Below are 55,343 nucleotides of genomic sequence, written 5' to 3'. Positions count from 1 at the left end.
GGTCGTAATGCGCGCTCTCGGGCAGGGACACCATGTGCGGGACGCCGATGACGACGGCCCCGGATGCCACGGCGGCCGCGATCCCCGGAATGGAGTCCTCGACCGCGATGCACTGCTCTGGGTTGACTCCAAGCAGCCCGGCAGCCGTCAGGTACGCCTCCGGGTGCGGCTTGCTGTGCGTGACCATATCGCCGGCGATGATGGTGTCGAAGGCGGTGAATCCGACGAGTTCGGCGATCTGGCGTGCCATCCGTTGCTGCGACATGGTGACCAGCGCCATGGGAACGCCGGCGGTCTTGAGCTGCGCGAGCAGTTCGAGGGCGCCGGGCCGCCACGGGGCGCCATGGGTGCTGAGGAGTTCCTGGACACGACTGGTGAGTCGGTGCACGATGACGTTGCCGGACAGGTCGACGCCCCGATTCTGCAAGATGACGGCGGAGCCCTCGAGGCCGGAGCCGACCAGCAGCATGGCGTCGCTGTGCGACCAGACGCCGCCGAAGGACTCGACCAATTCCGTCTCGGCGCGCATCCAGTAGGGCTCGGAGTCCACGATGGTGCCGTCCATGTCCCAAAGCACGGCCGCGGGCAGGGGGGAATTGACTCGGATCGCGTTCACGGAGTTCAAGTGTAGAGGGCACCGCCTATCCTTGATGGATGGTGCGCCACGTGGGGCACCCCGTCGAAAGAGGTTTCAGACAGTGACAGAGGCTAATGGGTTCCTCAACGGGCGCCTCCTGGTGGTGGCGTTCGAGGGCTGGAATGACGCCGGTGAGGCGGCAACCGGCGCCGTGGGCACCCTGAAGGACCTGCTGGATGTCTCCCCGATCGCGGAAATCGACCCCGAGATCTACTTCGATTACCAGTTCAACCGGCCGACCATTTCGGCCGGCGGCGAGGACGGCCGACGCAAGCTCGAGTGGCCGGGCGCCATACTCTACGGCCCGACGACCCCCGCTGGGGCGGGAGTTCCCCTCGCCGTCGACGCGCAGCTGCGGGTCAGCGGCACGAACGCCGGAAACATCTATCTGCTTCTCGGAACGGAACCGTCCCGCAGTTGGAAGGGATTCGCCGCGGAGATCCTCGACGCCGCACTGGCAGCGGACGTCGGCGGGATCGTGTTCCTCGGAGCGATGCTGGCCGATGTCCCCCACACTCGCCCGATCTCCATCTTCGTGTCCAGTGACAACCCGCAGGTGCGCGCCGAACTGCAGATCGAGCGCAGCACCTACGAAGGCCCCGTCGGTATCCTGAGCGTGCTCGCGATCGCCGCGGAAGAGGTCGGCATCCCGACCCTGTCGATCTGGGCATCCGTTCCCCACTACGTGCACAACGCGCCGTCGCCGAAGGCGATGCTCGCCCTGATCGACAAGCTTGAAGAGATCATCGACGTCGTCATCCCGCGCGGCGACCTGGTCACCGAGGCCGAGGACTGGCAGAGCGGCATCGACACGCTGGCCGCCGAGGACGACGAGATGGCAGCCTATATCGGACAGCTNCACGCTGGCCGCCGAGGACGACGAGATGGCAGCCTATATCGGACAGCTCGAACAGGCCCGGGACACGGTCGACTCCCCGGAGGCCAGCGGTGAGGCGATCGCGCAGGAATTCGAGAAATACCTGCGCAAGCGGGGCGATGGGCGGGACGGCCCCGGCGAGGGCCGGGCGGGGCCCGACGGGCCCCGCCCGGCCTAGAGAGCTACGCCGAGCAGCGCGTCGACGGCCAGGGCGACCAACGGCGGGTCGTCGACCCCTGCGTGCGCGGCGGCGTCCACAACCGCCAGTGACGCGGGTGTGTCGAGGTCCGCGGCCAGAGCAGCCCTCAGCTGGGCGACGACCTCGTGGGCTGTCCCGGTGCCGGCCGGGGCGGCTGCACCGAACGCGCCGGTCCAGGCAGCGAGACGGGACTCCGCCGCTCGGAGGTGGGCGTCTGTCCACTCCCAGTCGGTGCGGTAGTGCTGGTCGAGCAGGGCGAGGCGGATGGCTCGCGGGTCGGTTCCCTCGGCGCGCAGTGTGGACACGAGCACGAGGTTGCCGAGCGACTTGCTCATCTTCTCGCCCTGGTAGGCGACCATGCCGGTATGGCTGTAGACGCCGGCCAGCGGATGCCCGGACAGGGCTGCCGCGTGCCCCGCACTCATATCGTGGTGCGGGAAGATCAGGTCGCTGCCGCCGCCCTGCACCGTGAAGTCCGTGCCGAGTTCCTTCAGGGCGATGACCGAACACTCGATGTGCCAGCCTGGGCGGCCGGAACCGACGCGCGACGCCCAGGTCGGCTCTCCCGGGCGGGCCGTGCGCCAGAGCAGCGGGTCGAGCACGTCCCGCTTGCCCGGGCGGTCCGGATCTCCGCCGCGTTCGGAGAACAGGGTGAGCATGGCGTCCGAATTGAGATTGCTCTCGTCGCCGAGCGTCCACGAGCTCGCACGCTGGGCGGCCTCGATGTCGAAATAGATGTCGGACCCGGCAGGATCCGTCGGCTCGGGTGCGCCCTCGGCGGCCGGTTCCACGGGGACCGGGTAGGCGAGGCCAGCGTCCCAGAGCTGGGCCACGGCAACCGCGATCTCGTCGATGACCTCGGTGACGGCGACATAGTCGTTCGGCGGGATGATCGCCAGAGCCTCCATGTCGGTACGGAACAGGTCCACCTGCGACTCGGCGAGAGCTTTCCAGTTGACGCCGGTGGCCGCCGCTCGCTCGAGGAGCGGGTCGTCGACATCCGTCACGTTCTGCGCGTAGTGCACGCGGTAACCGGCATCCAGCCAGACCCGCTGCAGAGTGTCGAACGCCAGGTAGGTGGCCGCGTGGCCGAGGTGCGTGGCGTCGTAGGGGGTGATCCCGCACACGTACAGGCGGGCGACGTCGTTGGGCCGGGCCTCGATCAGGGCCGCGGTGGCGGTGTCGTGCAGCCAGGGGGGGCCCGACTGTCCGGGGAGTCGCGGAACTTCGGGTCGTTTCCAGGCACGCATCGTCCTAGCCTAACTAGGCGGAGATGGTGTTTGTCACCAGTAGGACCATCAGCACGAGGCCGAGCGCGATGCGGTAGATCACGAACGGGAGGAAGCTGTGCTTGGAAATGTAGCCCATGAAGAACTTGATCACGAAGAGGGCCACCACGAAGGCGACGACCGTGGCCGCCAGGGTGTCCCACGGCCCGAAGATCTCCGGCGTGCAGTTGGTCGCGCCGTCCAGGCACGGCTTCGCGATCGCCTTGTACATCTGGTAGAACCCACTGCCCAGGACTGCCGGGATCGCCAGCAGGAAGGCATAGCGTGCCGCGGCGGCACGCTCGTAGCCCATGAAGAGGCCGGCGGTGATGGTGCCGCCCGAGCGGGAAACGCCGGGGATCAGCGCGAGCGCCTGGGCGAAGCCGTAGACGACGCCGTGCGGCACGGTGAGGTCGCCCAGCCGGCGGCGCTTGGCCCCGACGTAGTCGGCGATGCCGAGCAGAACGCCGAAGCCGATCAGCACGCTGGCGGTGATCCACAGGTTGCGCAGGGATGACTCGATCTGATCCTGGAAGAGCAGGCCGAGCACCACGATGGGCAGAGACCCGAGAATGATCAGCCAGCCCATTCGCGCATCCGGGTCGGCGCGCGGAACCTTGCCGACAAGGGACTTGGACCACTGGCCGATGATGCGCACGATGTCTCGCCAGAAGAAGATCACCACGGCGACCTCGGTGCCGATCTGGATGATGGCGGTGAAACGGGCTCCCGGGTCGCCGCCGGTACCCAGGAATTCCCCGATGATGCGGATGTGGGCGCTGGAGGAGACCGGGAGGAATTCGGTCAGTCCCTGCACGAGTCCCAAGATGAGTGCGTCGATGAAGTTCACAAAAAGCCCTTTTGCTGATCAGTAGTTCGAGAGCAGGTCGGTCAGGACCCGCCTGCCAAACACTAATGCGTCGAGAGGCACCCGCTCGTCGACCCCGTGGAACATCGCCGGGAAATCAAGGTCGGCGGGGAGCTTGAGCGGGGCGAAGCCGTAGCCTTTGATCCCGAGGGTGCTGAGGGCCTTGTTGTCCGTGCCGGCGGAGAGCAGGTAGGGCAGCACGGGGGCGCCCGGATCGTGCCGGCCGAGGGTCTCGACGACGGCGTCGACGAGGGGCCCGCCGAACTCTGTCTCGAGGCCGATGTCGCGGTGCATGATCACGATCTCGATGTCGGGGCCGACCAGCGCGGCCACTTCGGCGAGCACGGCGTCCTCGTCTCCGGGCAGGGTGCGGATGTCGATGAGCGCCTCGGCCCGGTCCGGGATGACGTTGTGCTTGTACCCGGCCTGCAGAACGGTGGGATTGGTCGTGGTGCGCAGGCTCGCCTGGATGAAGCCGGAGGCCGTGCCGGTGGCGAGGGCCAGTTCGTCGGGACCGACACGTTGCGGGTCGACGCCGAGCACCCGGGCCAGCTCCGTCAGCAGCTGCGTGGTGGTGTCGGTCAGTCGGATGGGCCACTCGCGCCGACCGACCTTGGCGACCGCCTCGGCCAGCCGGGTCACGGCGTTGTTGTGGATCAGCCGGGATCCGTGGGCTGCGTCGCCCCGCGCCACCAGCTTGATCCAGATCAGGGCCTTCTCGCCCGTCTGCAGCAGGTAGGCGCGCTGGCCGCCGAGCGTGATCGAATACCCGCCGACCTCGCTGATGGCCTCGGTGGCACCATGGAAGAGCTCCGGGTGGGTGTCGACGAGGTAGTGCGAGCCGAGCACTCCCCCGGCCTCCTCGTCGGCGAAGAACGCCACGACCAGGTCCCGGGCCGGTTCCTGGTGGGAACCGAGGATGTCTTGGAGCGACGCGAGCATCATGGCATCCATGTTCTTCATGTCCACGGCTCCGCGGCCCCACAGCAGTCCGTCCTTGATCACGCCGGCGAACGGGTCCACCGACCAGGCGTCCGGGTCGGCGGGGACGACGTCGAGGTGGCCGTGGACCACGAGCGCGCCGCGGCTGCTGTCGCGACCCGGTACGCGCACGACGACACTCGTGCGCCCCGGTTCGGAATCGAACAGCCGCGGGGCCAGGCCCAGAGCCCGCAGGTTCGCCTCGACGTACTCGGCGGCATCCGTTTCACCGTTCGAACGGCCCTCACCATAATTCGTTGTGTCGAAACGGATGAGATCGCGGGCGATCGTGGCCGTGAGGTCCAGTGCATCGTCGGCCGGGGTGTTGTCAGCAGTGGAAAGCATGCCTGTCACGCTACCGGGCCTCTTCGCCGAACGGTGACGATGGGCGCGGCGGGAGGGCCGCAAAATCCGTGCTAGATTATCTATTCGGCGGCCGGGAACGACTGCTGAAACACCCGGCCCGGGTGGCGGAATGGCAGACGCGCTAGCTTGAGGTGCTAGTGCCCTTATGGGCGTGGGGGTTCAAGTCCCCCCTCGGGCACACAATAACAAAACCGGTTGATCTCCGGATTTCGCACGGTGAATAGGCCACACAATCGGTTTCGATTGTGTGGCCTATTTTATTGCCCAAACTGGAATGAACCACAGGTTGCGCAGCCTATTCCTCGAACTCCACGTTGCCGCGGCAGGCTACGCCCGGGCTGGGCACCAGGTCTTTGAAGCCGTGGCTGACGTACCGCCCGTAACTCTGGACGCGCCCGTCCGTGACGAAGTCGTCGTTGAATTCGGGCGGCTGGTTCTCTTGCGCGTCGGGGAGGTCTCGGCCCGAATAGGCGCAGGCCGAACTGGCTTTCCCTGCACCGGGCACCGGACTGCCGTTGCCACTGGTCTCTCCAGCCTGAACTGAAGTGGCGCCCACGAAGATGAGTCCGATGGCGACAACGCACCCAAGCACTATGCGTTTCATGAGTCTTCCTTTCAACAAGGGACGGCCCGACTGGCATCGGGTGAGCCAGCATCCCGCCCCGCCTCTGAAGAAAGTACTCCTCGGCTCCCATCGGGACAACGGACGTCGAACACACGGAGAGAAACGGCCAAAGTCGTGCCGGAGCACGCGACCTGAACGTGGCCAGACGTAAACACCGTCAACTAGGGCGTCCACCACGGTCGCAGCGGTAGATCGCCGGCATCGCCATCTGCTTCAGGCTTGACCGCCAGGATCTGATGCAGCTGGATCCCTCCCGTCTCGAACGCGAGTCGTGACCCGGCCATGTACAGCCCCCACACCTTTGCGGTGTGCAGCCCCACGTCGGCGACGGCCTCATCCCAGTGCTCGACGAGATTGCCGCACCAGTCGCGCAGGGTCAGCGCGTAGTGCAGGCGCAGATTCTCGTCGTGCACCACCTCCAGGCCGACGTCCTGTGCCGAGCTGATGACGCGGCCCGAGCCGGCAAGCTCCCCGTCGGGGAAGACGTAGCGGTCGATGAACCCGCGCGTGGACGGTTCGGAGCGGTTGTCCGGCCGGGTGATGCAGTGGTTGAGCAGCAATCCGCCGGGGCGCAGCCGGGATTGCAGGAAGCCGAAGTACGACGGATAGTTGCGCACTCCGATGTGCTCAAGCAGCCCGATCGACGACACGGCATCGAAACCTGTCTCTGCGACGTCGCGGTAGTCGCCGTGGCGCACCTGGGCCAGGGCGGTCAGACCCTCCTCGACGATTTCCTGCCGGGCCCACGCGGCCTGCTGTTCCGACAGCGTCACGCCGGTGGCCGCGACTCCGCGGCGGGCTGCGTAGCGCACCATGCCGCCCCAGCCGCATCCGACGTCGAGCAGCCGGTCGCCCGGCCCGAGCCGCAGCTTCTCGAACACCAGCCGGTACTTGTTCTCCTGTGCCTCGTTGAGCGACACCTCGGGGTCCGGGTAGCACGCACAGGTGTAGGTCATCGACGGCCCGAGAACCCATTCGTAGAAGCTGTTCGACACGTCGTAGTGGTGATGGATCGCTTCCGCGTCTCGGATCTTGCTGTGCCGGAGTCCCCCGACGGCGCGGCGCCAGCGCGGCGACCCCTCCTGCGGCGGCGGCGCGATGGGGCGGAGGTGCCGGGCGCCGATGGAGCGGAGGATGCTGGCCGTCACTCGCGGCGAGGGCAGCGTGAAGACCAGTTCGCCGGCGAGAGCCTTCAACAGCTCGTAGGGGTCGCCGGGGTGCACCCCGTGCACTGCAAGGTCGCCGGCGATGTAGGCGCGAGCCAGACCCAGATCGCCGCGGCCCGTGGCCAAATAGGTCGTGCCGCGCGGCGTCTTCAACTCGAGCCCCAGCGGTGCGTCCATCGGACCGGCCGAACTGCCGTCGTAGGCGGTGACTCTGAGCGGGAGGCGTCCGCCGGCAAGGATCTCCAGGATCTGGGCAAGTGTGAGCTTTCCCGGTGTGACCGACCTCCCTGCCGTTTCCGCTTTCTCCGGCGGATGTCCCTTGTACGTGGTCATCGTCGTTGCACCGCCTTCGCGAAGAGGTCGAGGAGTCGTGAATCGGGGTCATACCGCCTCTTCACGGTGCGATAGGTTTCACCGCCATAGAGTTCGTCGAATTCTTCCGAAGAATAGTAGGACTCGGAATACAGCGATTTGTGCCCGTGAAAGTTGCTGACCGTGCGTTCGATCAGACGGTTCGTCTCCCCGTCGGAGGACCCCAGCGGCACCGTGGACCAGAAACCGATGTTGACGTAGGTCTGCTGCGGCGCCATCGGATAGAGCGGCCAGCTATCCCCCTGCAGCCGCAGCGGGCACAGCCAGATCGGCGCGATCGGCACCGTGGCGAGGAACCAGTCCAGGAAATCCGCGCACCCCTCGATCGGCACCTCGACGTCCTGCACGACGCGTTCGCGGGGTGGACGGCCGCGTAGTCGTTCGATGCGATCCCCGATCCGGAATCGCCGCTCGAAGCGCATCAACTTCCAATAGAAGCTGCTGCGCCGAAACGTTTGCGGCCAGAGTCGGCGGATCCACGGACGCTGAGCGCCGAACGCCTCCGAGCACCAGAACCAGTCCGTGTCCCACCGCCACAGGTAGTCGTGGATCGTGAGCCGGTCGTGCGTGATGCCGTCATCGTGCCGAATGGAGCGAAAGTAGATCTGTTGTCCGGTGTAGTCGCTCACCGGGCCGGATGTCGTGGTCTGGGTACCCACAGTCAGGTAGCTCTCGTCGGCACTGAACACCACGCCGTCAAGGTAGTCCACGCGCTCACCGTCCCCTGCGCCGGTCACGGTGAGGCGATCAATCGCCGCGACCAGGTCGGTGAGCGAGTGGAACCGCAGATGCCGAAGCGCGACAAAAGGATGTACCGGTTCCAGTTCAATGCATAGGCGCACCGCATAGCCGAGCGTGCCGTACGAGTTGGGGAAGGCGCGGTAGAGGTCTTCGTGCTCGACGGGCGAGGCGGTGACCACCTCTCCCGCCCCGGTGAGGATGTCCAATTCCAGTACCGACTCGTGCGGCAGACCGTTACGGAAGGACGTCGACTCGATGCCGAGGCCGGTGACCGCGCCGCCCAGGGTGATCGTCTTCAGTTGCGGCACCACCAGCGGTGTCAAACCGTGGGGCAGCGTCGCGGCCACCAGATCTTCGTAGGTGCACATGCCGCCCACGTCCGCGGTGCGCGCTGTCGGATCGACGGCGATCACACGAGTCAGACCCGACACGTCCAGGCCAACGGCGTGCGCCTGCGCCCGGGAGCGGAACAAATTAGAAGTGCGCTTGGCGAGCCGCACGGAGGCCGACGGCGGCACCGCCCGATAGCTGTCGAGGAGGCGCTCCACGCCGGCCGCGTGCGCGGTGCGGAGATCGATCGCGGGAGGGGACACGCCAACAAACTAGTACTCGGTCACCACGACCGCACTGGCCGGCGGCGACGCATCCGATCCCCGCGGACAACCGTGCAGGGCTACACCGCTTCGGTGAGGGCTCCGGAGAGGACTTCGTCCAAGGCCAGGACGGTGTCCTCCGGTGATGTTCCCAGCGCCAGTGCCAGCTCGGACTCCAACAGCTGACGTGACTTGGCGAGCATCCGCTTCTCACCGGCGGACACGCCGCCGTCCTGTTCACGGCGCCACAGGTCCCGGACGACTTCGGCGACGCGGGTCACGCTGTCACTCGCCATTTTTTCCTGGTTGGCCTTGAACCGGCGGCTCCAGTTCGTGGCTTCCTCGGTGAACGGCTCACGCAGAACCTTGTAGACCTCTTCCAGCCCCGCGGCATCGATGACGTCACGCACTCCGACGAGACCCGCATTCGCGATGGGAAGCTGGATGGTGAGCTGCGACGAATGCACGCGCAGCGTCATCGCCGGCTGCTCGACGCCCTTCAGGGTTATGGTGGAGAGCTCGGTAAGGGTGACCGCACCGTGGTGCGGGTAGACGAGGGTTTCCCCAACAATGAACTTCAAACTCACTCGATTCAGATCGTGCTGCATGCGGCGTCCCGGTGGCGCCGACTAGCCGAATTCCCGATGGCCAACCTGTCAATCGTGCCACAGTCCCCTGAATGTTCACCTTGCGGCCATCATCGTGGTGCGGCGTGCTGTGGCGTGGTGTGCAATCCGGCCGACGGCTGCTGCTGGGTGATGCAGTGGATGCCCCCGCCTCGCTCGAACAATGGCCGCGCCTCGACCGACACGACCGTTCGGCCTGGGTACGCCCTGGCCAGAATTTCCCGCGCGGCCTGGTCGGCCCGCTCCTCGCCGAAACCGCAGGCGATCACGCCGCCGTTGACGACGAGGTGGTTGACGTAGTTGTAGTCCACGAAGCCATCCTTGTCCGTCAGCGCGGCCGGGGCCGGCAGGTCGACGATGGTTACGGCACGGCCCGTGGCATCCGTCGCCTCGGCGAGCACGGCGCGGAGCTGCCGGGTCACGGCATAGTCGGGGTGGGCCGGGTCGTCCTGGGTGTGCATCAACACGGTTCCCGGTGAGGGGAGGACGGCCACCATGTCGACATGGCCGCGGGTGCCGTAGCGCTGCTGGTCGCGGGTCAGGCCGCGGGGCAGCCAGAGAACGCGGGTGGCGCCGAGGGTGCGGGCGAATTCGGCCTCGACCCTGGCCTGGTCGACGTAGGGGTTTCGACCCGGATCCAACTGAACGGTGTGGGTGGCCAGCACAGTCCCCCTGCCGTCCACGTGGATTCCGCCGCCCTCGTTCACCAGAACCGAGGAGATCCCCGTCGCGCCGGAGGCGGCGGTGACGATCCTGCCGATCTCCGCGTCCCTGCCCCAGCGCGCCCAGTCCTGGGCACCCCAGCCGTTGAACGTCCAGTCCACCGCCCCCAACTGCCCGTCGTCGCCCAGAACGAAGGTCGGGCCGATATCGCGCATCCAGGCGTCGTCGAGCGGCGCCTCGATGACCTCGATTTCCGCGGACAGGTACCGACGAGCCATCCCCATCTCGGCCGGGTCGACGACCATGGTGACGGGTTCGAAATCGAGGGCCGCGTGAGCGACCGCAGCCCAGGTGCGGCGCGCTTCGTCAGCGGAATCCGCGTCCGTGCCCAGGGTGTAGCCGGCCACCGGGAACGCCATCCACACCCGATCCTGCGGCGCGGACTCCGCCGGCATCAACCAGGTCACGACTCCCCCGCCGTCACGGTCGAGCCGAACGGTTGAGTCGGGTCGACCGGCGCGGTCAGGCCCGCGTAGCTGTCCGGACGCCGGGTGGCGAGGAAGGGGAACAACGTGAGCCACTCCTGCCGCTGCGCCAGGTCGAGGTCGGCGACCAGCACCGCGGACTCGTCACGGGGCGCCTGTACGAGCACACGACCATAGGGGTCTGAGATGAAGGAGGAGCCGTAGAAGGTCAGATCACCCTCGTCGCCGTGACGGTTGGGTACCACCATGAACAGGCCGCTGGTGATGCCGTTGGCCACGATCACCTGCCGCCACAGGGGCTCGGTGTCGAAGGTCGGAAAGCCGGGCTCCGAGCCGATCGCCGTGGGATAGACCAGCAGCTGGGCGCCGCCAAGGCCGTACAGTCGCGACACCTCGGGGAACCATTCGTCCCAGCAGGTGGGCAGCCCGATCCGGGCACCGCCCAGTTCCGCCGGGGCGTACACGGGGTACGCGTCCTCGGCCGGGCCCGACCGGAACCAGGTGTCTTCGTAGTAGCCCTCGGTCACCGGGATGTGAATTTTGCGGGTTCGCCCGAGCAGTCGCCCGGTCGGCGACACCATGACGGCCGTGTTGTAACCGCGCGGGTCCTCCGGGGCGTCGTCGGCGTGCGGCCGCTCATAGAGGGAGGCGTGCACGACGACGCCGTGCTTGCGGGCCTGCTCGGCCGCGAAGGTGAAGGTCGGTCCGGTGAGCAGGTCCTCGGCCGTCTCCTTCGGCGCACCCTGGGCGCGCTCGTTGGCCGGGTATTTCCGCAGGGTCAGCTCGGGCAGGAAGACGACGCGGGCACCCTGGTCGGCGGCCAGGCGGATGCCGTCGGCCAGCTCCGCGCGCAGCGTTTCCTGATCGGCGTGCCAGCGGTGCTGCACTAGGCCGACCCGGATCAGCGGCCCGGCCTCGCCCGCCGTGCGGGTCAGTGGTTCGGCGATGCCGGGGGCGTGGATCACAAGCATGAGGAGGCCTTCCCGCGAATTAATTGATCAAGTGATCAATAACAGATGATTAAAGATATATAGACTCAGGTTCCATGTCAACCGATCCGAGCGCATCCCGGCGCAAGGCACCGATCGAACGGGCCGCGGAAATCGCCCGCAGGTCCCAGGAGATCGCCCTCGACGAGGGTCTGTCCGCCCTGACGCTGCGCGCGGTTGCTTCCCGCGTCGGGGTGACCCCTGCCCTGGTCAGTCACTACCAGCCGAGCATGGACGCGCTGGTGGCGCAAACGTTCGGGGCGATCGTCGCGGCCGAGATCAGCGAGGTGGCCGAGGAATTGGCACCCTGCGAGACATCTGTGGCGGCCCTGAAGACCCTGATCGACTCGCTGCTCGGACCCGAGCGCAGCGCGGTCACCGCCGTCTGGCTCGATGCCTGGAGCCTCGGCCGACGCCACCCTGCACTCGCGGTGGAGGTAGGCGCGCAGATGGACGCCTGGCAGGCGTTCCTCGCCGAGTTACTGAAAACGGGGTGCGTACGCGGCGAATTCCGGGCGATCGACCCGGATGCGGTCGCCTGGCAACTTCTGGCGATCATCGACGGGCTGAACGCGCACGCCGTCGTGCGCTATGGTCATGCGCAGCGGCTGCGCGGTCTCGTGCGCACTGTCGCCGAACACGAGTTGGGCCTGCCCCCGGGTGCCCTCGACTCCGGGGACAACCCAGAACCCTGATCCGAACGGCGCCGGCCCCGGCACCGGATGCCGGCCCTGTAGGCTGACACACAGACTTCCGGTCACAGTTCTGCTGCGACCGGACGAGCACTGGTTGAGACAGTGCAAGAGGCTCTGGCGATTCGTCGCCGGGGCCTTTCTCGTTTCCGGGCCGTCTTCCGAGCCTGGTGGGTATGACGAGCCGGGCGATCGTCTCCGCGGTGGCCCGGAGCCGCACCGATTCGCGTTGACAACCTGAGGGCCCCGGAGCACTATGTGTCACAATTCCGTGCCCCGTCGCTGCCGCCGGGCACCTTTTCGAGGTGGAGGCCCCTGTGCAGATTCCAGCTTCCTTCGACTATGTGCGCGCCAGCACCGTCGACGATGCGATCAGTCTTCTCGAGCGCCACGGGCCGGAGTCCCGGGTCGTAGCGGGCGGGCACAGCCTTCTGCCGATGATGAAGCTCCGGCTGGCCAGACCCGAATGGCTGATCGACATCAACGAGCTCTTCGAACTGGACTTCGTGCTCCGGGACGCCAATACGCTGCGGGTCGGTGCGATGACGCGCCACGCCACGCTGCTGGAGTCTCCCGAGATTGCCCGGCTGTTTCCGATCGTCGCCGATGCGGAGCGGGTGATCGCCGATCCCACGGTGCGGAACCGCGGAACCATCGGCGGGTCCCTGTGCCAGGCCGACCCCGCCGAAGATCTTTCCACGGTCTGCAAGGTTCTGCGGGCGGAGGCGGTCATCCGCGGGCCCGGCGGCGAGCGCGTGCTCAGCATGCACGACTTTCACAAGGGGCCCTATGAGACCGCCGTGGCTCACAACGAACTCCTCGTCGAGGTGCGCTTCCCGATCCGCCCCCACTCGGGCAGCGCCTACGAGAAGGTCGAACGTCGCGTCGGTGACTGGGCCGTTGTCGCGGCGGGAGCAGCGGTGTCCCTGGCCTCTGACGGCACGATCGACGACGTCACCATCGGTCTGACCGCCGTTGGCATCGAAGGGACGGTGACCGAGGCCGAGACCCTGCTGCGCGGCCACCGGCCGGGGGAAGAACTGTTCGTAGCGGCCGGGCGGCTCGCCGCGTTGGCGAGCGACCCGGTCGCCGACCAGCGGGGTCCAGTCGACTACAAGCGGCACCTTGCCGACGAACTCACCCGGCGGGTGCTGCGGCGCGCTGCCGCCCGCGCCGGCGAAGCTCAGGAAGGCTAAGTCCATGCAGATCAGCATGACCATCAACGGCACTGACATCACCGAGGAGATCGAACCCCGGGTGTTGCTCGTTCACTTCATCCGCGACCAGCTGCGGCTGACCGGGACGCACTGGGGGTGTGACACCTCGAACTGCGGAACCTGCGTCGTGCTGATGGACGGCCGGCCGGTCAAATCCTGCACGGTGCTCGCGGCGATGGCCGACGGCCATTCCATCACCACGGTCGAGGGTCTCGCCACCGGGGCCACGCTCGATCCCGTGCAGCAGGGGTTCATGGAGGAACACGGCCTGCAGTGCGGGTTCTGCACGCCGGGGATGATGCTCACCGCCCGGGCACTGCTGGACCACAACCCGCACCCGGACGACGGGGAGATCCGCGAGGCGATCTCCGGCCAGATGTGTCGGTGCACCGGCTACGCGACCATCGTGCGCTCGGTGCAGTGGGCGGCGGCCCACCCCGCGGGGCAGGACCGAATGGACGAGATGGAAGAGAACGCAGGAGAAGAGGTGACGGCATGACCATCATCGAGGAGCGGGCGGCGAATCCGGCAGCCGGAGACGAGAACCGCCCGATCGGTTACGGCCGCATCCAGCGCAAGGAAGACCCCCGCTTCGTGCGGGGCAAGGGGCACTACGTCGATGACATCGTGCTGCCCGGGATGCTGCACGGCGCCATCCTGCGCTCCCCCGTGGCGCACGCCCGCCTGGTGTCGATCGACACCAGCGCCGCGCTCGCCCACCCGGGCGTGGTGGCCGTGATCACCGGCCAGGACCTGCTCGGCCTCAAGCTTGCCTGGGCTCCGACCCTGTCCGCCGACGTGCAGGCGGTGCTCGCCACCGACAAGGTGCGATTCCAGGGGCAGGAGGTCGCCTTCGTGATCGCCGAGGATCGGTACGCAGCGCGCGACGCACTCGAGCTGATCGAGGTCGACTACGACGTGCTGCCGCCGGTCATCGACGTGCGCACGGCCCTCGACCCCGGCGCCCCCGTCATCCGCGATGACCTTGAGGGCCGCACCGACAACCACATCTTCGACTGGGAGGCCGGCAACTCGGCCGAGACCGACGCGGTCTTCGCCTCCGCGGACGTCGTCGTGTCCCAAGAGGTGGTCTACCCCCGCGTGCACCCGGCACCGATGGAGACCTGCGGGGCCGTCGCCGACTTCGAACCGATCGAAGGCGCGCTGACCCTGTACGAGACGAGTCAGGCGCCACACGCGCACCGAACCCTGTTCGCGATCGTGTCGGGCATCCCCGAGCACAAGATCCGCATCGTCTCCCCCGATATCGGCGGTGGCTTCGGCAACAAGGTCGGGATCTACCCCGGCTATATCCTCGCCGTCGTCGGGTCGATCGTGACCGGACGGCCGGTGAAGTGGATGGAGGACCGGTCCGAGAACCTGATGAGCACCTCCTTCGCCCGCGACTACATCATGCAGGGCGAGATCGCCGCCACGAAGGACGGCAAGATTCTCGCCGTGCGGTCGACCGTGCTCGCGGACCACGGCGCCTTCAACGCCACCGCCCAGCCAACGAAGTACCCGGCCGGTTTCTTCCACATCTTCACCGGCAGCTACGATCTTCAGGCCGCGCACTGCAAGGTGACCGGCGTGTACACGAACAAGGCGCCGGGCGGCGTCGCCTATGCCTGTTCCTTCAGGGTCACCGAGGCGGTCTACCTGGTCGAACGGCTCGTGGACATGCTCGCACACAAGCTGGAGATGGACCCCGCGAAACTGCGGTTGATGAACCTGATCAAGCCCGAGCAGTTCCCGTACAAGAACAAGACCGGGTGGGAGTACGACTCGGGCAACTACGAGCAGGCGCTGCGCAAGTCGATGGAGATGGCCGGCTACGACGACCTGCGGCGCGAACAGCAGGAGAAGCGCGCTCGCGGCGAGCTGATGGGGATCGGAATCTCCTTCTTCACCGAGACCGTGGGCGCCGGGCCGCGCAAGCATATGGACATCGTCGGCCTGGGCATGGCGGATGGAGCCGAGCTGCGCATCCATCCCACCGGAAAGGCCGTCGTTCGCATCTCGGTGCAGAGCCAGGGGCAGGGCCATGAGACGACCTTCGCCCAGATCGTAGCCGAGGAGATCGGCATCCCCCCGGAAGACATCGACGTCGTGCACGGGGACACTGACCAGACCCCGTTCGGTCTAGGCACCTACGGCAGCCGGTCGACCCCCGTCAGTGGCGCAGCCGTGGCTCTGGTCGCACGAAAGGTGCGGGAGAAGGCCAAGTTCATCGCGGCCGCGATGCTGGAGGCCCGGCCCGAAGACCTCGAATGGGAGAAGGGCCGCTGGTTCGTCAAGGGCGACCCAAGCGTCGGCAAGACCATGGCGGAGATCGCGATGGGCGCGCATGGCACGGTCACCCTGCCGGAAGGGATCGACGGCAACCTCGATGCCGAGGTCACCTACGATCCGCCGAACCTGACCTTCCCCTTCGGCGCCTACATCTGCGTGGTGGACGTCGACCCCGGTACCGGTCACGTCACGGTGCGCCGGTTCATCGCCGTCGACGACTGCGGCACCCGGATCAACCCGATGATCATCGAGGGGCAGGTGCACGGCGGCCTCACCGACGGGGTCGGCATGGCCCTGATGCAGTTCATCGAGTTCGACAAGGAGGGCAACAACCTCGGCGGCACCTTCATGGACTACCTCATCCCCACGGCTCTGGAGGTGCCGGACTGGGAGACCGGGTTCACCGTGACCCCGTCGCCGCACCACCCGATCGGAGCGAAAGGCATCGGCGAGTCCGCCACCGTCGGGTCGCCACCGGCCATCGTCAACGCGGTGGTCGACGCCCTCGCGCCCTTCGGCATCACGCACATGGATATGCCGTGCACCCCCGCCCGGGTCTGGGAGGCCATGCAGGGCCGGCCACGCCCGCCGATCTGATCCGCGGGTCGCCATGACGGAAATGAGAGACGCCCTCGCGGAGAGGGCTCGGGCACTGGCAGTAAACCGGGAGCCGTTCGTGCGCGCCACCGTGGTGCGCGCCCAGCATCCCACGAGCGCCCGGGCCGGGGACACCGGCCTGCTGCTGGCCGACGGCACGCTCGAGGGATTCGTCGGCGGCGCCTGTGTGGAAGCGTCGGTGCGGGAATACGGTCTGAAGAGTCTGGCCGCCCACGAGCCCCTCCTGCTGCGCGTTGTGGCGGGCGAACCATCCCAGGTGCGCGAGGAGGGAGCCGTGCAGGTGTCGAACCCGTGCCTCAGCGGCGGCGCCGTCGAGATCTTCCTCGAGCCGTCCGTGCCCGCGCCACGGGTGCTGGTCATCGGAACGACGCCGGTGGCACAGGCCCTCGTGGCCCTGGGGCGCCCGCTGGGTCTGGAGATGCACCGCACGGTGGGAGCCGATGCGTTGCCTCGGACAGACGACGCGGCGTTGATCGTGGCGTCGCACGGGCGTGACGAGGAGCCCGTCCTCGAGGCCGCCCTGAACGCCGAGGTGCCCTACATCGCCCTGGTCGCCAGCCAGGCCCGGGGCGCCGCCGTGCTGGCCTCCCTCAACGTCACGGAGGAACAGCGGGCGCTCGTACACAGCCCGGCCGGGCTGCAGCTCGGTGCCCGCTCCCCCGCCGAGATCGCGCTGTCCATCCTGGCCCAGCTCGTCGCCGAGCGGGCCAAGTGGCCGGCGGCACAGGCACCTTCCCCGGACACGGTTCCCGTCGTCGTCGACCCGGTGTGCGGCATGTCCGTCACCCTCGGGGATTCGACGCCGCGGGCACCGCACGACGGGGAAACCGTCTACTTCTGTTCCGAGTCCTGCCGCCGCAGCTTCCTCGCCGATCCGGTGCGGTATGTCGTCGCCACATGAACCACGCATTGCCGGGCTGATCCTGGCCGCCGGGGAGTCACGTCGGTTGGGCCGACCCAAACAGCTCCTCCCCTACGGCGACGGGGTGCTCCTGGATGCGGTTCTCGCAATCGCACGGGCAAGCGGCTTCGACCAGATCCTGCTGGCCCTGGGCGGAGCGGAGCACGCCGTCCGGCAGAGCGTGGACACCGACGGCTGCGACGTCGTCATCAATCCCGCGTCCGGTGCCGGTTGCTCCTCATCGATCGCGGCCGCCATCCAGGCACTTCACCCGGACACCGACGTGCTGGTGCTTCTGCTGGGCGACCAGCCCGGTGTGCGCCCGGAGACCGTGCAACGCCTGCTGGAGGGCCGGGGCGATTCTCACCTCGCCGTGTGCCGCTACGTCGACGGCGTGGGACATCCGTTCGCCTTCGACCGATCGGTGCACCCGGACCTGGCCGCGCTCCACGGTGACAAGGCGGTCTGGGCGCTCCTGGAGCAGCGTGCCGCCGAGGTGTGCGAAGTCGTCGTGGCGGGACCGATCCCCCTGGACATCGACACCGAGGCGGACTATCAGCGGGCGCTCGCCGAATCGGGGCAGGCACGGTCGGGACCGGCGCAGTCAGGACAGAAACAATGACCGGTGCCGCTCGCACGGGAGCCGAGGACGAGGTTCGCCGGATGATCCCCGACGTGCCTGCCCTGCTGGACGCCCTGGACGCGGTCGACTATCTGGGCGACGAGGGCCTCGCCACCGCGATGTTCCTGGCGGTGCGCCTGCCGCAGCCTATCCTGCTGGAGGGTGAGCCCGGCGTCGGCAAGACTGAGGCCGCCAAGGCGCTGGCCCGGGTGCTGGATACGCCCCTGTTCCGGCTGCAATGTTACGAGGGCATCGACGCGGGCGAGGCGCTCTACGAGTGGAACTACCCGCGCCAGCTGCTGGGCATCAGGCTGGCCGAGGCCCGCCAGGCCAACCTAGCCGAGACGGAACTGTTCGGCCCGGAGTATCTGCTGCGCCGCCCACTCCTGCAGGCCATCGAGCACCGCGGGCCCCGGCCGGCGGTGCTCCTCCTCGACGAGATCGACCGGGCCGATGCCGAATTTGAGGCCTTCACCTTTGAGCTGCTGGCCGAGGCGGCCGTGACGATCCCCGAGCTGGGCACGGTGCGGGCCACGCATCCGCCGATCGTGATCCTGACCTCCAACCGCACCCGTGACCTGCACGATGCCCTGACCCGGCGGTGCCTGTACCACTGGATCGACTATCCGACGCCGCAGCGGATCGCCGAGATCGTGCGCCGCCGGGTGCCGGACAGCGCCGCACCGATCGCCCTGCAGGCGGCGTCGGCCATCACCCGGCTGCGCTCCCTGGACCTGGCGAAGCCACCGGGGATCGCCGAGGCCATCGACTGGGTCTCGGCCCTGAGCGTGCTCGGCGTCGGCCAGCTCGACGCCGAAGGCGTGGATCAGACCTGGGGATCGATTCTGAAGAACCGCGACGACCTCGATCTGGCGCTCGGCCGCGGGGCCGCGTGGCTGGTGGGCGACCATGGCTGACCTGGCTTCGCCGGGCCTCGTCGACCGGTCCGGGGCCGGCCGGACCAGCGTCGAAGCGGCCGCACTGGCGGTCGGGTTCAGCGCGGCGCTGCGCCGCGCGGGCGTCCCGAGTTCCCCGGACCGTGCCGCCCGGCTGGCGGAGGCCCTCCGGTTGGTTCCGCCGCATGCGCGCGACCCGCTGTACTGGACGTGCCGGGTGGTCCTGGTCTCGTCCCGGGAGCAGGTGCCCGTATTCGACGCGGTCTTCGACGCCGTGTTCGCCGGCACCCTCGACCCGGCGGATTTCCGCGGCGACCAGAACGCGCCGCCGTCGATCGGCGCCGAACCCCGCACCCGGCCGACCGCGTCGGACAACCGGCCGGCGGTCGCTGCGGAACCGGTGCTGCTGCCCCAGCCGCCGGCCCTGACCCCGGGCGGGGACGGCTCGATTGACCCGGATGCGCCGGAGCGGGACACGATCCTGGTGACGGCGGCCGCCGAGGAGCGCCTGCACCAGAAATCCTTTGCAGATCTGGCCCCGGACGAGGTCGCCCGGATGCGTCAGCTCGTGCGCCGGATCGCCCTCGCCACGCCGGAACGCGTCAGCCGCCGCACCAGGAAGACCATCTGGAGCGCCCCGAGACTGGACCTGCGCCGAACGGCACGGGCGGCGCAGCACACCGGTGGGGAGCCGGTGCGCCTGGTCTACCGGCGCCGGCGCACGCGATTGCGCCGCCTGATTCTGCTGTGTGACGTATCCGGATCGATGGAGCCGTATACGCGGGTGTTCCTGTCGCTCCTGCAGGGCGCAGTCGCCGCGGCCGAGGCGGAGGCCTTCATCTTCTCGACCGGATTGACACGGCTGACTCGTCAGCTCGCGGTGCGCGACCCGGACCAGGCTCTGGCCCGGGCGGCCGCCAGCACCCAGGACTGGGCGGGCGGCACGCGGCTGGCGGAGAGCATCCGTCATTTCACGGATACCTGGGGTCGGCGCGGCCTCGCCCGCGGGGCGGTCATCGTGATCATCTCGGACGGGTGGGCCCTGGACGACCCGGATTCGGTGCGTACCCAGATGGCCCGCCTGCGTCGCCTGGCCTACCGCATCGTCTGGGTCAACCCGAGGAAGGTCGCCCTCGACTACCAGCCGGTGGTGGGCGGCATGGCGGCCGCGTTGCCGTTTGTGGACGCATTCGTCAGCGGCCACAGTTATGCGGCCCTGGCTGAAGTGGCGGCGGCGATTCGCGCCGACCGTTCGGACACACACGAGAATACGAGGACCCGATAATGGACATCAACAGCACGTTCTCCGTCGCCGCACCGATCGACGAGGTGTGGAAGACTCTGATGGACTTCGAACGTGTCGCCGGCTGCGTGCCGGGGGCACAGGTGCTGAACAAGCTTTCGGACGACGCCTATCAGGTCGGAATGAAAGTGAAACTGGGTCCGGTGACCATGCAATACAGAGGCCAGATGACCGTTCTCGAGCGGGATGGCGACGCGCATCGCGCCGTGTTCGAGGGGCGCGCTCAGGAGACCCGCGGTCAGGGCACGGCGCAGGGAACGGCCACCCTCACCCTCGTCGAGGCGGAGGGTCGAACCCTGGGCACGGTCAGTGCCGACGTGGGCCTCTCCGGCAAGGTAGCCGCGATGGGGCGCAGCATCATCGGCAGCGTCACGGACCAGATGATGTCCCTCTTCGCCGAGAACCTGCAGGCTATGGTCGCGGGTCCGGCTCCGGACCAGGCGGAGCCCGCAGCCGGGCAGGTCGCCGGAGCGGGCACCGACACGACGGAATCGGCGGCCGCCGCACCACCGGCACCGCCGATCACGACGACTCCCGCACCGCGCCCGCCCCAAGCGGCCGCCGCCGCCGAGACCAGCCTGAACGCGTTCGAACTGGCTAAGGGCATCGTCCTGGACCAGCTCAGCAGCCTGCCGAAGCTTCTCTGCGTGATCGCCGCGGTTGCGTTCGTCGCCTATCGCCTCGGCCGCCGCGCCGGCGGCCGGTAGGCCCGGATGAGCGTAACCGGAAGGGTCAGTCCCCGTGCGTGAGGTCCTGAATCCGTTACTGACGGGATGGCAGTCCGGCGGCGTCGCCGGACTAGCCACCGTCGTGCGCACCTTCCAGTCCGCCCCCAGACCGGCGGGAGCGTCGATGCTGGTGACCGCGGACGGCGCCGTGGTCGGATCGGTCTCCGGCGGCTGCGTCGAGGGTGCCGTCTACGACCTCGCGACCGAGGTCATCGAGGGCGGGCGGCCGGTGCTCGTGCGCTACGGCATCAGTGACGACGACGCCTTCTCCGTGGGTCTGACCTGCGGCGGAATCCTCGACGTCTTCGTGGAGCCCGTCAGCCGGGTGAGCTTCCCGGAGCTGGCCGCCGTGGAGCAGGACATCGCCGATTCGGTTCCGGTGGGGGTCGCGACCGTGATCGAGCACCCTGATCCCAGCCGGCTGGGCCGGCACCTGGTCATCCGGCCGCACGGCTCCACCGGCGACCTGGGCTCGGACCGCGCCAACCGGGCGGTCAGCGACGACGCCCGCGGGCTGCTCGCCGCCGGGCGCAACAGCACCCTCACCTACGGTCCCGACGGCGAGCGACGTGGTGCGGGCATGCAGGTCTTCGTTAACAGCTATGCCCCGCGCCCACGGATGCTGGTGTTCGGCGCCATCGATTTCGCCGCCGCTCTGGCCCGGCTGGCTTCCTTCCTCGGCTATCGCGTCACCGTGTGTGACGCCCGGGAGGTCTTCGCCACTTCGGCCCGCTTCCCGGACGCCGACGAAGTCGTCGTCGGCTGGCCGCACCGCTACCTGACCGAGCAGGTCGAGGCCGGGCTCCTGGACGAGCGCAGTGTCGTCTGCGTGCTCACCCACGACCCGAAATTCGACGTGCCGCTCCTCGAGGTGGCCCTGACCCATGGCCCGTTCGCCTACATCGGAGCGATGGGCTCGCGGCGCACCCACGAGGACCGGCTGGCCCGGCTTCGCGAGGCCGGTCTGGGCGAGACGGACCTGGCGAGGCTGCACAGCCCGATCGGGCTGGACCTCGGCTCCCGCACTCCGGAGGAGACGGCCGTGTCCATCGCCGCGGAGATCATCGCCCGGCAGTGGGGCGGCAGCGGCGAGCCGCTGGGCAGCCTGGCCGACCGGATCCATCACGACGACGTGGACGAACCGGCCCCGGTGTAGTGGCAGCCGGCTCCCGCGACTTCTCCCGCATCCCGAAGCGAGCGTGGATCGGATGCATCCACCGGGGCGCCCACCACAGTCCCTTCTCGAGTGCGGTCATCACGGCGGGCACCACGATGGTGCGCACGAGGGTCGCATCCAGAAGCACGGCCACGGCCAGGGCGACTCCGATCTGTTTCATCTGCAGCAGGTTGCCGGTGGCGAACCCGGCGAAGACGATCACGATGATCAGGGCCGCGGAGGAGATGATCCGGCCCGAGCTCTGCAGACCCGTCACGATCGCCAAGCGCGTGCTCTCCCCGGCGTCGTGGTGCTCCTTGATCCGGGCGAGGAGGAACATCTCGTAGTCCATGGCCAGACCGAAGCCGAAGGTGAGCACGAGGGTCAGGACCAGAGGGTCCACGCCGGCGATCGTGTCGGCGTCGAAGTCGAGCAGCCCGGCGAGATTTCCCTCCTGGAATCCCCAGACCAGGATGCCCACGGAGGCGCCGAGCGAGATGACGCTGATCACGAGGGCGGTGAGCGGGACCACCACGGAACCGGTCATCAGGAAGAGCAGCAGGAACGTGGCGCCGGCGATGATCAGGGCAGCCCAGGGGGCGCTGACGACCAGGGAGTCGACGTAGTCGACCGACGCGGCATCCGTGCCACCGACCCAGTTTTCGAAGTCGGGCCGGTCGTCCCGGATCTCCCGCACGACGGCCGGACCTTCGTTCTGCTCGACGCCGACCCGCGACACCCAGTAGCCGTTGACTTCCACCGGCGGTGTCGTGCCCGTGACGTTCGGCAGCGTCGCCACCGCCGAGGCCCAGGCCGCGGCGGATCCCTCGTCGGTGTCCGAGACGAGTTGCACGAGCGGGGCGGTGGCGAGGGGGAAGTAGTGGTTCAGCGCCGCGACGAACCCGTACTGGGTCGAGGCCTTCGGGATGGCGTCGGCGCCGCCGCTGGCCACGGTGATGTTCAGGGCGGGGCTCCCGAGCAGGAGGAGCAGGGCGATGCCGCCCAGCGACACGAGCACGGGCGCCCGTTGCACCCGGCGGGTCAGCCGGGAGAAGACGCCTTCCCGGGGGGCGACGTCGCCAAAGCGGGTCAGGAGGGGGCCGAGACCGGGGACGCGGGTCAGCAGGCCCGGCTTCACGAGTCGTTCGCCGAAATACCCGAGCAGCGCCGGCACGAGCACGAGCGCCGTCAGGATCGCGATCAGCACCACGGAGACTGCGCCGATGGCGATGGCCCGGATGATCGTCGGTTCGAAGACCAGCAGGCCCACCGTGGCTATGGCGAAGGTCAGGCCGGAGTAGAGCACCGTGCGGCCGGCCGTGTCGACCGTCACGCCCACGGCCTGAAGCATACGCTCGTGCCGTTCCGAGCGGGCCTCACTATCGCCGGCCCGTTCCACGAGGGCCCGGAATTCCTCCCGGAACCGGCTGACGATCAGCAGCCCGTAGTCGATGGAGAGTCCCAGCCCGATCACGGTGATGACGTTGAGCACCGTGGTGTCGATCTCCATCAGGTAGCTGAAGACGTAGAGGGCCCCGAGAGCCCCGGCGATCGACGCCAGCGCCCCGATCAGGGGAATGCCGGCCGCCAGGAAACCGCCGAAGATGATCAGCATCACCAGCAGGGCGATGGGTAACGCGATCAGTTCGCCCTTCCGCAGGTCGGCCTCGGCGACCGCCACCAGGGATTCCACCAGCAGCGGGGTTCCGCCGACCTCCACGGTGGCTCCCGGCTCGATCTGCCGCACGTCGACGGCCGCCACGGCCAGCCGGTCCTCCACCTCCCCCAGCAGCTCACCGCTGAGATCACCGTCGGGTGCCTCCATCTGGACGTTCAGCAGCAGTCCGGTGCCGTCTGGTGCCAGGAGGGGCACCGCAGCCGGGTTCGGCGCGCCGTCCGGGAGCGGCGGGACGGCGAGCGGATCAGCGACGCCGGACACCCCGTCGATCTCGGTCAGGTCGGTCGTGGCCGCAGTGAGGATTGCGGCCAGATCCGGCGCGGACAGGTCGACCCCGTGGACGAGCAGGGACAGGGACACCGTGTCTTCGCCGTCGTTGCCCTGCAGCAGGTCGGCGGCCTGGCTCGCGTCACCCTCGACGGTGGGACCGGCACTGGAGAGCCGCTGGAACAGGCTCTCACCGGTTATCCCGAACAGTGCGGTCGCCACGCACGCGGCGATCGTGCACGCCCAGACCAGCAGGGAGGTAAACCGGTGACGGGCGATGAAAACACCCAGGGTGCGCAGCATGGTCAGAAGTCCTCCGGTCTCAGGCGGCTACCGCCAAATTACCCCGGCTGAGCGGGCTGACCGACACCAGCCGGGTGCACGGGGACGCACCCGGCGAGGTGTACTCTCCCCTCACGAATTCGACGGAGATTTTGCGCCAGACACCGCATTTCGGCTCAAAACCGGGTGTTTGAGCCAAAATCTCCGTCGAATTGGTTCCAGCCCGGCCTAGGGTGCCTCGTCGACGACTCCGATGAAGGCGTTGCCGATACCGTCGACCTCGGAGCGGCTGAGTCCGACCGCAGCATCCGGCAATTCCTCGGAGCCGTGGTAGTCGCAGGTCAAGTAGGTGAAGGCGGGCCACCACTTCTTGGGCCGAGCGGCCTCGGTGAAGCCGCAGACGTCGCAGCGGAGTTCCACCCAGACCGGCTTCTTGCCGGTGCGGTTGGCCCGGGACTGCACGAGCCATGGCGGCGGGTTGCGCTCGATCTCGACCAGTTCGGCCTCCGACATCCGGGAGGGCAGTTCGTGGCGCTGCGCCATCTCGATCGGGATATCAAGGCGCAGGGCCGCCATTCGTCGCGTAATCATCGTGTTCAAGAATAGGCGTTCCCTGGCCGGGTATCCTCGTCGGCAGCGGCACGCCCCTCGCCGCTCGACCGTTTGGAGGCCCGCGATGACCGAGACGCCGCTCCCGCCGCACGCACAACCACTCGCGCAGCCGCCCACCCGGCCGCCGTCCGGCACGCGGATGTCCTCGGGCAGCCGAACCGCGCTGATCGTGACGCTGTCCGTGGTCGCCGTGGCGATCGTGGTCGGTGTGGTCGTGATCGGGACAGTCCTGCGCGGGGGAAGCCTCGGCGGGACCTACGCGGATACCCAGATTGTCGACGCCGGCCCGCGGGTTCTTGCCACGGTGCCCAACGCATCCGTCGACCTGCGGCCCAGCCCGGACGATCGGGTGTACGTCGAGGCTCGCGGCACCTATGTCGGCGCGGCACCGTCGCTGCGGGTCACCACCGAGGCCGGCGTCACCAGCATCTCCGGCGGCTGCCCCGGTCGGTGGTTCGGTTTCTGCTCGGTCGAGCTGACAGTGCGCCTCCCCACAGCGTTGCCGCTGAACGTCGTCGCCCGGAACGGACGTCTCACCGCGACCGGCCTGACCGGGGCCCTGACCCTGGAAACGACGAATGGAGCCATCACGACCGACGGCAGCCGGGGCGACCTCGAACTTCGAACGACCAACGGGGCGATCGACGTGCGCGACTCCGGCTCCCGACGGGTGGCCGCCACGACTACCAATGGCGGGGTCGCGCTCGACTTCCTCGACCCGCCTTCCACGGTTCAGGCCCGGAGCACCAACGGCGCGATCACGGTGCGGCTGCCGGCGGACGGGGTGACGTACCGGGTGGACGCCCGCACGACCAACGGCGAGATCGACAGCAGATCGGTCCCGAGCGACCCGTCCTCCCGGCGATCCGTCACCGCGGCGACCACCAACGGGAAGGTGACGGTCGGAGTCCGCTGACCGGTCAGAGTGTGCGCCCGTGAAACACTGGGGTATGCGCGAAACACCCTCTCCCCTTGGCCTGCTGCTCGACGTGGACGGGCCGATCGCCAGTCCGGTGACCCGAACCATTGCCACGCCCAGCATCATCACGGACCTGATCAGCCTGGCCGGAGCCAACGTTCCGATCGCGTTCATCACCGGGCGCTCGTCGACCTTCATCCGCGAGCAGGTCGTCGCGCCCCTTCGCGCGGCCGGCCTGCCCGAGTCGATGCGGATGTACGGGGTCTGCGAGAAGGGGGCCGTCTGGTTCCCGATCACGGCCGCGGGGATGGGCGAGATCGTCGTCGACGACAGCGTGGCCCTGCCGGCCGTCGCCGTCGACCGGCTCCGCAACCTCGTGGTCGACCGGTTCGACGACACGATGTTCTTCGACGAGACCAAGCAGGCCATGGTCTCGGTCGAGCAGCGCACGGATGCCGACCACGGCCGCTACCAGGGCGCCGCGGCGGTGTTCAACGAGGCCGCATTCTCGGTGATGGTGGAACTCGGCCTGGGAATCCGTTTCGGTGATCGAGTGGTGCCGGACCAGGCCGGCACTGTGGGATTCCGGATCGACCCGACGATCATCTCGACCGACATCGAGTCGGTCACCCTGGACAAGGACCGCGGCGCGGAGCGGGCGCTGGCCTTCTTCTCCGAATCGGGGGACCTCCCCCGTGTCTGGCGATCGGTCGGGGACTCGCGCAGTGACTACCTGATGGCCGACCACCTGCATGCAGCCGGCTACGACGTCTCGCATGTGGACGTGCGACCCTCCGACGGCATTCTCGAGCGCCCCTACCCCGTGATCGTGGAGGGTTCCCTGATCCACGACGCGGCCGGAGCGGAATTCCTGGGGTATTGGGTCGACAAGCTGGGCCTGCGCTGAGGGGCTAGTCCGAAATGAAGCGGATGCCGTCCTGCAGGCGGCTCCGCAGCTCGAACACCTTCTCAAAACTGCCGCGGTCGATTCCGGGCAGCCCACTGCGCAGCACTCCGATCAACCGGGACCGAGGCAGCGTGATCACGGTCGGGCGCCGGCCGCGGCCGGGGACCGTCAGCAGATCCGTCAGGGCCTCGTCGGGCAGCACGATCAACACGGCAGTGAACCGAACCCGAAGTGACTTCGCCAGAGCCCGAACGGCACCCTCGACGTCTTCGATCGGGCGGTCATCCGAACCGAGCGCATCACCGACGAGCTCCCCGCGGCGCAGTTGCACCGGCCCACCCCAGTCCTCGGACAGGACCGCGAAGAGACCGGCCGGACCGAGAACCACGTGATCGACCTTGCCTCCGTGCGCGCCGGCCGCCACGTCATGCCAGGCCGTGAAGCCGATCCCGAGGGCGGAGACGAGCTGCGCGGTCGATTCCTCGGCCAGGGCCTTCGCCAGCCAGTGCCGGATCTCCCGTGGCGCCGAACGGATGAGCGCGGGGGCAAACGGGTCCTCGATGGAGGTTCCCCGCCCGGCCCACTCCCGGAGCAGATCGAGGTAGCGCTGGCGTGCCTCACCGCCCGGATGGCCGTACATGCGCGCCCGTGGCCCCGCCTGCGCGGCCTGTCCTCGGCCGGCCCCTGAGGCATAGGCAGGGCGTTCGGGCTCGGGGTCCGAGTCCGGATACCGCCGGCGGTCGTAGTCGGCGCGATCGGCCGGGGTTCCCACCCGTTCCCACGCGATCTGCACGGTGTGGAAGGCGGCGGCGTCTCCGCCGACATCCGGATGCGTGTGGCGCAGCAGGCGACGGTAGGCGCGACGAAGTTCCTCGTCACTCGTCGACGGGCTGACGCCGAGCACCTCGTAGGGCGACGCCGCGGCCGGGCTATCTGACATCCAGCGGTCTCTTTCAGCGTTAGTGCGGCCGGCGGTGGAGCAGCCGGCCAATCGTTACAACACCCTACCGACCCTGGCTGGCATCTCGCCGGACACGCTTCGTGCCTCGGACCGGCGGCACCTGAATTCATGGCACGATCGGCATATGACCACGCGCAGCCGACGGCTCCACCGTTCGAGTACCCGACTCCTCGGCATGCTGACTGCGGGTGTCCTTGCCGCAGCCCTGGTCGGCACGGCCGCGAACTGGACACTGGCGCCTGTCGCAGGCTGGGCGGCGGCGTGCGTGACGTATGTAACCTGGGTATGGCTCATCATCGGCCCCATGAATGTGGAGAACACGGCCAGCCATGCCACTCAGGAAGATCCGTCCCGAGGCGCGGCCGACATCCTGATTCTTCTGAGCAGCCTGGGCAGCCTCGGCGCCCTGGTCTTCCTCCTGGTGGAGACCCCTGCCACGTCCGGCACCGAACGGGGGATCATGGCCGCGGCCGCGGTGCTCAGCGTCGGGCTCTCCTGGATTCTGGTGCACACACTGTTTACGCTCCGCTATGCCTCGTTGTATTACTCCGGTCCTGACGGAGGGGTCGATTTCAATCAGGCCTCGCCTCCCCGCTACGGTGATTTCGCCTATCTGGCCTTCACCATCGGGATGACGTTCCAAGTGTCCGACACCAGCCTGCAGTCGCACGCGATCCGGATGACGGCGCTGCGCCACAGCCTGCTCTCGTACCTGTTCGGTTCGTTCATCTTGGCGACCCTGATCAACCTGGTAGCCGGTCTGCTTCGGTGATGTGTCGTTTCAGCCGGCAAACTCCCGCACCGGGCGACCGGCGACGCCGACCTCGGCCATGAACAGCGACCCGGCCAGCGGGTCCTGATCGGGGCCCCGATTCTCCCGCGAGGTGGTGATGAAAAGCTGCTTCAGCTCCGGACCGCCGAAGGTGCACGCGGTCACGTTGGTGGCGCCGACCTCGACGATCGCATCGAGTCGGCCGTCGGGCATGTAGCGGCGCACGGCGCTCCCGCCGTAGAGGGCTACCCACACGCAACCCTGGCTGTCCACCGTCAGCCCGTCGGGGTAGCCCGCCTCGGCCGGAATCTCGACGAAGGGTCGCAGGCCGGTCAGGCCGAACTCCCGGCTGTAGTCGAGCACGGCGATGCGGCCGGTCGGCGTGTCGTTGAAGTAGGCCAGGGAGCCGTCCGGGCTCCATTCCAGCCCGTTCGAGATGGTGAGGTTCTCGAGGACCGTCGTCACGGTGCCGTCCGGATCCAGCCGGTAAAGGCTTCCCGCCCCCGGAGCCTGGTCGTAGGCCATGGAACCGCAGTAGAAGCGGCCGTCCGGGTCACAGCCACCTTCGTTCATCCTCAGTCCGGGGTCGTCCCAGAGCGCGCTCAGCTCGATGATGTTGCCCGTGGAGTCCTCGAGTGCGAATCCGTGTTCGAGTGCGATGACGGCGCCGCCGGCGCTCCGGGGCGGAAGCGCCGCGGCGAGCGTGCCGACGTGGCGCCGGCTCACGGTGTCCCCGTGCAGGGAGAGTATGTCGCCAGTGAACATGTCCACCCAGCGCAGCCCACCCCACTGCTGGGACCAGACGGGGCCCTCGGCGTGGAAGGCCACGGGATCTGTCCTCTGGCTGGCACGCACGGTGCGCCCTCCGGAGCCGGTGTGTGCGTGCTAGTCGCGAAGGATCTGCACCGGAATGGCCACGGCGAGGGAGACGCAGAGGATGCCGCCGAGGAAGATCGGCAGCTGATACGCCGTCACCTCGAACGCGAACCCGAACAGCCAGAGACCGAAGACGAAGATGGCCATTGCGACGGTGAAGGCGACGGCGTTCATGGTGCGATCCTTTCGAGCGGTGCCCGCACTGGTCGCCGGGCCGATGAAACGAGCGTACCCGGTCGAACGTCAGACCGACGACGGCGCCCCGACCGGTTCGATGAGTTCCGGGCCGTCACCCCGCACCGGGGCGACCTCGTGGAATCGCAGGCTCTCGTCCGCCTCCCGGGAGGCGGCCACCGCGGCGTCGATCAGCGACTGGTCCCCCCTGGTGTGAGGGTCGAGCCACTGGTCCCACCATTCCTCGGCCAGGATCACGGGCATCCGATCGTGGAGGTCGGCCACCGGGCCCTCGGCGTCCTGGGTCAGAATCGTCGCCGACAACACCCACCGCGCCGGGTCGTCATCAGCCAGGGCCGGGTTGCGCCACCAGGCATAGAGTCCGGCGAAGGCCAGCGGCAGGCCGTCGTCGGAATAGATGAAGTACGGGGTCTTCATGCCGCCGACCGTGCGCCACTCGTAGTAACCGGTGGCCGGCACAAGCGCGCGCCGTGAGACGACCGAACTCTTGAAGGTGGGCTTCTCCGCCGCCGTTTCGGCGCGTGCGTTGAATGTGGGGAAAGATGCCTGCAGCTCCGTCGCGAAGGAGGGGACCAGGGACCAGCGCGCGGCCTCGAGCCGGCGCACGACCGGCCCGGCCTTAGCGGACTCGAGCACGATCGGGATCTGTTCGGTGGGTTTGATGTTCCAGGACGGCTCGGGCAGGTTCACGCCCTCGTGCTCGACGTCGAACATCGCGGCGAGATCGGACGCCGTATCCGTGATGATGAATCGACCGCACATGGGGACAGGCTACTACCGGCCGCCGACACCACCGGTCTGGGAGCGGCGCCCGAACCGGGCATCCGCTAGCGTCGATTCCGGCGTCGGCGAGGCGCAGGAGCGAGGAAACCGATAATGAACGAACGGAACATGCAGGATCGGTACAGCGCGGACGTGCTCTCCCCCGGCTGGCGCGACGCCGGCCGGACGGTGATTCCGACCCGGGAGGCCACGCCGGACCTGGTCGTCGAAGAGGTCGCGACCGGTTTCTGTGGCGCCGTGGTGCGAATCGAGAAGAAGATCGTCACCCTGGAGGACCGCCACGGCAAACTGCGCCTGTTCCCGCTCGGCGGCGGATTCCTGATCGACGGCGAACCGGTGGTGCTCGTCGTCCCGGCCCGGGCTGCGTCGCAGGGCCGCGCCCGTACCGCGTCGGGATCGATGGCGGTGCGGGATGCCCCGGCTCGGGTGGCCCGTGCCAGCCGCATCTTCGTCGAGGGCCGGCACGACGCCGAACTCGTCGAAAAGGTCTGGGGAGCCGACCTGCGGATCGAGGGGGTCGTCGTCGAATTCATCGAGGGCGTCGACAACCTCGAGGAGCTCCTCAAGGAATTCCGCCCGGGACCGACCCGCCGGGTCGGGGTGCTGGTCGATCATCTGGTGCGCGGATCGAAGGAGAGCCGGATCGCGGAAGCCGTGGCGCGCGGTCCGCACGGCCGGAATGTGCTCGTGGTCGGGCATCCGTACATCGACGTGTGGCAGTCCGTGAAGCCGAACCGCCTCGGACTCACCGAGTGGCCTGCGATTGCGCGAAGCGTCGAATGGAAGCACGGGATCTGTGAGGCCCTCGGCTGGCCCCATGAGGACCAGGCCGACATCGCCCGGGCCTGGCAGCGGATCCTGGGCCGGGTGCGCACCTTCGCCGACCTGGAGCCGCAGTTGCTGGGCCGGGTGGAGCAACTGATCGACTTTGTCACGACCGAGTAGTGCAGGTGCACCCGGATTGGATCATCACCTGCAATATACGTAACACTTTGGAACCGAATTGCCGCCGAATCCGGACGCACCACGGCGATGTGGGCTAGGGTTATCTCAGTAGTTGTAGTGCTTGCACGTCTTAAAACGCGGAGACTCCGGTCACCGCGGCGTATTCCTTTCGGAAGCGGACGACGAATACCGCGACGAACGGCCTCGAAAGTCGGGGCCTTTCTAACACTCCTGGAGGAGTTTCATAATGGCAACAGGTACCGTGAAATGGTTCAACGCTGAAAAGGGCTTCGGCTTCATCGCTCCCGACGACGGAAGCGCCGACGTGTTCGCGCACTACTCCGCGATCGCTTCGAACGGCTACAAGTCGCTCGACGAGAACCAGAAGGTCGAGTTCGAGGTAACCCAGGGCCCGAAGGGTCCTCAGGCCGAGAACATCCGCGCCCTCTAAATTGCGCAACTGCTCAACCAGCGAGGCGGCTTTCCGAGCCGCGTAGCTCACGAGCTTCGACAGCGCCCCTGCTTCGGCAGGGGCGCTGTCTGCGTTAAGCGAACTATTTGACCAGGTCCTGCCAGCCGTCACCGTCGACGTACTCGAAGATGAGGTTGGTCTCGGTGTGTGCCACCGCCGGATGCTCCGCCAGGTGCTGCAGGACGAAATCGCGCAGGTCCGACGCGTCGGCCGCGGCCACGTGCAGCAGGTAATCGTCGGCGCCGGCGGTGTGGAACAGGCCGATCACCCCGGGCCAGTGCGGCGCCGCCGCCCGGAACTCGTCGATCTGCACGCGAGCGTGCTTGACCAGGCGAACCGAGATCAGCGCCTGCAGGGACGCGCCCAGCGCGGCGAGGTCGATGTTCGCACGATAGCCGCGAATGTGTCCCAGCTGCTGCAGGCGGCGCAGCCGCAGAGACACGGTCGACTCGGCGACGCCGATCTCCGCGGCCAGCGCCGCTCCGGAGGCGCGGGCGTTGACGGACAGTGCTCGCAGGAGCGCCCGGTCGACCCGGTCGATTTCGGTTTTCTTCGGTTCCATTGCCACACTCTTTCTTCCGTGAGCAGTTTATGCGAAAGCAACCGCTGATTCGGAAGGGTCTGCACCATGGATTGCGTCGCGCCACAGAATCTGCTTTTGTCTGTGCATGACGCCACCGATGCCACTGCTGCCACCGCTGCCACAGCACGAACCGATTCAGCGGGCGCCTGCCCTACACCCTGATACCGTCGCCGTCCACGGCGGGATGGCCGGGGTGACCGCTTCCGGGTCGCACGTGCCCGTGATCGACCTCTCCACGACGAATCCGCTGGCCGGTGTCGAATGCGGTGGCGACTCCTACGAGAACCTGGCCACCGGAGGAACGATCCGTGACGGTGACTCCGCGGTGTACCAGCGGCTCTGGCAGCCCGGGGTCGCCCGCTTCGAAACGGCGCTCTCCGCGCTGGAAGGCACCGGGGGAACCGTCGCCTTCGCGAGCGGAATGGCCGCACTGGCGGCCGTGCTGATCGCATCCGTCGCCGCCGGCACGCCCCACGTGGTGGCGCTTCGGCCGATCTACGGCGGAACCGACCATGTGCTCGCCACCGGGCTGCTCGGCACGAGCGTGACCTGGGTCGACGCCGACGGGGTCGCCGACGCGATCCGGCCGAACACGGGGCTGGTCATCCTGGAGTCCCCCGCCAACCCGACTCTGGCACTGACCGACATCCGGGCCGTGGTCGCGGCGGCCGGCGGCGTACCGGTTCTGGTCGACAACACGTTCGCCACCCCTGTGCTGCAGCGCCCGGTCGAATCGGGCGCCACCCTGGTGCTGCACAGTGCGACCAAGTTCCTGGGCGGCCACGGGGACGTGATGGGCGGTACGGTCTCTGGCACCGAGCAATGGATGGTCCGCCTGCGGCAGGTTCGGGCCCTGACCGGGGGGATCCTGCATCCGTTCGCGGCGTATCTGCTGCATCGGGGGCTACGCACCCTGCCGGTACGGGTGCGCGCCCAGCAGGCCACGGCCGGCATGGTCGCGGAGGGCCTTGTAGGCCATCCCGCCCTGACCCGGGTGCTGTACCCGGGGCTGCCCGGGCAGGACCCGCAGCGGCTCCTGGGCCGCCAGGCGAGCGGGGCCGGTTCGATCATCGCCCTCGAGCTCGCGGGCGGCTTCGAGACGGCCGTGCGGTTCACGGAGGCCTGCGCGCTGATCACGCATGCCGTCTCCCTCGGCGGCGTCGACTCGCTCGTGCAGCATCCGGCATCGCTGACCCACCGCCCGGTCGAGGCCGGCGCCCGGCCCGGCGCCGGGATCGTGCGGCTCTCGATCGGCCTCGAGCACGTCGACGACCTGCTCGCCGACATCCTCACGGCCCTGGACGTGGCCATGGATGTCGGGTCGAACGCGGCAATGGACGGCGCGGCCGGCGAGCCCCGGCAGGCCGTCGCCTGAGTGCCCGTTCCGATCGAGAGTGGCCGTTGCGCGGGTCACTCTCGACCGGAACGGGCACTCTCGCCGGTCAGCTGCGGCCGAGCCGGCGGCGGAGCAGGTCGATCCGGTTCTGCAGCTGCGTGACGCTGGCCTGCGCCACCGCGGGGCCGCCGCACTCCCGCCGCAGTTCGGCGTGCACCATGCCGTGGGGCTCACCGGCGAGCTTCGACCACATTCCCACCAGGCTCGCCAGCAGGGTTCGTTGCTCCTTGAGGGTGCGATACAGCGGCGGCGGTTCCACCGGAGCGACCTCGCCCGTGATCGGGTCCTTGCGACGGTCGGTGGAGCGTTTGGCCTGCCGGTGCTGGCGCTGCCGCAGCAGTTCGGAGACCTGCTCCGGCTCGAGCAGCCCGGGGATGCCGATGAAGTCGAATTCCTCGTCGGTGCCCGGTTCCGCCAGTTCGCCGAACTCGTCGCCGTTGAACATCACCATGTCGAAGGTGGCCTGGGAGTCGATGGCCTGCCAGGTGAACTCCTCGCCGAGGTCGTCGGAGGCCTTCTCCGACTTGTTGGCGTCGGCGACCATGGCGTCTTCGGGGTTGTACATGCCGTCGTCGCCGTCATCGCGGTTGCTCCGGTCGAGGGCGTGGTCGCGTTCCAGTTCGAGCGCGTTCGCCAGGCTGAGCAGGCTGGGCACATTGGGCAGGAAGATCGACGCCGTCTCGCCGCGGCGGCGGGCCCGCACGAACCGGCCGATGGCCTGCGCGAAGAAGAGCGGCGTGGAGGCGCTGGTCGCGTAGACACCCACGGCGAGGCGCGGCACGTCGACTCCCTCCGAGACCATCCGCACCGCGACCATCCAACGCGAGGTGTTGTGCGCGAATTCGTCGATCCGGTCGCTCGACTCCTTCTCGTCGGAGAGCACGACGGTCACCGACTCCCCCGAGATCTCCTGCAGGATGGCCGCGTAGGCCCGCGCCATGGTCTGGTCGGTGGCGATGACGAGGCCACCGGCATCCGGGATGCCGTGGCGCACCTGGGTGAGACGCGAGTCGGCCGCGCGAAGAACCGCGGGGATCCACTGCCCGGTGGGTTCCAGGGCGGTGCGCCACGCCTGGGAGGTGATGTCCTTGGTGTTCCCCTCGCCGAGTTTGGCCTCCATCTCGTCGCCGGCGCGGGTGCGCCACTTCATGTGGCCGGCGTAGACCATGAACATCACCGGGCGCACGACACCGTCTTCGAGTGCGCGGCCATAACCGTAGCTGTAGTCGCTCTGGGACAGACGGATGCCGTGCTCGTCCGGCAGGTAGCTCACGAACGGGATCGGTGAGGTGTCCGAACGGAACGGGGTGCCGGTGAGCGAGAGGCGGCGGGTGGCCGGCTCGAAGGCCTCCCGGATCGCGTCGCCCCAGCTCAGCGCGTCCCCGCCGTGGTGCACCTCGTCCAGGATCACCAGGGTGCGGCTGGACTGGGTGAGTTGCCGGTGCAGGGCCGCCCGGCTGGCCACCTGGGCGTAGGTGACGGCGATGCCGTGGTAGTGGTTGCCGTAGCGGCCGTTGGCGTTCTTGAAGTTCGGGTCCAGCCGGATGCCCGCCCGAGCAGCGGCATCCGCCCACTGGCGCTTGAGGTGCTCGGTGGGTGCGACAACCGTGATGCTGTCGATCAACCGGCGGGCCTTCAGCTCGGCGGCGAGCCGCAGGGCGAACGTGGTCTTGCCGGCGCCCGGGGTTGCAGCGGCGAGGAAATCCCGCGGCTGGTGCACGAAGTACGCTTCCAGCGCCTCGGCCTGCCACGCCCGCAGCTTGCCGGCAGTACCCCACGCGGCACGCTCCGGAAACGAGGGTGAAAGGTGCTCGGCTGCACTCGTCCCCTGGGCAGGACCGAAAGGGGGTGGAGTATTCACTTCATAAGAACTTACCCGTTGAACGGACGGCTGTGGTGCGGGGGAGAATGGAGTAATGACGACGCCGATGCATCCGTGGTCCCGCTATGTCGCCCTCGGCGACTCCTTCACCGAGGGTCTGGGTGATCCGGAGCCGACGAGCCCGGGTGGGAACCGGGGCTGGTCGGACCGGTTCGCCGAGGTGCTCAGCCAGGGCACGCCGGACTTCGCCTACGCGAACCTCGCCGTGCGCGGCAAGCTGATACACCAGATCAGCGAAGGGCAAGTGGACACGGCGCTCGCGCTGCATCCGGACCTGATCACCTTCTCCGGGGGCGGAAACGACGTGCTCCGACCGGGTTCCGACCCCGACCTGATCGCCGCCCAGGTCGAGAAGGAGATCAGCCGGCTCAGCCGCGACAACGCCACCATCGTCCTGTTCACGGGCGCCGATGTGGGCTTCTCCCCCATGTTCCGCGGGATCCGAGGCAAGATCGCCATCTACAACGAGAACCTGCGCGCGGTCGCGACGAAATACGACTGTGTCGTCGCCGACCTCTGGTCGCTGACCGAGATCCAGGATGCCCGTATGTGGTCTCAGGACCGGCTGCACCTGAACGCGCTCGGCCACCACACCGTCGCCCGGATGGTGCTGTCCGTGCTCGACGTTCCCAATGCACTCGAACCGCAGAAACCCGAACCCGCGCCGGGTCGCACCTTCCGGGAGGCTCGCACGGAGGACATGCAGTGGGCGCGGGAGTACCTGCTGCCCTGGGCGCTGCGCCGAATCCGGCACCAGTCCTCCGGCGACAATATGCTGCCCAAGCGCCCCGACGCCGGGCCGTTCAGCCAGCCCCGGCGCTAGGGCCGGCCCGCCCGATCCGAGTTGCGTTTAGCCGGCAGCCAGCTCGCCCGGGTGTGTGAACCGCCAGGCGGGCCCCGGGTCGGTGAGCTCACCGTCGAGCACCAGCGGCACGCTCACCGTGCTCTCCCCCACCTGGAAGTCGATCGCGCCGGCCGAGTCGCCGACCTTCCCCAGGGTGACCGGTCGCGCCGAGGGAACAGCGGTGATCGGCGTGTCCGACCAGACCACGGCGGATGCCCCCTCTGCGGCGACCGCCCGGCTCGTCTGCCCCCACTGGGTACCGTAGGACGCGTAGGCGGTGCCCTTGTCGGCCAGGTTGACCTCGCGGAAGCCGGGCTCGACGCTGTCGAGCAGGTCCACGATCGACGCGTTCAGCGCACTGTGCGTGTCGCCGCCGAGCATGACGCCGACCACGGTGATGGTCTCGCCGCCGACCGAGAACTCGGCCGAGTACAGCAGACAGGCGCCGGCCTCATCCGTGGTTCCGGTCTTCATCCCGGTGACACCGTTGGAGCCGAGGAGCTTGTTGGTGTTGCTGACCGTGCCGATGATGGGCAGGTCGGAGGTCTCCATGGACACGATCTCGGCCAGGACGGGATCGGCCAGAACGAGTTTGCCGAGCCTTACCAGGTCGGCGGGGCTGCTCACGCTGGCCGGCGACAACCCGCTGGTGTCCGCCACCGTTGTGTCGGTCAGGCCGTTGTCGGTCAGCCAAGCTTCGGCCTCAGCCAGGTAGGCGTCCACGGAGCCGAACGCCCAGATGGCCAGGGAGATGCTGTAGTTGTTCGCGGAGGGCAGGAGCATGGCCTCGAAGGCCTCCCGCTGGCTGAGCACCATGCCGGCGGACACGGGCGCGACCGAACCGTCCTCGGCCAGTACGTCGTAGTAGATGTCGACGTCGTCGTCGGTGAATCGGATGTCCGGGCCGGGTTCCTTGCCGTTCAGGGGCTTCTCTTCGAGCAGCACGAGCGCGGTGACCATCTTCGTGATACTAGCGATCGGCATGGACCCCTGATCGCCGGTGGACCCGAGCAGTCCCGGGTAGCCGACGGCGCCGATGGAGCCCGCGCCGTCATCCGGCCAGACCAGCTCGGCGGCCGGCTGGGTGAGCGTCGCCGGTTCGATCAGCTCGACCGCCGCGGCCGGAACCGGCGCCAGCCCCGTGCCGGCCAGATAGCCGACACCACCGAGGGTGAGAGCCAGAGCCGCCACGACGGCGATCCGACGGCGGAGGAACGTTTGGCGTCGGGTCAGGGGCATCCGACGACTCTATCAAGCGCTCGTGTTCAGACGCGCAGAGCGTACAGCGCCACCGCGCTGGCCGAGGCCACGTTGAGCGAGTCGACTCCGTGCAGCATGGGGATCGTCACGACGGTGTCGGCGGCAGCGAGAGCCTGGGTGCTGAGGCCGTCGCCCTCGGCGCCGAGGATCAGGGCCAGGCGTTCCGGCGTGTTCCCGGCGAACCGGTCGAGGCTGACGGCGTCGTCCGCCAGCGCGAGGGCCGCGAGGTGGAAACCGGCGTCGTGAAGCATCGGGGCGGCCTCGTTCCATTCCGGCAGCCGGGTCCACGGCACCTGCAGCACCGTGCCCATGCTCACCCGCACGCTGCGTCGGTACAGCGGGTCGGCGCAGCGGGGCGTGATCAACACGGCGTCTGCGCCGAGTCCGGCGACCGAACGGAAGATGGCGCCGACGTTGGTGTGGTCCACGATGTCCTCGAGGATCACGATGCGCCGCGCATCCTTGATCACCTCGTGCACCGAAGCCAGGTCCGGGCGGTGCATCGCCGCCAGCGCACCGCGGTGCAGGTTGTAGCCGGTGAGCCGTTCGAGCACGGATGCTGCGCCGACGTACACGGGCACGTCCGGCCAGTCCGCGAGCAGCGGCAGCACGTCGGGCAGCCACTGCTCCTGCAGCAGCACGGACCGCGGGCGGTGGCCGGCGGCGAGGGCCCGGGTGATGACCTTGCTGGACTCGGCGATGTACAGCCCGCCGGCGGGTTCGGAGACGCGGCGGAGCGCGACATCCGTCAGTCGCGAAAAGTCGGCGAGACCAGGCAGGTCAAGGTTTTCGATGGGAACGATCTGCACAGCGGGGGCGCCTTTCACGGAGATGATCCGTCCAGCCTGCCAGGAACGTCTCCAAGTCGAAAACTCGCGAGTTTAGACTCGGTGTACACAGGATGGAGCTGCATGACCACCGAAACGCTTCCGGTCGCCGTCGGCGGCGCCGCCGACGCGCTGGACGCCGTGGCCGAGCTACTCCGCGGCCGCCACACCGCGGTCTTGACCGGAGCCGGTCTGAGCACCGATTCGGGCATTCCCGACTACCGCGGGAAGGGTGCCCCCGTGCGCACCCCGATGAACTACCTGACCTTCGTCGGCGACGAGCGCGCCCGCAAACGCTACTGGGCCGGCAGCCACCTCGGCTGGCACCGGTTCCGCTCCGCGGAGCCCAACGACGGGCACCGCGCCCTGGCCCGGCTGGAGCACGCCGGTCTGATCAGCGGCGTCATCACGCAGAATGTGGACGGCCTGCACACCCGGGCCGGGTCACGGCACGTCGTGGACCTGCACGGGTCGCTGGACCTCGTCGTCTGCCTGGACTGCGGTCAGGCGTACGGCCGCGACAGCGTCGCCGCACGCCTCGAAGCGGCCAACCCGACCCTGATGACACCGGATGACGTGCGCACCGCCCCCGACGGCGATGCCGACGTGTCCGACGTCGACGGTTTCACGATCCCAGACTGCACGGTCTGCGGCGGCATGCTCAAGCCCAACGTCGTCTTCTTCGGTGAGCTGGTGCCGACGGTGAAGTTCACCGAGGCCACGGCGCTCGTCTCCGGTGCGGAGGCCCTGATCATCGCCGGATCGTCCCTGTTCGTGAACTCGGGTATCCGTCTGCTGGAACAGGCCCGGCGCCGCAAACTTCCGATCGTCGTCATCAACCGTGGCGAGACCAAGGGGGACGGCCGGGCTCTGATCAAACTGGAAGCCGGCACGTCGGAGTCCCTGACGGGGCTGGCCGACCGTCTCGCCGGGACACCGGCGTGAATCAGACCTTTTCGACCACCACCCCCGGCGACAACGGAAACGGCAGGATGACCAGACTTTCGATCGTGCGACACGGACAGACCGAGTGGAACCTGCACACCCGGATCCAGGGCAGCACGGACATCCCCCTCAACTCGACCGGCCGGGCGCAGGCCGCTGAGGCAGGCCTGCGGTTGCGCTCCCGGAACTGGGACACGATCGTCACGAGCCCGCTCGACCGTGCCCACGAGACGGCCCGGATCATCGCCGGCGAGCTCGGACTGCCGAGACCGGAGGTCATCCCGGAGCTCACCGAGCGGCATCACGGCCAGATCGAGGGACTGACGTTCGCCGAGAGGCAGCTCCGCTTTCCCAACGGCGTCTCCGTTCCCGGCCTCGAGACGCGCCAGGAGGTGCTCGACCGGGTGCTGCCTGCCTTCGGGCTGCTGGCCGCCGCGCGACCCGACCAGTCAGTGCTGGTCGTCTGCCACGGCGGGGTGATCGGTACCCTGCTGCGCCACAGCACGGCCGGCGAACGGCCGCGCCAGAACGAACTCATCGCGAACGGGTCGGTGCACGACTTCGTCTGGCGGGACGGCCGGCTCGAGCTGACACATTTCGACGCCACCCTCCGCGGCCGGGCCGAGAACACGCATTACACCGGCTGAACCGGCTCCGCAGCGGTAAGCAGTTCCAGCAGCCGCTGGGCCGAATCCCGCCAGGTGAATCGTTCCGCCTCGCCCACGGATGCCGTGGAACGCGCCGCCCACTCCCCCGCGCCCAGCCTCCGCACCGCCGCGACGAGCGCATCGGTGCTGGCCGGGTCGAAGTACAGGGCCGCGTCGCCGCCGATCTCGCGGAAGATCGGGATGTCGCTCACCACGACGGGGATTCCGAGGCTCATCGCCTCGACCAGGGGGATGCCGAAGCCCTCGTCCAGGGACGCCGTGACCAGCGCGGTCGCCGATCGCAGCACCCGAACGTAGTCCTCGTCGGTGACTCCGTTGTGGAACACCAGCGTCGCCTGCGGCGCCAGGGCGGCCAGGCGCTCCCGTTCGGGCTCGCTCACCCGGCTCATCAAGTGCAGCTCGTACCCCGTTAGCTCCGCGGCGGCACGCACGAGGGTGTCCACATTCTTGTACGGCATGAAGGAGCCCATGTAGACCAGGCGACTCGTCTCCGGGTGGGGACGACCGGCGGGCGGCGTCGACAGCGTGTCGGCGGCGTTGTGGATGACCGTGACCGGCCGCCGCGTCAGACGGTTGTCCCGGATCAGGTTCCGGGTGGTCTCGGAGACGGTCACGACCCCGTCGGCCCGGTTCAGCAGCATCCGTTGCGGCCACCACGACAGGTGGTACAACCGCCAGGCGAGACGCACCAGGGCGGGCAGGTCCCGCGGCGGGGTGCGGTTGCGATAGTAGATCAGGTCGTGCACGGTCAGGAGCAGGCGGTAACGCCGGCCCCAGGAGCCCATCGTCTGCATCGGGGTGAACACGACGTCGGGCTTCAGCTGGTTGATCTGCCGGGCGATGAACGGTTCCCGGATGCTGGTGGGCGCGCTGACGAGCTGCCAGGGCAGGTCGGGAAGCAGCTCGAGCTGCCGGTGGTCGTTGATCAGCATGGTGACAGGGTGGAGCTTGCCCAGCTCCGTGACCAGCCCGGTCGTGTACCGGCTGATGCCGTCATGCCGGTCGAACCGGGTGTACCGGCAGTCGAAGACGATTCTCATGTCGTCACCGCCTCGCCGAGGAAGCGACGCAGGGCGTCGGCCGCCTGGGCGGGGACCTCGTAGTGGATCAGGTGTCCCACATCGGGGATCACCTGCAGGGTGGCATCGGGGAACAGCTTCTGCAGCCGGTGCTGGGCTGCGACAGGCGTGATGTCGTCTTTCTCCGCCGCGATCAGCAGCGTGCGCTGCGGGATGCGGCCGGCGTACTCGCTGACGTCGGAGCCGACCGATGCGGTGAAGGCCTCCAGCACGACCCTGCGGTCCGCGAAGGCGGAGAAGTAGCGGTCGTGCTGGTTGTGGATCCACCGGCGCAGCCCGGGATCCCCCGTCTTGGCCATGGTCACGCTCATCACCCGCACGATCACCCGGTTGCGCAGCAGGGCGAAGCCGAGCCGCTCCGGCAGGCGCGCGGCCGCCCAGTAGTAGAACACGGCCAGGCGGGTCAGGATGCCGCGCGGCCCGGCCAGGGCGGGCGCGGCGATGGGGTTCACCAGAACCACGTCGTCGGCGTGCAGGCCTCCCGCCACGGAGGCGGCGACGATGATCGACCCGAACGAGTGCCCGAGCACCACCACGCGGCCGGTCAGACCCAGCGCCGCCACGAACTCCGCCAGCCACCGGCCGTAGCCCGCGATGTCGTGCCGGTCGCCCCGGAGTACCCCGGACTCTCCGAAGCCGGGGAGGTCCGGTGAGATCATCCGGAATCCGCGGAGCTGGGCGACCACGGGCTCCAGGCCGTGGTGGTCGCCGCGGAATCCGTGCACCATGACGACGGTCGTGCTCGCGGCCGGATCGCCGTACTCCCAATACCGCGTTACGCTGCCCAGCACCGGGACGTCCCGGACCCTCACAGGGATCTGGGCGAGCAGTGCGTCGTAGGGCGAAGGAACATTCATCATCCCAAGTTTAGGGCGGCCGACGGTTGAGCACTCGACGCCCCACGGGCCGGAAGGAACGCAATGAGCTTCACCGCCCCGATCCAGCTTCCGGGCCTCACCCTGGATCCGCGCTGGTACCGGCGCGCCGTGTTCTACGAGGTGATGGTGCGCTCCTTCGTGGACAGCAACGGAGATGGGACCGGTGACCTCGCCGGACTCATCTCCAAACTGGATTACCTGCAGTGGCTCGGCATCGACGCGCTCTGGACTCCGCCGTTCTTCCGATCGCCGCTCAAGGACGGCGGCTACGACGTCACCGACTACCGTTCGATCCTGCCCGAGTTCGGTACCCTCGAGTTGTTCAAGGAGCTGGTGACCAAGGCGCACGAACGCAATATGCGCATCATCATCGACCTGCCGCTGAACCACACCTCGGACCAACACGACTGGTTCCAGCAGTCCCGGGAGCACCCGGAGGGGCCCTACGGCGACTACTACGTGTGGAGCGACACGGACGAGAAGTACCCGGACATCCGCATCATCTTCACCGACACGGAGGACTCGAACTGGGCCTTCGACTCCGAACGGCGCCAGTTCTATTTCCACCGGTTCTTCTCGCACCAGCCGGACCTCAACTACGACAACCCGCAGGTGCACGAGGCCATCTTCGAGGTCGTGCGGTTCTGGCTCGACCTGGGCGTCGACGGTTTCCGGCTCGATGCCGTCCCCTACCTGTACGAGTCCGACGAGGGCAACGGCGAGGGCGAGCCGCCCACCCACGAGTTCGTCCGAAAGCTGCGAACGCTGGTGGACCGCGACTATCCCGGCCGGGTCCTGATCGCCGAGGCGAACCAGTGGCCCCGCGAGGTGGCAGCCTACTTCGGCTCCGAATCCGAACCCGAGTGCCACATGGCCTTCGACTTCCCGGTCATGCCCCGCATCTTCTACTCACTACGCTCCCAACGGGCCGATGAACTCGTGCGGGTGCTTTCGGAAACGACCGACATCCCCGCTGCGGCCGGGTGGGCCGTCTTCCTCCGCAACCACGACGAGCTGACGCTCGAGATGGTGAGCGAGGAGTACCGCCAGGCGATGTACGGCTGGTATGCGTACGATCCACGGATGCGGGCGAACGTCGGCATCCGCCGTCGCCTCGCGCCCCTGCTGGACAATTCGCGGTCGGAACTCGAACTGGCCAACGCCCTGCTCTTCGCGCTGCCCGGCAGCCCGTTTCTCTACTACGGGGACGAGATCGGCATGGGCGACAACATCTGGCTGCCCGACCGGGACAGCTCCCGCACGCCCATGCAATGGACACCGGACCGGAACGCCGGATTCTCGGCTGCGGACCCCGGAAAGCTTTTCCTGCCGGTCGTGCAGTCCCTGGTCTTCAATTACACCCAGACGAACGTGGAGTCGAACCTGGCGCAGTCCAGTTCGCTGCTGCACTGGGTGCGCAACGTGATCCACGTGCGCAAGAATCATCCGGTCTTCGGGCTCGGCGCTCTCCGGGTCTTAGCGACCGACCACGAATCGGTGCTCGCCTTCACCCGCGAATACGCCGGATCGGGCACGAGTTTCGGCGATCAGCCGGAGACTGTGCTGTGCGTCTTCAGTTTCTCCCACAACCCGATCGCCTGCCGGATCGAAGACCCGTCGCTGTCCGGCCTCCGCCTCTACGACGTCTTCGGCGGGTCGGTGTTCCCCAGCTTTGACGCCGAGGGCACGCTGACCCTGACCCTGGGAGCGCAGAGCTTCTACTGGCTGCATTGCGGCTGAACGTCGGTCACGGCGGATCGTCGGCCCACGTCCCGGGCCCCCGGGTGCCCGAGGATGACGGTGGTCGGCCCTAGGCTTTCCCCATGAGCAACTGGAGTGACAACCTCGCCGTTTTCGACCTCGAGACGACCGGCATCGACGTGGAGACGAGCCGCATCGTGTCGGCCACCGTCGCGATCATCGATGTGACCGGGGAGGTGCTCGAGCGCGTGGACTGGCTCCTCGATCCCGGCATCGAGATCCCGGCACAGGCGACCAACGTGCACGGCATCACGACCGAGCACGCCGCCCAAAACGGCCGGGGCGCCGCCGACGGCGTAGCCGAGATCGTCGCCACGATCCGCAAGCACCTCGCCCGGGGTCTGCCTCTGGTGGCATACAACGCCCCCTACGACCTCACCCTGCTCAACCGCGAGTCGATCCGCTACGGGGTCGCACCACTGGTGTCACCGTCGCCGGTGGTCGACCCGCTGGTGATCGACAAGGCCGTCGACCGGTACCGCAAGGGCAAGCGCACCCTCGAAGTGACCAGTGCGTTCTACGGGGTCCGGCTCGACGACGCGCACGACTCCGGTGCTGATGCGATCGCCGCCGGCCGGGTCGCCCAGGCCATCGCCCGGGCGCACGAGAAGGCCCTGCCGGTCACCGTCGGTGAGCTGCACGTGCTGCAGGCGCAGTGGTCCCTCCAGCAGGCGGAAAGCTTCCAGACCTACATGCGGCGCGAACGCGACCCGGAGTTCGTCGCGGCCGGCGGCTGGCCGGAGCGCTGACCCGGGGCCACCCGCACGACAACGCCTCCGATCCCGCCGACCTGCGCTGAACCCCAAAAACACAGGGCGGCCAGCCGAAGCTGGTCGCCCTGTGTTATCGCCCTGTCTTGAACAGGGTGCTGCAGAGTGCGGCGGGGTTACTTGCCGAAGCCTTTGTAACGGGAGTTGAACTTCTCGACGCGGCCGGCGGAGTCCATGATCCGCTGCTTGCCGGTGTAGAACGGGTGCGATTCCGACGAGATTTCAACGTCGATGACCGGGTACGTGGTTCCGTCGGTCCACTCGATGGTCTTGGGGCTGGAGACCGTCGAACGGGTAAGGAACGTCGCACCCGACGCGAGGTCGCGGAAAACCACGGGAGCGTACGTGGGGTGAATGTCAGACTTCATGAAGACTTCCTTATTGCTGTTCGATTGGTGAGTTGCGCTTCGATTAGCGAGTTCAGACTCGCCCGGTGCGGCAGAAAAGATGTGCGGTCCAAGGACCGACTATGGAGTTTAGCAGAATCCGGTGGCGGTGACTGCCATCCGGCAGGGTCAGATCGCGCGGGCGCTGAAACGTCCGTCGGTCTCGCTCAACTCGATCGACAGGCCGAACGTCTCGGTCAGTGACTCCGCGGTCAAAGCCTCGCCGATGGGTCCGGCACTGACGACGCGGCCGCCGGACAGAAGCAGCACGTGGGTGAACCCGAGCGGGATTTCCTCAACGTGGTGGGTGACCATGATGATCGCCGGAGACCCGGACTCGCTGGCGTACCCGCCGAGGAGCTGCAGCAGTTCCTCCCGCGCGCCGAGGTCGAGGCTGGCGGCCGGTTCGTCCAGGAGCAGGACCTCAGGGTCGGTCATGATCGACCGGGCGATCTGCACCCGCTTCTGCTCGCCGTCGCTCAGCGTGCCGAACTTGCGACCGGCCAGCGTGTCGAGCTTCCACTCCCCCAGCACCCGCTGGGCGCGTCGCTCGTCGATGGCCTCGTATTCCTCGGTCCAGCGACCGGTGACCGAGTACGCGGCCGTCATCACGACGTCGAGGACCTTCTCGTTCGCGGGGACCCGGCGCGCCATCGCCGTGGAGGCGAACCCGATCCGCGGCCGCAGCTCGAACAGGTCGGTGCGTCCGATCGGTTCGTCGAGAACCACGGCACTCCCGCTGGACGGGTGAATGAGCGCGGCGGCGATCTGCAGCAGTGTGGTCTTGCCGGCGCCGTTCGGACCCAGGATGACCCAGCGCTGGTCGTCATCAACACTCCAATTCACTGAGTCGAGAATGGGGGTGCCATCCCGGACGACGGAGACGCCGGTGAATTGGAGAACGTTGACCATACGACCATGTTATCTGCCGAGGCAGAGCGACCGACACGCGAAACGGGTGCCGCGCATTCCTGCGGCACCCGTTTGGGCGGTTATTCAGACCCTGATTCAGAGCAGCGAGGCGTAGATCTCCCGGGTGCGGGTGGCGATCTGGGTCCAGCTGAACATCTGCTCGGCCCTGACCCGGCCGGCCCTGCCCATCTCCGCGGCCTTGGCGGGGTCGGCGAGGACCTCGATCAGGGTGCGCGTCAGGTCGGCGACGAAGAGGTCCGCGTCGATGGGGGTTCCGGTTCCGTCGGTGGCCTGGTCGATCGGCACGAGCCGGCCGGTCACCCCGTCGGCGACGACCTCGGGGATGCCTCCGGTAGCCGTTCCGACGACCGGCAGTCCGCAGGCCATGGCCTCCAGGTTGACGATGCCGAGAGGTTCGTACACCGACGGGCAGACGAAGACGGTGCCGGCGGTGAGTACCGCGGACAGGTCGTGCTGCGAGAGGAGCCGGTCGATCCACACCACGCCGGAACGTTCGCGCTGGAGGGCCTCGACCCCGGCCGTGACCTCCGCCAGGATGCCCGGGGTGTCGGGGGCTCCTGCGCAGAGCACCAGTTGAACCTCCGGCGGCAGCAGGGCTGCGGCGCGAAGCAGGTAGGGCAGTCCCTTCTGCCTGGTGATGCGGCCCACGAAGACCACGGCCGGGCGGTCCGGGTCGATGCCCAGGGCCCGCACGGTGTCCAGGTCGACGGTGGGCTTCCACCGCTCGAGGTCGATGCCGTTGTAGACGACGTGCACCCGCGACGCGTCCAGCGCCGGGTAGCTGCGGAGGATGTCACGGCGCATTCCGCCGCTGACGGCGATGACGGCATCCGCCGCTTCGAAGGCGGTGCGCTCGATCCAGCTGGAGACACGGTAGCCCCCGCCGAGCTGCTCGGCCTTCCAGGGGCGGAGCGGCTCAAGGCTGTGCGCGGTCACCACGTGCGGGACCCCGTGCAGCAGCTTCGCGAGGTGGCCGGCCCCGTTGGCGTACCAGGTGTGCGAGTGCACGATGTCGGCACCCTGCACGTCCTGTGCCATTTGAAGGTCGACACCGAGCGTGGCCAGCGTCGCATTCGCGTCGGCCAGCTCCGTCGGCGCCTCGTAGGTGTAGGTGTCGACGGCTTCGCGGGGCGCGCCGAAGCACCGCACCGAGACGTCGATGTCGGTGCGGAGGGCCTTCACAAGCTCCGCCACATGTACGCCTGCCCCGCCGTAAATCTCCGGGGGGTATTCCTTTGTCAATAGATCCACTCGCATGAGGCAAAGCTAGCGCAGGCAGGCCACGGACACACCCATCCGTGCTGGATCGACGTGATGAATGGCCCTACTGTAAAGACATGCAGTCAAAGAAGATCTTCGGAATCGTGCTCGCCGGCGGAGAAGGAAAACGGCTCATGCCGTTGACGGAGGACCGTGCGAAACCGGCGGTGCCCTTCGGGGGTCATTACCGGTTGATCGACTTCGCTTTGTCGAATCTGATCAACTCCGGACTCACCCAGCTTGTGGTGCTCACCCAGTACAAGTCGCACAGCCTCGACCGTCACGTCTCCCAGACGTGGCACGTTTCCGGCGGCCTGTTCAACTCTTATATCGCATCGGTGCCTGCACAGCAGCGGCTCGGCAAACGCTGGTTCAGTGGTTCCGCCGACGCGATCCTGCAGAGCCTCAACCTGATCCATGACGAGAAGCCCGACATCGTCGTCGTCGTCGGAGCCGACCACGTGTATCGGATGGACTTCAGCCAGATGATCGAGGCCCACATCGCCTCCGGAGCCGCCGCGACCGTCGCGGCAATCCGTCAGCCGATCGGCCTGGCCGACCAGTTCGGCGTCATCGAGGTCGATGCGGCGACGCCGGACCGCATCAGTGATTTCCGCGAGAAGCCGAAGGACGCCGTCGGCCTGGCCGATGCCCCGCACGAGGTCTTCGCCTCCATGGGAAACTACGTTTTCAACACGGACGCGCTGATCGAGGCCGTTCTCCGCGACGGTGAACGCGCCGATTCCAGCCACGACATGGGCGGCGACATCATCCCCGACTTCGTGTCCCGCGGCGAGGCCGGCGTCTACGACCTCAAGCTCAATGACGTCCCCGGCTCCACGGACCGTGACCGGGACTACTGGCGCGACGTCGGTACCATCGACTCGTTCTTCGAGGCGCACCAGGACCTGATCAGCGCGCTGCCCGTGTTCAACCTCTACAACCAGAAGTGGCCGATCTTCAGCCAGCAGCTGAACTCCCCGCCGGCGAAGTTCGTTCGCGACGGACGGGGCTTCCTGGGGACGATGATCGACTCGATCGTCTCCCTCGGCTGCGTCATCTCGGGAGCGCACATCGAACGCAGCGTTCTCGGTCCCTGGGTCGCCATCGACTCCGGCGCCCAGGTGGTGGACGCGATCGTCTTCGACCGGGTGCAGATCAAGCCGGGAGCGACCGTGCGTCGGGCGATCCTGGACAAAGACGTGGTTGTCGCCGCCGGAGCGGAAGTCGGCGTCGATCGCGAGCGGGACCTCGCGCGGGGCTTCAGCGTGACCGAGTCCGGCATCACCGTGGTCGGCAAGGGAGTGCACGTCCACCCGTGACCGCACCCGTTCGTTTCCTCGTCGTCCTGGACGCCGATTCCACCCTGATCGAAGACGAGGTCATCGAGTTGCTCGCGGATGCGGCCGGCTCGCTGGCCCTCGTCGCCCAGGTGACCGAGCAGGCAATGCTCGGTGAGATCGACTTCGCGGAAAGCCTGCGATTGCGGGTGGAGACCCTGGCCGGATTGTCCACGGACGTGTTCGCGGAGGTCGGGCGGCTCATCCGTCCGACCCCCGGGGTGCGGGAGCTGATCGATGGCCTCCACGCCCACGGCAGCCGCATCGGGGTGGTCTCGGGAGGCTTCCATGAGGTGCTCGACCCCCTTGCCGCCGCCTTCGGTCTGGACCACTGGCGGGCGAACCGGCTCGGGGTGGCGGACGGCCGCCTCACCGGCGGCCTGGTCGGACCCATCATCGACGCCGCGGCCAAGGCCGCAGCGCTCCGGGAATGGGCTGCCCTCGAAGGCGTGGCTCTCCCCCAGACCGTCGCCGTCGGCGACGGCGCCAACGACCTGACCATGATGCGGGCTGCCGGGTTGGGGATCGCCTTCAACGCGAAGCCGATCGTGAAGGCCCAGGCGGACCTGGCCGTCGATGCCCGCGACCTCAGCCAGGTCCTCCCGATGCTCGGCCTGCGCGGTTAGTGTCCCATCCCCAGACCCCCGTCCACGGGGATGACGGCGCCGGAGATGTACCCGGCGTCGTCGCCGGCAAGCCAGGTGACGACCCGGGCCACCTCGACCGGGGTGGCGAAGCGTCCCGCCGGGATGCTCTTCTTGTAATCGGCCTGCTGTGATTCGGAGAGCTTGGCGGTCATATCGGTTTCGATGAAGCCGGGGGCGACGACGTTGGCCGTGATGCCTCGGGCGCCCAGCTCACGGGTCACCGAGCGGGCCAGGCCGACCAGGCCGCTCTTCGACGCCGAGTAATTGGCCTGCCCGGCCGAGCCGTAGAGGCCGACCACGCTGGAAATCAACACGATGCGCCCGAACCGTGCTTTGAGCATCCCCTTGGAGGCGCGTTTCACGACTCGGAAGGCGCCGTTCAGGTTGGTGTCGACGACCGAGGTGAAGTCGTCCTCACTCATCCGCATCAACAGCATGTCCCGGGTGATACCCGCGTTGGCGACCACAACCTCGACCGGGCCGAGCGCAGCCTCGATCTCGGTGAACGCTGCGTCGATGGATGCGGCGTCCGTCACATCGGCGCGCACGGTCAGGCTACCGGTGGGGCCAACACCTGCGCGGGCGGTGACCGCGACACGGTGGCCCTGCCGGATGAACTCCTCGGCAATCGAAAATCCGATGCCGCGGTTTCCGCCGGTGACAAGGACAGTTCTGCCAGTCGTCATGCTGGGTCCAATCTCTTTTTCTCAGCGAACGAACAGTCGCACGCACGTATATTTCAGTTTAGGGTGTCTGAGTTCAGCCCTCACGAGACGTAGAATTTACAGGGAGATTCTTCCCCGACTGACCGAATCGATGGCACCCATGAAGCAGCAGTCGATCACCTCGCTCCCACCCTCGCCCGAGGATGAGCGACGTACCCGGATGATCAAATACTCGATCGCCATGGGCATCCGGATGGTCTGCATCGTGCTCATGCTCTTCGTCCAGGGCTGGTGGCTTCTCGTCTGCGCCATCGGAGCGATCGCCCTCCCCTATGTCGCGGTCGTCTTCGCGAATGTGCAGGGCAGCGCCGTGGCCTCCACGGTCGTTCGCCCGGGCGCCGTACAGGTGTCCCGTGCGCCGCGCCGCGGACCGGGCAACGATGAGAGCGGAACGTGATCGGCCTCGGCGCCGAACTCGAAACGACGAACTGCTCTCGCGCCGGCTGCCGTGAGAGCGCCGGCTGGCGGTTGGACTGGCGCAATCCCCGAATTCATGCTGACGACCGCGTGAAGACCTGGCTCGCCTGCGACCTGCACGTGGACTTCCTCCGCGGCTTCCTGGTCAGCCGAGACTTCCCGCTGGCCGTGTCCCCGCTGGTTACGAAATCGGAAGCAGGACCGGCGTGATCGGTTGGAAATTCGCGTTCACCCGGCGCTGGGCGGGGTACCTTGCCCTCACCATCCTCTTCGCAGCCGTCTGCTCCGGTCTGGGCCTGTGGCAACTCGCGCGCCGCGCCGACGCTCTCACCGAGATGGGCAAGGTCGAGACCAACTACGCGGCGGCACCGGTTCCGCTGGCCGAGGCCCTACCGGGTCTGGAGACGTTCTCCGAGGCCCAGAAGTGGCTGCCCGTTGTCATGAGCGGCACATATCTGACCAACGATGAGCTGATCGTGCGAAATCGCCCGCTGCAGATCAACCCGGGATTCGAGGTTCTCACTCCCCTGCTGCTCGCCGATGGCTCGGTCTTCATCGTCAACCGGGGCTGGCTGCCAACGGGGCAGACAGCCGACGCCCCGGCATCCGTTCCGGCTGCCCCCTCGGGTACCGTCACCGTCGTCGCCCGGCTCAAAGCCGGTGAGCCCCTACTGCCCGGCCGGTCGGCCACGGGCAATCAGATCGCCACCATCAACCTGGACGACGTTGCCTCCCGGCTGGATCTCCCGACGTACACCGGCGCGTACGGCCTGATGGCGTCGGAGGACCCGGCACCAGACGAACGCCCCGTGGCCGTCACCCGCCCCGTCAAGGACGAGGGACCGCACCTGTCCTACGCGTTCCAGTGGTTCGTGTTCGCACTGATGGGCTTCGTCGGTCTCGGCTGGGCCATCCGGCAGGAATACCGCACCGTGAATTTCGACGATCCGGACGAGCGCGTTCGCGCTGCCGAGCGGGCCCGCCGTCTGGCGGCCAGACCGCGCAGTGATTCGGAGATCGAAGACGAACTCATCGACCGCCGCTGATCGCCACGCAGCCGCAGACAGACGAAAGCGCCCGGACCAGCAGGTACGGGCGTCTTTCGTGTCGTGTCCGCGAGGGTGATCAGGCCAGCATGATCAGATCGAGATAGTCCTTGTTCCAATGGTCCTCTGTGCCGTCGGGCATGATCAGCACACGCTCGGGGTTGAGCGCCTCGACGGCCCCCTCATCGTGGCTGACGAGAACGACAGCGCCGGCGTAGTGCGCCAGGGCGTCGAGGATCTCCTCGCGGCTGGCCGGGTCGAGGTTGTTAGTCGGTTCGTCGAGCAGCAGCACGTTGGCACCGGACACCACGATCATGGCCAGGGCCAGCCGGGTCTTCTCGCCACCGGACAGGACCCCGGCCGGCTTGTGCGAGTCGTCACCGGTGAAAAGGAACGAGCCCAGAACCCGGCGCGCCTCCATCTCGGTGATGTTGGGCGAGGAGGACACCATGTTCTCGAGCACACTGCGCTTGACATCGATCGTCTCGTGCTCCTGCGCGTAGTAGCCGATCCGCAAGCCGTGGCCGGGAACGATCTCTCCGGTGTCCGGCTTGTCCACGCCGGCCAGCATGCGCAGCAGGGTGGTCTTGCCCGCACCGTTGAGGCCGAGAATGACGACCTTCGAGCCGCGGTCGATGGCCAGGTCCACGGCCGCGAAGATCTCGAGAGAGCCGTAGCTCTTCGAGAGGTCGGTGGCCATCAGCGGGGTACGTCCACAGGGAGCCGGCTCGGGGAAGCGCAGCTTGGCGACGCGATCGACTGCCCGCACGGCGTCCAGTCCAGACAGGAGCTTCTCGGCGCGCGCCACCATCTGGTGGGCGGCGGCGGCCTTGCTCGCCTTGGCGCCGAACTTCGCGGCCTGCAGTTGCAGAGTCGACGCCTTCTTCTCGGCGTTGGCGCGCTCCTTCTTGCGACGGTCCGCGTCGGCGACGCGCTGCCTCTGGTAGTTCTTCCAGTTCATGTTGTAGATGTCGATGACCATGCGGTTGGCGTCGAGGTAGAACACACGGTTCACGGTGTCACCGACCAGCTCGATGTCGTGGCTGATGATGATGCAACCGCCGCGATAATTCTTGACGAACTCCCGCAGCCAGACCACGGAGTCAGCGTCGAGGTGGTTCGTGGGCTCATCGAGGATCATCGTTTCCGCCGCCGAGAACAGGATGCGGGCGAGCTCGATACGGCGGCGCTGTCCACCGGACAGTGTGCGTAACTGCTGGTCGAGGATGCGGTCGGGGAGGTTCAGGTTGCTGGCGATCGACGCGGCTTCCGCCTCGGCCGCATAGCCGCCGAGCGCGTTGAACTCGTCGGTGAGATTACCGTAGATGCGCATGGCCTTGGCGCTGACCTTGGGGTCGTCACTGCCCATGTCGACGCCGGCCTGGGCGAGTCCCAGCGAGATCGTGCCGAGGCCGCGCGCATCCAGGATGCGGGTGCGGGCGAGCATCTCCGGGTCGCCCGAGCGGGGGTCCTGGGGCAGGTAGCCGATGTCACCGGTGCGGTTGATGGAACCGTTGGTTGGAACAGTCTCGCCTGCGAGGGTCTTCGTCAGCGTCGTCTTGCCGGCACCGTTGCGGCCGACCAGGCCGATCTTGTCGCCAGCGGAAACGCGGAAACTCACGTCTTCCATGAGCACGCGCGCCCCAACTCGGATTTCGAGATTTTGCACACTCAGCACAGCAACAGTCCGTTCAGGGGAGTCGTAGGATTTTTTTTGGGCCGAAGCGGACCAACTCTCCACTATATTTGATCGCCTGCGTCTCCGAGTGCGCCGGGAAGCGAAAGCGCCCCCCGGAGCGCCTTCCCCAGCCAGCTCCGGTAGGCATCATCGGACCAGCCGAGGTCGAGCACCAGAGATCTGTACGCCTGCGGATGCCCGAGCGCCCAGACCGTTGCCGCCGCCTCGTGGTCGCTGACTCCGCCGCGCAGACTGTGGCGTGAGCGCAGCGCGGACGCCACCTCTCCGAACTGGATGAGTCGTTGGGCGGACCGCCGGGTCTCCAACTCGGCGATGTCCGCGTCGACGCCGGCCGCCTGGGCGATCACCCGGTGCACCCCGGACGTCAGCACGTTCAGGTCGGCGATCCAATCGGTCAGGATTCGGACGATCTCAGCGGCCGTGCGCGCCTCGGCGACCCGGTTGCGCAGTGGTGCAGGATGGGCATCCGCTTCTCCGGGGTGTGCGGCCGCGAGGTCGAGCACGGCGGAGAGGACGGCGGACTTACCGCCCACCGAGTTGTAGATTGTCTGCACCGCCACGCCTGCCTCGGTGGCAATGGCCCCGAGAGTGGTGCACATGTACCCACGCTGAAGCATCAGGCGCAGCGCGGCGCGGACGATCAGGGTACGGGTCTCCAGCGTCTGCGCTTCACGCCGGGATTTCGCATTTATCAGGACTTCAACCATAAACTTAGAATAGCATTCCACTCACTGTAATGGCATTCTAATAGGCCTGAGCCAATCCGGGTGGCATCCCGCCGGCCGGCCTCCATGACGTTGTGTGACCAGGCGGGGCATCCAAGCCGCACTCGGCTTCTATGGTTACGGCATGACACTCTTGCAGCCGCCTGCCTCCCTCTCCCCCCTGGCCGACGATCGGGCCGGCCGCCTCACCGCCGCCGGAATCTCCTGGACTGAACGCATCCGGGCTGACGCCACGAAGGCGCAACTCATCTACCGGGTCACGGCCACGGGAGAGGGGTCGGTCGCGACCCGCGTCACGGCCGGCAGACACGTCTTCCTCGTGGACGAACCCGGCGCCCTCGCCGGTGACGACGGCGCGGCCAGCCCCGTGGAGATCGCGCTCGGCGCCTTGCTCTCGTGCCAGGTAGTCGTCTATCGCCTCTACGCCCAGGCGCTCGGTATCCAGGTCGACGAGATCGACATCGTCGCGGAAGGGGACCTCGACGTGCGGAAGCTGTTCGGCCTCGACGAGGACGTGCGGGCCGGCTTCTCCGCGATCCGCTTGAACATCACCCTCAGCGGTCCGGAACGGGATGAGCGTTACCAGGAGCTCCGGGCCACCGTCGACGCGCACTGCCCCGTGCTCGACCTGTTTGCGAACCCCACCCCGGTGACCGTCACCGTCACGAAGGCCTAGCCGATACCTTCCACCGGCCGTCGGTCGAGCCGCGGGAACCAAATGGGTTCCCGATCTAGCGGCGGGGAGGGCTGAGGCCTACCGTCGGTTGCAGCCGCAGCGGTCGCTGCGCGATTGCGAGGAGGTCGACGATGGACAGGAATTCAGCCACACCACCCCCAGCGAACCAGAGCGGGCCCCCGCAGGACGAGCCTGACGAGAAACAGGAATCCACCAGCCCGGTGGGTGACATGTTCGAGGAGGGCGAGACCGATGTCGGGCCGCACCCGTCCCTGATCAACCTGGAGAACTGGGAGCCGTCCGAACTGGCGTCCTCGGCAGGCACAGAGGAAACGGGCGCTGCGGACACCAAGACGGACGAGTGACGCCGGTGCGGAGCGCGGACCGGAACAGAGAATGGGGCACCGGCCAGATGGCCGGTGCCCCATTCTCGTGGGCACAGGGAGGCACGTGGATCAGATGGAGAAGCCGAGGGCCCTCATCATGTCCCGACCGTCGTCGGTGATTTTCTCGGGACCCCACGGCGGCATCCAGACCCAGTTGATGCGGAACTGGTCGACGACGCCGTCCAACGCCTCGGCGGTCTGTTCCTCGAGCACGTCGGTCAGCGGGCAGCCGGCCGAGGTCAGGGTCATGTGGATGATCAGGGCATCGTTCTCATCGTCCCAGCCCAGGTCGTAGATGAGCCCGAGGTCGACGACGTTGATGCCGAGTTCCGGGTCCATGACGTCTTTGAGCGCCTCCTCGATTTCATCGAAACGCGCCGGGGTCAGCGTGGAAACCATGAATCTAGCCTACGTTCGATTCCGTGAGAAAGCGATCGTAGCCCTCGTCTTCGAGGCGGTCGGCGAGCTCGGGGCCGCCCTGCTCTGCGATGCGGCCGTCGACGAAGACGTGCACGAAGTCCGGCTTGATGTAGCGCAGGATGCGGGTGTAATGCGTGATCAGGAGCAGGCCCAGGCCGGTATTCTCCTTGGCCCGGTTCACGCCCTCCGACACGATCTTGAGCGCGTCGACGTCGAGGCCGGAGTCGGTCTCGTCGAGCA

General features: G+C 67.9%; 57 protein-coding genes, 1 tRNA gene and 2 pseudogenes (1 of these 60 running past the window's edge). 30 read left to right on the top strand and 30 right to left on the bottom strand.

Annotation, left to right across the window (positions count from 1 at the left end; all coding sequences use genetic code 11):
- A protein-coding gene (locus E3T28_RS08685; protein WP_370260365.1) for an HAD family hydrolase crosses the window boundary here: on the bottom strand, positions 1-616 show its 5' portion. 104 nt of this gene lie to the left of the window's left edge; only the first 616 of its 720 coding nucleotides appear in the window; the start codon lies at positions 614-616; its stop codon lies beyond the left edge, outside the window.
- A gap of 82 nt (positions 617-698) precedes the next feature.
- On the opposite strand from E3T28_RS08685, the pseudogene E3T28_RS08680 reads away from it, so the two are divergent.
- Positions 699-1,692, top strand: a pseudogene (locus E3T28_RS08680) (proteasome assembly chaperone family protein).
- On the opposite strand, the gene mshC reads toward E3T28_RS08680, so the two are convergent.
- The 3 genes from mshC to E3T28_RS08665 are packed head-to-tail and all read right to left on the bottom strand — an operon-like array spanning position 1,689 to position 5,175.
- The gene (mshC, locus tag E3T28_RS08675) at positions 1,689-2,963 is read right to left on the bottom strand and encodes a cysteine--1-D-myo-inosityl 2-amino-2-deoxy-alpha-D-glucopyranoside ligase (protein ID WP_134429809.1); all 1,275 of its coding nucleotides are present in this window, start codon (positions 2,961-2,963) and stop codon (positions 1,689-1,691) included. The pseudogene E3T28_RS08680 and the gene mshC overlap by 4 nt on opposite strands.
- Positions 2,964-2,976: 13 nt before the next feature.
- Positions 2,977-3,831, bottom strand: a complete 855-nt coding sequence (locus E3T28_RS08670; protein ID WP_134429807.1) for an undecaprenyl-diphosphate phosphatase — start codon at positions 3,829-3,831, stop codon at positions 2,977-2,979.
- An 18-nt stretch (positions 3,832-3,849) separates the two neighbouring features.
- On the bottom strand, positions 3,850-5,175 hold the full coding sequence (locus tag E3T28_RS08665; protein ID WP_134429805.1) for a M20/M25/M40 family metallo-hydrolase: 1,326 nt from the start codon (positions 5,173-5,175) through the stop codon (positions 3,850-3,852).
- A 116-nt stretch (positions 5,176-5,291) separates the two neighbouring features.
- On the opposite strand from E3T28_RS08665, the gene E3T28_RS08660 reads away from it, so the two are divergent.
- Positions 5,292-5,374: transfer RNA gene (locus tag E3T28_RS08660), tRNA-Leu, on the top strand.
- A 117-nt stretch (positions 5,375-5,491) separates the two neighbouring features.
- Here the strand turns inward: E3T28_RS08660 and E3T28_RS08655 are convergent.
- The 6 genes from E3T28_RS08655 to E3T28_RS08630 all read right to left on the bottom strand — a co-directional run bounded on the left by E3T28_RS08655 (position 5,492) and on the right by E3T28_RS08630 (position 11,438).
- Positions 5,492-5,800: a hypothetical protein gene (locus E3T28_RS08655; protein WP_134429803.1), complete on the bottom strand. Its 309-nt coding sequence runs from the start codon at positions 5,798-5,800 to the stop codon at positions 5,492-5,494.
- Between the two features lie 182 nt (positions 5,801-5,982).
- Complete coding sequence (locus E3T28_RS08650; protein WP_134429801.1) at positions 5,983-7,320, bottom strand: class I SAM-dependent methyltransferase; 1,338 nt, start codon at positions 7,318-7,320, stop codon at positions 5,983-5,985.
- A complete protein-coding gene (locus tag E3T28_RS08645; RefSeq protein WP_241979243.1) occupies positions 7,317-8,648 on the bottom strand; it encodes an FAD-binding oxidoreductase in 1,332 nt (443 codons plus the stop codon). The genes E3T28_RS08650 and E3T28_RS08645 overlap by 4 nt, the downstream gene beginning before the upstream one ends.
- Before the next feature lie 125 nt (positions 8,649-8,773).
- The gene (locus E3T28_RS08640) at positions 8,774-9,274 is read right to left on the bottom strand and encodes a CarD family transcriptional regulator (protein WP_134429797.1); all 501 of its coding nucleotides are present in this window, start codon (positions 9,272-9,274) and stop codon (positions 8,774-8,776) included.
- Between the two features lie 116 nt (positions 9,275-9,390).
- Complete coding sequence (locus E3T28_RS08635; RefSeq protein ID WP_134429795.1) at positions 9,391-10,449, bottom strand: agmatine deiminase family protein; 1,059 nt, start codon at positions 10,447-10,449, stop codon at positions 9,391-9,393.
- Positions 10,446-11,438, bottom strand: a complete 993-nt coding sequence (locus E3T28_RS08630; RefSeq protein WP_134429793.1) for a nitrilase-related carbon-nitrogen hydrolase — start codon at positions 11,436-11,438, stop codon at positions 10,446-10,448. Before E3T28_RS08630 ends, E3T28_RS08635 begins: the two co-directional genes overlap by 4 nt.
- A gap of 74 nt (positions 11,439-11,512) precedes the next feature.
- Between E3T28_RS08630 and E3T28_RS08625 the strand changes: the two genes are divergently transcribed.
- The 10 genes from E3T28_RS08625 to E3T28_RS08580 all read left to right on the top strand — a co-directional run bounded on the left by E3T28_RS08625 (position 11,513) and on the right by E3T28_RS08580 (position 21,881).
- Positions 11,513-12,151 (top strand): TetR/AcrR family transcriptional regulator, encoded by a 639-nt coding sequence (locus E3T28_RS08625; RefSeq protein ID WP_134429791.1) that lies wholly within the window; start codon positions 11,513-11,515, stop codon positions 12,149-12,151.
- 314 nt (positions 12,152-12,465) lie between these two features.
- Positions 12,466-13,344, top strand: a complete 879-nt coding sequence (locus tag E3T28_RS08620) for an FAD binding domain-containing protein (RefSeq protein WP_134429789.1) — start codon at positions 12,466-12,468, stop codon at positions 13,342-13,344.
- 4 nt (positions 13,345-13,348) lie between these two features.
- On the top strand, positions 13,349-13,864 hold the full coding sequence (locus E3T28_RS08615; RefSeq protein ID WP_134370161.1) for a (2Fe-2S)-binding protein: 516 nt from the start codon (positions 13,349-13,351) through the stop codon (positions 13,862-13,864).
- Positions 13,861-16,254, top strand: a complete 2,394-nt coding sequence (locus E3T28_RS08610) for an aerobic carbon-monoxide dehydrogenase large subunit (protein WP_134429787.1) — start codon at positions 13,861-13,863, stop codon at positions 16,252-16,254. The genes E3T28_RS08615 and E3T28_RS08610 overlap by 4 nt, the downstream gene beginning before the upstream one ends.
- Before the next feature lie 13 nt (positions 16,255-16,267).
- Positions 16,268-17,176, top strand: coding sequence for an XdhC family protein (locus E3T28_RS08605; RefSeq protein ID WP_134429785.1), 909 nt, complete (start codon positions 16,268-16,270; stop codon positions 17,174-17,176).
- Positions 17,160-17,798 (top strand): nucleotidyltransferase family protein, encoded by a 639-nt coding sequence (locus E3T28_RS08600; RefSeq protein WP_134429783.1) that lies wholly within the window; start codon positions 17,160-17,162, stop codon positions 17,796-17,798. Before E3T28_RS08605 ends, E3T28_RS08600 begins: the two co-directional genes overlap by 17 nt.
- Positions 17,795-18,715 carry an AAA family ATPase gene (locus E3T28_RS08595; protein WP_174844005.1) on the top strand — a complete coding sequence of 307 codons (921 nt, stop codon included), beginning with the start codon at positions 17,795-17,797 and terminating at the stop codon, positions 18,713-18,715. The genes E3T28_RS08600 and E3T28_RS08595 overlap by 4 nt, the downstream gene beginning before the upstream one ends.
- Positions 18,708-19,979: a vWA domain-containing protein gene (locus E3T28_RS08590; protein WP_134429781.1), complete on the top strand. Its 1,272-nt coding sequence runs from the start codon at positions 18,708-18,710 to the stop codon at positions 19,977-19,979. The genes E3T28_RS08595 and E3T28_RS08590 overlap by 8 nt, the downstream gene beginning before the upstream one ends.
- Positions 19,979-20,704 (top strand): SRPBCC family protein, encoded by a 726-nt coding sequence (locus E3T28_RS08585; protein ID WP_134429779.1) that lies wholly within the window; start codon positions 19,979-19,981, stop codon positions 20,702-20,704. The genes E3T28_RS08590 and E3T28_RS08585 overlap by 1 nt, the downstream gene beginning before the upstream one ends.
- Positions 20,705-20,738: 34 nt before the next feature.
- On the top strand, positions 20,739-21,881 hold the full coding sequence (locus tag E3T28_RS08580; RefSeq protein WP_134429777.1) for an XdhC family protein: 1,143 nt from the start codon (positions 20,739-20,741) through the stop codon (positions 21,879-21,881).
- Here the strand turns inward: E3T28_RS08580 and E3T28_RS08575 are convergent.
- A complete protein-coding gene (locus tag E3T28_RS08575; RefSeq protein ID WP_134429775.1) occupies positions 21,787-24,129 on the bottom strand; it encodes an MMPL family transporter in 2,343 nt (780 codons plus the stop codon). The genes E3T28_RS08580 and E3T28_RS08575 overlap by 95 nt on opposite strands.
- A gap of 207 nt (positions 24,130-24,336) precedes the next feature.
- Positions 24,337-24,699, bottom strand: coding sequence for a hypothetical protein (locus tag E3T28_RS08570; RefSeq protein WP_134429773.1), 363 nt, complete (start codon positions 24,697-24,699; stop codon positions 24,337-24,339).
- An 85-nt stretch (positions 24,700-24,784) separates the two neighbouring features.
- Between E3T28_RS08570 and E3T28_RS08565 the strand changes: the two genes are divergently transcribed.
- The gene (locus tag E3T28_RS08565; protein ID WP_134429771.1) at positions 24,785-25,636 is read left to right on the top strand and encodes a DUF4097 family beta strand repeat-containing protein; all 852 of its coding nucleotides are present in this window, start codon (positions 24,785-24,787) and stop codon (positions 25,634-25,636) included.
- A gap of 34 nt (positions 25,637-25,670) precedes the next feature.
- On the top strand, positions 25,671-26,546 hold the full coding sequence (locus E3T28_RS08560; protein ID WP_134429769.1) for a hypothetical protein: 876 nt from the start codon (positions 25,671-25,673) through the stop codon (positions 26,544-26,546).
- 4 nt (positions 26,547-26,550) lie between these two features.
- Here the strand turns inward: E3T28_RS08560 and E3T28_RS08555 are convergent, their stop codons facing one another.
- Entirely contained in the window at positions 26,551-27,486 is a 936-nt protein-coding gene (locus E3T28_RS08555; protein ID WP_134429767.1) for a DnaJ domain-containing protein, read from the bottom strand.
- Positions 27,487-27,631: 145 nt separating this feature from the next.
- Between E3T28_RS08555 and E3T28_RS08550 the strand changes: the two genes are divergently transcribed.
- On the top strand, positions 27,632-28,279 hold the full coding sequence (locus E3T28_RS08550) for a DUF1345 domain-containing protein (RefSeq protein WP_134429765.1): 648 nt from the start codon (positions 27,632-27,634) through the stop codon (positions 28,277-28,279).
- 9 nt (positions 28,280-28,288) lie between these two features.
- On the opposite strand, the gene E3T28_RS08545 is transcribed toward E3T28_RS08550, so the two are convergent.
- The 3 genes from E3T28_RS08545 to E3T28_RS08540 form a co-directional block, all read right to left on the bottom strand.
- Positions 28,289-29,134, bottom strand: a complete 846-nt coding sequence (locus tag E3T28_RS08545; RefSeq protein WP_134429763.1) for an SMP-30/gluconolactonase/LRE family protein — start codon at positions 29,132-29,134, stop codon at positions 28,289-28,291.
- Positions 29,135-29,164: 30 nt separating this feature from the next.
- Positions 29,165-29,329, bottom strand: coding sequence for a hypothetical protein (locus E3T28_RS16845; RefSeq protein WP_166786969.1), 165 nt, complete (start codon positions 29,327-29,329; stop codon positions 29,165-29,167).
- Between the two features lie 69 nt (positions 29,330-29,398).
- A complete protein-coding gene (locus E3T28_RS08540) occupies positions 29,399-30,112 on the bottom strand; it encodes an SOS response-associated peptidase (protein WP_134429762.1) in 714 nt (237 codons plus the stop codon).
- Positions 30,113-30,241: 129 nt separating this feature from the next.
- Between E3T28_RS08540 and E3T28_RS08535 the strand changes: the two genes are divergently transcribed.
- Positions 30,242-31,078, top strand: coding sequence for a DUF3097 domain-containing protein (locus E3T28_RS08535; RefSeq protein ID WP_134429844.1), 837 nt, complete (start codon positions 30,242-30,244; stop codon positions 31,076-31,078).
- Positions 31,079-31,325: 247 nt separating this feature from the next.
- Positions 31,326-31,529: a transcription antiterminator/RNA stability regulator CspE gene (gene cspE, locus E3T28_RS08530; protein ID WP_035840308.1), complete on the top strand. Its 204-nt coding sequence runs from the start codon at positions 31,326-31,328 to the stop codon at positions 31,527-31,529.
- Positions 31,530-31,632: 103 nt separating this feature from the next.
- Here the strand turns inward: cspE and E3T28_RS08525 are convergent, their stop codons facing one another.
- On the bottom strand, positions 31,633-32,112 hold the full coding sequence (locus E3T28_RS08525; protein ID WP_134429760.1) for an Lrp/AsnC family transcriptional regulator: 480 nt from the start codon (positions 32,110-32,112) through the stop codon (positions 31,633-31,635).
- A 118-nt stretch (positions 32,113-32,230) separates the two neighbouring features.
- On the opposite strand from E3T28_RS08525, the gene E3T28_RS08520 reads away from it, so the two are divergent.
- The gene (locus E3T28_RS08520; protein ID WP_134429843.1) at positions 32,231-33,508 is read left to right on the top strand and encodes a trans-sulfuration enzyme family protein; all 1,278 of its coding nucleotides are present in this window, start codon (positions 32,231-32,233) and stop codon (positions 33,506-33,508) included.
- A gap of 67 nt (positions 33,509-33,575) precedes the next feature.
- Here E3T28_RS08520 and E3T28_RS08515 read toward each other — a convergent pair whose 3' ends face one another.
- On the bottom strand, positions 33,576-35,390 hold the full coding sequence (locus E3T28_RS08515) for a DEAD/DEAH box helicase (RefSeq protein ID WP_134429758.1): 1,815 nt from the start codon (positions 35,388-35,390) through the stop codon (positions 33,576-33,578).
- A 55-nt stretch (positions 35,391-35,445) separates the two neighbouring features.
- Between E3T28_RS08515 and E3T28_RS08510 the strand changes: the two genes are divergently transcribed.
- A complete protein-coding gene (locus tag E3T28_RS08510; protein WP_134429756.1) occupies positions 35,446-36,234 on the top strand; it encodes an SGNH/GDSL hydrolase family protein in 789 nt (262 codons plus the stop codon).
- Positions 36,235-36,261: 27 nt separating this feature from the next.
- Here E3T28_RS08510 and E3T28_RS08505 read toward each other — a convergent pair whose 3' ends face one another.
- Together E3T28_RS08505 and E3T28_RS08500 are read right to left on the bottom strand one after the other, a co-directional pair.
- Positions 36,262-37,494: a D-alanyl-D-alanine carboxypeptidase family protein gene (locus E3T28_RS08505; protein WP_134429754.1), complete on the bottom strand. Its 1,233-nt coding sequence runs from the start codon at positions 37,492-37,494 to the stop codon at positions 36,262-36,264.
- Positions 37,495-37,520: 26 nt separating this feature from the next.
- Positions 37,521-38,324 carry a TrmH family RNA methyltransferase gene (locus E3T28_RS08500; RefSeq protein WP_134429841.1) on the bottom strand — a complete coding sequence of 268 codons (804 nt, stop codon included), beginning with the start codon at positions 38,322-38,324 and terminating at the stop codon, positions 37,521-37,523.
- A gap of 102 nt (positions 38,325-38,426) precedes the next feature.
- Between E3T28_RS08500 and E3T28_RS08495 the strand changes: the two genes are divergently transcribed.
- Together E3T28_RS08495 and E3T28_RS08490 are read left to right on the top strand one after the other, a co-directional pair.
- Complete coding sequence (locus E3T28_RS08495; protein ID WP_134429752.1) at positions 38,427-39,287, top strand: Sir2 family NAD-dependent protein deacetylase; 861 nt, start codon at positions 38,427-38,429, stop codon at positions 39,285-39,287.
- A gap of 47 nt (positions 39,288-39,334) precedes the next feature.
- A complete protein-coding gene (locus E3T28_RS08490) occupies positions 39,335-39,934 on the top strand; it encodes a histidine phosphatase family protein (RefSeq protein WP_134429750.1) in 600 nt (199 codons plus the stop codon).
- Here the strand turns inward: E3T28_RS08490 and E3T28_RS08485 are convergent.
- Both E3T28_RS08485 and E3T28_RS08480 read right to left on the bottom strand, forming a co-directional pair.
- The gene (locus E3T28_RS08485; protein WP_134429748.1) at positions 39,922-40,995 is read right to left on the bottom strand and encodes a glycosyltransferase family 4 protein; all 1,074 of its coding nucleotides are present in this window, start codon (positions 40,993-40,995) and stop codon (positions 39,922-39,924) included. The genes E3T28_RS08490 and E3T28_RS08485 overlap by 13 nt on opposite strands.
- Positions 40,992-41,891, bottom strand: coding sequence for an alpha/beta fold hydrolase (locus tag E3T28_RS08480; protein ID WP_134429746.1), 900 nt, complete (start codon positions 41,889-41,891; stop codon positions 40,992-40,994). The genes E3T28_RS08485 and E3T28_RS08480 overlap by 4 nt, the downstream gene beginning before the upstream one ends.
- Positions 41,892-41,954: 63 nt before the next feature.
- Between E3T28_RS08480 and treS the strand changes: the two genes are divergently transcribed.
- Together treS and E3T28_RS08470 are read left to right on the top strand one after the other, a co-directional pair.
- Positions 41,955-43,652, top strand: a complete 1,698-nt coding sequence (treS, locus tag E3T28_RS08475; RefSeq protein WP_134429744.1) for a maltose alpha-D-glucosyltransferase — start codon at positions 41,955-41,957, stop codon at positions 43,650-43,652.
- A gap of 83 nt (positions 43,653-43,735) precedes the next feature.
- Complete coding sequence (locus E3T28_RS08470) at positions 43,736-44,422, top strand: 3'-5' exonuclease (protein ID WP_134429742.1); 687 nt, start codon at positions 43,736-43,738, stop codon at positions 44,420-44,422.
- Between the two features lie 137 nt (positions 44,423-44,559).
- Here the strand turns inward: E3T28_RS08470 and E3T28_RS08465 are convergent, their stop codons facing one another.
- The 3 genes from E3T28_RS08465 to glgA form a co-directional block, all read right to left on the bottom strand.
- Entirely contained in the window at positions 44,560-44,811 is a 252-nt protein-coding gene (locus E3T28_RS08465) for a type B 50S ribosomal protein L31 (protein ID WP_134429740.1), read from the bottom strand.
- Between the two features lie 147 nt (positions 44,812-44,958).
- Complete coding sequence (locus tag E3T28_RS08460) at positions 44,959-45,741, bottom strand: ABC transporter ATP-binding protein (RefSeq protein ID WP_134429738.1); 783 nt, start codon at positions 45,739-45,741, stop codon at positions 44,959-44,961.
- A gap of 96 nt (positions 45,742-45,837) precedes the next feature.
- Entirely contained in the window at positions 45,838-47,019 is a 1,182-nt protein-coding gene (glgA, locus tag E3T28_RS08455) for a glycogen synthase (RefSeq protein WP_134429736.1), read from the bottom strand.
- A gap of 80 nt (positions 47,020-47,099) precedes the next feature.
- Here glgA and E3T28_RS08450 point away from each other — a divergent pair, with 80 nt between their 5' ends.
- Both E3T28_RS08450 and serB read left to right on the top strand, forming a co-directional pair.
- Positions 47,100-48,344, top strand: a complete 1,245-nt coding sequence (locus E3T28_RS08450; RefSeq protein WP_134429734.1) for a glucose-1-phosphate adenylyltransferase — start codon at positions 47,100-47,102, stop codon at positions 48,342-48,344.
- Positions 48,341-48,988, top strand: a complete 648-nt coding sequence (gene serB, locus E3T28_RS08445) for a phosphoserine phosphatase SerB (RefSeq protein WP_134429732.1) — start codon at positions 48,341-48,343, stop codon at positions 48,986-48,988. The genes E3T28_RS08450 and serB overlap by 4 nt, the downstream gene beginning before the upstream one ends.
- On the opposite strand, the gene fabG is transcribed toward serB, so the two are convergent.
- The gene (gene fabG, locus E3T28_RS08440; protein WP_134429730.1) at positions 48,985-49,695 is read right to left on the bottom strand and encodes a 3-oxoacyl-ACP reductase FabG; all 711 of its coding nucleotides are present in this window, start codon (positions 49,693-49,695) and stop codon (positions 48,985-48,987) included. The genes serB and fabG overlap by 4 nt on opposite strands.
- A gap of 139 nt (positions 49,696-49,834) precedes the next feature.
- Between fabG and E3T28_RS08435 the strand changes: the two genes are divergently transcribed.
- Genes E3T28_RS08435 through E3T28_RS08425 form a run of 3 tightly spaced genes read left to right on the top strand, consistent with a single transcriptional unit; the run spans position 49,835 to position 51,197 of the window.
- Positions 49,835-50,131: a DUF3099 domain-containing protein gene (locus tag E3T28_RS08435; protein ID WP_134429728.1), complete on the top strand. Its 297-nt coding sequence runs from the start codon at positions 49,835-49,837 to the stop codon at positions 50,129-50,131.
- Entirely contained in the window at positions 50,128-50,361 is a 234-nt protein-coding gene (locus E3T28_RS08430) for a hypothetical protein (RefSeq protein WP_134429726.1), read from the top strand. Before E3T28_RS08435 ends, E3T28_RS08430 begins: the two co-directional genes overlap by 4 nt.
- The gene (locus tag E3T28_RS08425) at positions 50,358-51,197 is read left to right on the top strand and encodes an SURF1 family cytochrome oxidase biogenesis protein (RefSeq protein WP_134429724.1); all 840 of its coding nucleotides are present in this window, start codon (positions 50,358-50,360) and stop codon (positions 51,195-51,197) included. Before E3T28_RS08430 ends, E3T28_RS08425 begins: the two co-directional genes overlap by 4 nt.
- Before the next feature lie 79 nt (positions 51,198-51,276).
- On the opposite strand, the gene E3T28_RS08420 is transcribed toward E3T28_RS08425, so the two are convergent.
- Both E3T28_RS08420 and E3T28_RS08415 read right to left on the bottom strand, forming a co-directional pair.
- A complete protein-coding gene (locus tag E3T28_RS08420) occupies positions 51,277-52,875 on the bottom strand; it encodes an ABC-F family ATP-binding cassette domain-containing protein (RefSeq protein WP_134429722.1) in 1,599 nt (532 codons plus the stop codon).
- Positions 52,876-52,937: 62 nt separating this feature from the next.
- Positions 52,938-53,603 carry a TetR/AcrR family transcriptional regulator gene (locus E3T28_RS08415; RefSeq protein ID WP_134429720.1) on the bottom strand — a complete coding sequence of 222 codons (666 nt, stop codon included), beginning with the start codon at positions 53,601-53,603 and terminating at the stop codon, positions 52,938-52,940.
- A 142-nt stretch (positions 53,604-53,745) separates the two neighbouring features.
- On the opposite strand from E3T28_RS08415, the gene E3T28_RS08410 reads away from it, so the two are divergent.
- Both E3T28_RS08410 and E3T28_RS08405 read left to right on the top strand, forming a co-directional pair.
- Positions 53,746-54,297, top strand: coding sequence for an OsmC family protein (locus E3T28_RS08410; RefSeq protein ID WP_134429718.1), 552 nt, complete (start codon positions 53,746-53,748; stop codon positions 54,295-54,297).
- A 131-nt stretch (positions 54,298-54,428) separates the two neighbouring features.
- Positions 54,429-54,662, top strand: coding sequence for a hypothetical protein (locus E3T28_RS08405; RefSeq protein WP_134429716.1), 234 nt, complete (start codon positions 54,429-54,431; stop codon positions 54,660-54,662).
- Positions 54,663-54,752: 90 nt separating this feature from the next.
- On the opposite strand, the gene E3T28_RS08400 is transcribed toward E3T28_RS08405, so the two are convergent.
- Positions 54,753-55,082: a metal-sulfur cluster assembly factor gene (locus E3T28_RS08400; RefSeq protein WP_134366452.1), complete on the bottom strand. Its 330-nt coding sequence runs from the start codon at positions 55,080-55,082 to the stop codon at positions 54,753-54,755.
- Between the two features lie 4 nt (positions 55,083-55,086).
- A pseudogene (gene sufC, locus E3T28_RS08395) lies at positions 55,087-55,343 on the bottom strand (Fe-S cluster assembly ATPase SufC); the annotation flags it as partial.

It is taken from the genome of Cryobacterium sinapicolor, assembly GCF_004403465.1.
Classification (GTDB): Bacteria; Actinomycetota; Actinomycetes; order Actinomycetales; family Microbacteriaceae; genus Cryobacterium; species Cryobacterium sinapicolor.
The sequence above is the reverse complement of the archived record's forward strand: the minus strand, read 5'-3'. Positions and strand labels throughout refer to the sequence as shown.

Coding starts and splice junctions, on each gene's coding strand:
- glgA (WP_134429736.1), bottom strand. CDS start 47,019: ATGCGAGTGGATCTATTGACAAAGGAATACCCCCCGGAGATTTACGGC.
- E3T28_RS08665 (WP_134429805.1), bottom strand. CDS start 5,175: ATGCTTTCCACTGCTGACAACACCCCGGCCGACGATGCACTGGACCTC.
- E3T28_RS08470 (WP_134429742.1), top strand. CDS start 43,736: ATGAGCAACTGGAGTGACAACCTCGCCGTTTTCGACCTCGAGACGACC.
- treS (WP_134429744.1), top strand. CDS start 41,955: ATGAGCTTCACCGCCCCGATCCAGCTTCCGGGCCTCACCCTGGATCCG.
- E3T28_RS08600 (WP_134429783.1), top strand. CDS start 17,160: ATGTCGTCGCCACATGAACCACGCATTGCCGGGCTGATCCTGGCCGCC.
- E3T28_RS08410 (WP_134429718.1), top strand. CDS start 53,746: ATGACACTCTTGCAGCCGCCTGCCTCCCTCTCCCCCCTGGCCGACGAT.
- E3T28_RS08490 (WP_134429750.1), top strand. CDS start 39,335: ATGACCAGACTTTCGATCGTGCGACACGGACAGACCGAGTGGAACCTG.
- E3T28_RS08550 (WP_134429765.1), top strand. CDS start 27,632: ATGACCACGCGCAGCCGACGGCTCCACCGTTCGAGTACCCGACTCCTC.
- E3T28_RS16845 (WP_166786969.1), bottom strand. CDS start 29,329: ATGAACGCCGTCGCCTTCACCGTCGCAATGGCCATCTTCGTCTTCGGT.
- E3T28_RS08525 (WP_134429760.1), bottom strand. CDS start 32,112: ATGGAACCGAAGAAAACCGAAATCGACCGGGTCGACCGGGCGCTCCTG.
- E3T28_RS08555 (WP_134429767.1), bottom strand. CDS start 27,486: ATGTCAGATAGCCCGGCCGCGGCGTCGCCCTACGAGGTGCTCGGCGTC.
- E3T28_RS08485 (WP_134429748.1), bottom strand. CDS start 40,995: ATGAGAATCGTCTTCGACTGCCGGTACACCCGGTTCGACCGGCATGAC.
- E3T28_RS08625 (WP_134429791.1), top strand. CDS start 11,513: ATGTCAACCGATCCGAGCGCATCCCGGCGCAAGGCACCGATCGAACGG.
- E3T28_RS08630 (WP_134429793.1), bottom strand. CDS start 11,438: ATGCTTGTGATCCACGCCCCCGGCATCGCCGAACCACTGACCCGCACG.
- E3T28_RS08605 (WP_134429785.1), top strand. CDS start 16,268: ATGACGGAAATGAGAGACGCCCTCGCGGAGAGGGCTCGGGCACTGGCA.
- E3T28_RS08595 (WP_174844005.1), top strand. CDS start 17,795: ATGACCGGTGCCGCTCGCACGGGAGCCGAGGACGAGGTTCGCCGGATG.
- E3T28_RS08460 (WP_134429738.1), bottom strand. CDS start 45,741: ATGGTCAACGTTCTCCAATTCACCGGCGTCTCCGTCGTCCGGGATGGC.
- E3T28_RS08510 (WP_134429756.1), top strand. CDS start 35,446: ATGACGACGCCGATGCATCCGTGGTCCCGCTATGTCGCCCTCGGCGAC.
- E3T28_RS08610 (WP_134429787.1), top strand. CDS start 13,861: ATGACCATCATCGAGGAGCGGGCGGCGAATCCGGCAGCCGGAGACGAG.
- E3T28_RS08615 (WP_134370161.1), top strand. CDS start 13,349: ATGCAGATCAGCATGACCATCAACGGCACTGACATCACCGAGGAGATC.
- E3T28_RS08405 (WP_134429716.1), top strand. CDS start 54,429: ATGGACAGGAATTCAGCCACACCACCCCCAGCGAACCAGAGCGGGCCC.
- mshC (WP_134429809.1), bottom strand. CDS start 2,963: ATGCGTGCCTGGAAACGACCCGAAGTTCCGCGACTCCCCGGACAGTCG.
- E3T28_RS08565 (WP_134429771.1), top strand. CDS start 24,785: ATGACCGAGACGCCGCTCCCGCCGCACGCACAACCACTCGCGCAGCCG.
- E3T28_RS08415 (WP_134429720.1), bottom strand. CDS start 53,603: ATGGTTGAAGTCCTGATAAATGCGAAATCCCGGCGTGAAGCGCAGACG.
- E3T28_RS08495 (WP_134429752.1), top strand. CDS start 38,427: ATGACCACCGAAACGCTTCCGGTCGCCGTCGGCGGCGCCGCCGACGCG.
- E3T28_RS08570 (WP_134429773.1), bottom strand. CDS start 24,699: ATGATTACGCGACGAATGGCGGCCCTGCGCCTTGATATCCCGATCGAG.
- fabG (WP_134429730.1), bottom strand. CDS start 49,695: ATGACGACTGGCAGAACTGTCCTTGTCACCGGCGGAAACCGCGGCATC.
- E3T28_RS08540 (WP_134429762.1), bottom strand. CDS start 30,112: ATGTGCGGTCGATTCATCATCACGGATACGGCGTCCGATCTCGCCGCG.
- E3T28_RS08575 (WP_134429775.1), bottom strand. CDS start 24,129: ATGCTGCGCACCCTGGGTGTTTTCATCGCCCGTCACCGGTTTACCTCC.
- E3T28_RS08520 (WP_134429843.1), top strand. CDS start 32,231: ATGCCACTGCTGCCACCGCTGCCACAGCACGAACCGATTCAGCGGGCG.
- E3T28_RS08560 (WP_134429769.1), top strand. CDS start 25,671: ATGCGCGAAACACCCTCTCCCCTTGGCCTGCTGCTCGACGTGGACGGG.
- E3T28_RS08655 (WP_134429803.1), bottom strand. CDS start 5,800: ATGAAACGCATAGTGCTTGGGTGCGTTGTCGCCATCGGACTCATCTTC.
- E3T28_RS08400 (WP_134366452.1), bottom strand. CDS start 55,082: ATGGTTTCCACGCTGACCCCGGCGCGTTTCGATGAAATCGAGGAGGCG.
- E3T28_RS08650 (WP_134429801.1), bottom strand. CDS start 7,320: ATGACCACGTACAAGGGACATCCGCCGGAGAAAGCGGAAACGGCAGGG.
- E3T28_RS08535 (WP_134429844.1), top strand. CDS start 30,242: ATGCAGGATCGGTACAGCGCGGACGTGCTCTCCCCCGGCTGGCGCGAC.
- E3T28_RS08435 (WP_134429728.1), top strand. CDS start 49,835: ATGAAGCAGCAGTCGATCACCTCGCTCCCACCCTCGCCCGAGGATGAG.
- E3T28_RS08585 (WP_134429779.1), top strand. CDS start 19,979: ATGGACATCAACAGCACGTTCTCCGTCGCCGCACCGATCGACGAGGTG.
- E3T28_RS08505 (WP_134429754.1), bottom strand. CDS start 37,494: ATGCCCCTGACCCGACGCCAAACGTTCCTCCGCCGTCGGATCGCCGTC.
- E3T28_RS08590 (WP_134429781.1), top strand. CDS start 18,708: ATGGCTGACCTGGCTTCGCCGGGCCTCGTCGACCGGTCCGGGGCCGGC.
- E3T28_RS08465 (WP_134429740.1), bottom strand. CDS start 44,811: ATGAAGTCTGACATTCACCCCACGTACGCTCCCGTGGTTTTCCGCGAC.
- E3T28_RS08480 (WP_134429746.1), bottom strand. CDS start 41,891: ATGAATGTTCCTTCGCCCTACGACGCACTGCTCGCCCAGATCCCTGTG.
- E3T28_RS08450 (WP_134429734.1), top strand. CDS start 47,100: ATGCAGTCAAAGAAGATCTTCGGAATCGTGCTCGCCGGCGGAGAAGGA.
- cspE (WP_035840308.1), top strand. CDS start 31,326: ATGGCAACAGGTACCGTGAAATGGTTCAACGCTGAAAAGGGCTTCGGC.